Genomic DNA, 55806 nt, shown 5'->3' with positions numbered 1-55806 from the left:
GCCCGGCCGCTTCTCCTTCAACGTCAAGGGCGGCCGCTGCGAGGCCTGCCAGGGCGACGGCGTCATCAAGATCGAGATGCACTTTCTGCCCGACGTCTACGTCACCTGCGACGTCTGCAAGGGCAAGCGCTACAATCGCGAGACGCTGGAGGTCCTGTTCAAGGGCAAGTCCATCGCCGACGTGCTCGACATGACCGTCGAGGAAGCCGCCGAGTTCTTCAAGGCAGTGCCGCGCGTGCGCGAGACTTTTCAGACATTGCACCGCGTCGGGCTGGATTACATTCACGTCGGCCAGCAAGCGACGACGCTGTCAGGCGGTGAAGCCCAACGCGTCAAACTGGCAAAAGAGCTGTCCAAGCGCGCCACCGGCCGCACGCTCTACATCCTGGACGAGCCGACCACCGGCCTGCACTTCCACGACGTCAAGAAGCTCCTGGAGGTGCTGCACGAGCTGGTGGCACAGGGCAACACGGTCGTGGTGATCGAGCACAATCTCGAGGTCATCAAGACCGCAGACTGGGTCATCGACCTCGGCCCCGAAGGCGGCGACGGCGGCGGCGAGATCGTCGCCTGGGGCCCGCCGGAGGATATCGCGAAGGCGCCACGGAGCTATACCGGCAAGTTTTTGGAGCCGGTGCTGAAGAAGGCGCGGAAGCCGAAGCGAAGGAGCACGAGCGAGGCGGCGGAGTAAGCGAACCGAGCGAAATCCGCCGACGATTGGTCCAAGGGAGATCAAGCTTGTCCGCTGGCTTTGTGCAAACCTACCGCGCCTTCGCCCACAACAATGGCTGGGCGAACCACCGGCTGCTGACTGCCTGCACCGCTTTGAGCCAAGGCGATTTTGAAGCCGAGCGAACCGGCTTTTTCCCGAGCCTGCAGCGTACGCTGAACCACATCTATGTCATCGACCTCTTCTATGTCGATGCGCTGGAGGGTGGATGGCTTGGACCTGCGGCCTGGGAGAACGAAGTCCCGTACCCATCGCTGGCCGCGTTGAAACCCGCTCAAGCCGCGATCGACCGGCGGTTGATCGCAGTCTGCGATGCGCTGACGCCGAACCTTCTCGACGGGGTCGTCAGGATCAACCGAGATTCGCGGATTCAGACCGAGCGCCGCGACCGGCTGCTCATGCATCTCTTTCAGCATCAGATTCATCATCGCGGGCAGGCGCACGCCATGCTGTCCGCAACGGCCGTCGCGCCGCCTCAACTCGACGAATTCTTCGCGGAGGGAGAAGCACCGCTCCGGGCCGCCGAGTTCGCCGAACTCGGCTGGACCGAGAGCACCGTTTGGATATCATAGCGGACGAACCTGGCAGGTTCGCCTGCCCTTGTTACCCGTCGTCAGCTCCCCGGATGCCTCCCAACACCCTCGCCATCTTCGACCTCGACGGCACGCTCGTCGACAGCTTTCCCTGGTTCCTGCGCACCATCAACGACGTCGCCGATCGCTTCGGCTTTCGCCGCGTCGCCGATGAGGACGTCGAGGGGCTGCGGCATGCCTCGACGCGGGAGATCCTTTCCCGGCTCGAGGTGCCCTTGTGGAAGCTGCCGGCGATCGCGCGGCATGCGCGGCGGCTGAAGGCGGAGGCAGCTAGCGAGATTCCGCTGTTCGCGGGCGTCGAGGCGATGCTGCGGACCCTGATCGAGAGCGGCGTGCAGCTCGCGCTGGTGACATCCGACAGCGAGGCCAATGCGCGTGAGAAGCTCGGCGATGCCGCGGCGCTGTTCGCGCATTTCGACTGCGCGGCATCGCTGTTCGGCAAGCCCGCGAAATTCCGACGTGTCATCCGGCGCGCGGGCGTAGAGCCGGGCAAGGCCATCGCGATCGGCGACGAGGTCCGCGACATCGAGGCGGCGCGTGCCGTCGGCATCGCCTGTGGCGCCGTGTGCTGGGGCTACGCGGCCCCGGCGGCGTTGCGGGCGCTTGCGCCGGATCACATGTTCGCGCAGATGGAGGAGATTGCCGAAGTGGTCTGCCGGATTTCGCAGAGCGCCTGATCCGCAATCGCCGCGCACGGCGAAGGGAGACGCCCGATGACACTCACGGACGCAAGCCGCCTCAAGCTCCTGGAGCCGCCGGTCGGCCGGTTGCGGGTCGTGCTCGACACCGACACCTATAACGAAATCGACGATCAGTTCGCGCTCGTGCAGATGCTGCTGTCGAAGGACCGCTTTGATGTCGAGGCGATCTACGCCGCGCCGTTCTTCAATGCGCGCGCGGACAGTCCCGGCCACGGCATGGAGCTGAGCTATCAGGAAATCCTGCGCCTGCTGGAGCGCCTGAACGTCGCGCCGGAAGGCCTGGTTCACCGCGGCGTCACCGATTATCTCGGCCCCGGCAAGACGGCGCGGACGGCCCCCGCCGTGGACGACCTCATCGCCCGGGCGCGCGCGGGCACGCCGGACAATCCGCTCTACGTCGTCGCCATCGGCGCCATCAGCAACGTCGCCTCGGCGCTGCTAAGAGCGCCCGAGATCATCGACCGTATCGTTGTGGTCTGGCTCGGCGGCCATGCGCTGGAATGGCCCCACACGGTCGAGTTCAATCTGAAGCAGGACGTCGGCGGCGCGCAGGTGCTGCTCGACAGTGGCGTGCCGCTCGTCCTCGTCCCGTGCATGGGCGTCACCTCGCGCCTGCACTCGACGGTGCCTGAGATCGAACGCTACGTCGAACCCCACGGCAACATCGGCGCGTTTCTCGCCATGCGCTTCAAGGAATATTCGTCCGACCACATGGGCTGGGCCAAGGAGATCTGGGACATGGCGGCGGTCGGCTGGCTGCTCAACCCCGCTTGGGCGCCGAGCGTGATCATCCCCGCTCCGGTCATCACGGATCAGATGACGTGGAGCGTCGACCGCAGGCGGCATCCGATCCGCTACGTGACCTATGTGGACCGCAACCCGATCCTGAAGGATTTTTTCGTGAAGCTGCGAGACTTCGCTGCGTCAAAGGTGCCGTAGCCCGGATGAGCGAAGCGTTATCCGGGAGCGTCCCGCATGTCGCTCCGCTCATGCGGGCTACAGCCCCCTACTCCGTCTTCCGCAAAAACGCCCCGAACGCCCGCGGGCCGTCGCCGGTCTTGATCTCGCCGATCACCTTCAGCTCGGCGGCGTCGATGACATCGAGCGTGTTGCTCTCCCAGCAGGCGACGATGATGCGCTTGGCGTCGGCGGTCGCGTTGATGCCTTCAGGATAGTCGCCGACATTGATGCGCTTGACCGGCTTCAGGCTCGCAAGATCGAATACGCTGACGGTGCCGCCATACTGGTCGGTGACGAAGCCGCGGCCCTGCGCCAGCGCCACCGCATAGGGGCGCATCCCGACCGGCACGCGGCCGATCTCGGCACCCGCGGCGATATCGATCACCGAGACGTCGTCGGAGCCGACATTGGCGGTGTAGGCGCGCTTACCCTCGGCATCGATGGTCACGCCGAACGGGCGGGTGCCGACCTTGATGGTCGCCTTGCGCTGGCCCGTCGCGGTGTCCACGACCGAGACGCTGTCGTCGTCGCGGTCCGCCGAGAGCAGCAGCTTGCCGTCGGGCGTCACCGCGAGCCCCGAGGGCGAAGCGCCGACCGCGATGCTGGCGGTGAGGCGCCGCGAGGCCGCATCGATCACCCGCACCGCCGCCGCATACCAGTCGGCGACATAGACGGTGCGGCCGTCGGGCGCGACCGCAATGCCGAGCGGGCCGCCGCCGACCTCGATGCGGCCCGCGACCTGCCGCGTTGCGGCGTCCACCACCGTCACCGCCTTGGCGTCGGGGCTCGTCACATAGGCAAAGCGCCCGTCCGGGCTGACGGCAACGCCCGCCGGCTTGCCGCCGATCGGGATGGTCGCGACCGCGCGTGATGTCGCGAGGTCCACGACCATCAGATCGTCGCTGAGCTGGTTGGTGACGAACGCCTCTTCGGCGGATGCGCCGCCGGGAACTGCAATGCAGAGGCTGGCGGTGAGCGCCGCCAGAGCCAGCGCGCGCACGGTCAGCTTCCGCTCTCGATCTTCTTCTTCAGCGCCTCGAGGCCGGTCTTGTAGAGCCCGCTCACCGCGGTCTTGGCGGCTTCGTCGCTCAGCTCCGGCGGCGGATCGTTGTTGGGATAGCCGCGGTAGAACGCACCGGCCCATTCCAGCGTCGCACCCTTGCCGTCGGCGCTCGGCGTCACCGTCAGCGTCGAGGAATAGTTGGTGACCGGCAGCACCTTCACGTCGACGGTGGTGATCCGGTAGGAATAGGTCATCGCGGCCGCGTCGAACTTGTAGAGCTCCTCATCGACCGTGGCGCCGCCGGTCAGCGTCAGCTTCCGCGTCGCGCCGATCTCGTTACCCTTCTCGCCCTCGGTCTTGGTGACGGGCGGAAGCCAGCCCATGTCCTGGAAATTGCCGATCGCCGCCCACACCTTGGCCGGGGCCGCGTTGATCTCGATGGATTCCCGCACCTTCTGCCGGGTCGGCCCGTGGGCCCAGACCGGCTCAAACACAGCCGTCAGAGCCATCCCCGCCACCGCCAGCGCCGCCACCCCGGCGATCGCCGTTCCGCTTCTCGTCCTCATACCGTTTCCTCACTCCTCAATCCGCGCGACTTGGGGCGCGCTGAGGTCATGGTAGCGCATTTTTGGACCATGGCGAGACCGGTTCGCGGCGCGGCTGTGGCGGAGGCGCTCGCCCATCCACACCATCCGTTGCGTTGCCCGACAGGCAACACACGCAAGAGCAACGTCAATGCACCCAGGCGAAAACAATTCGCTTTACGCGAATTCGGAAATATCGCATGATTTGGACATCCCAGCCCGGGCCGAGGGGCGTATCGCGATCGTCACGACACGCGGGATGGGACGTGGTGGACGCAGGCGGCGTCGGCGCGAAGGCGGTTTGCAGGGCGGTTCACACCGTGAGCGACGGCTAGCGCGCGCACGACCGGTGCAGCCTGCGTACGGCAAAATCGTGTGGTCCTGGCGCCCGGGGTCTGTGCGCCAAGTCCTGCTGTGATGCTGCGGCCCAACCGGGCACGCGCGTCAGCGAGCGGCAAGGCGACGGGGGCAATAGTGCATCGCTCCCCGGGGAGAGCGCGACATAAGCCGTCAAACCACTGCGCAAGGAAGGCCGGATGTTTGGCTTCACCTGTATGCCGCTGTGCAATTTTTTGTTGCCACCTTTCGCACAGTGGACCGTGGGTGCCCGGCCGGCACCCGGCCTTCCCTGCGCCCTCGGCATTTTCGGGGGCAATCGCAAAGCTCGGGCACGACGTGCCGCGAGAACGGGAAAGTGCGTCCGCGCGCTAAAACACCAAATGAAGGCGAAGCATGTCACCGCAACCTGGGCAGCGCCCGCTAGAACATATCGGGAACACAATCCTCGCGAAAGCTGCATCTGAGAAACATTTAGAAATAAACAGAAATAGACCCGGCAAGCGTTACTGGGCGCGAACTAACACTTGAGATTGCAGGCCAGAAACGCCCCGAGACGACGTAAGACAGCTTGCTGGCATGAGGCCAGCTCCCACCTCGCGACCCCGGCAATGATTGACGGACGTCCGGGACACTAAAGCCGCGAGGAATGCGCGATGGTCACAACCTATTTCAGCTACAGCTACATCACGCGCAACCTCAAGCAGTCTCTGACGCGCGTCGAACAGCAGACGGACGTCGCGCGAGAGGCCGCCTATTACAAGGCCAACATCGGCAAGGTGAAGACCGTCGACGATTTCATGAAGGACTATCGCCTCTATCATTATGCGATGAAGGCATATGGCCTGGAGGACATGGCCTACGCCAAGGCTTTCATGAAAAAGGTGCTGGAGAGCGACCTCAACGACTCCAAGAGCTTCGTCAACAAGCTGGTCGACAAGCGCTACCAGGAGTTTGCCGCGGCATTTTCCTTCAACGGCACTGCAACGCCGGTCGCGCAATCGGACGACCAGACCGATGAGATGATCGGCCTGTACACCGCGACCAAGAAGAGCCAAGTCGACGCGCTTGCCGACGACACCAACTACTACAACGCCAAGATCGGCACCATCACCAGTGCCGACCAGCTCCTGAACGACGATCGTCTTCGCAACTACGTCTATTCAGCGTTCGGGATCGATGAAAGCAAGTGGCCGCGCGACACGATCAGCCAGGTCCTGCGCAGCGATCCATCCGATCCAAACAGCTACGTCAACACCACATTCGCATCTCAATTGACTGGCCTCAACGCCCAGCTCGCTCAAGCCAAATCGGACGTGAGCGCCACCAATACGAAGATCGCCGACTACACGGCCCAACTCTCGCAGCCGGGCGCTGACGTGTCCCAGTTGAAGGTCCAGATCCTGGTCGAAAAATATCACCTGGAATCATACACGAAGAGCGTATCCGACCTCGGCGACCAGATCGCGACGATTGGCAACTTTGTAGACTTGGCCGGCGCGTTCGAATTTTCGCCTGACGGGTCGCTTCCGTCAGGCGTGTCCGCCCAGACTGCTGCAAACGTCACGCTCACGACAAAGGCGTACGACGACAGCAAGTCCGCGGTCTATGCGGCTGCAAGCCCGCTGAACGAAGCTTTCGCCATCAGGCAGTTCAGAACGGCCATCCTCACCATCAATTCGCTCCAGACGTTCGTATCGACTCCAGCCGTGTACGACTTCGCGCTGGGCGCCGTCGGCCTCGATCCCGCAAAGGTCTCGCAGGACACCGTCGAGAAGGTGCTCGAAAGCGACCTCAGCGATCCCAAGAGCTACGTCTATACGCTCAAGGACAATCGCTACGTCGAGCTTGCGCGCGCCTTCAACTTCGACGCAAAGGGCAACCTGACGACGCCCCTGGTGGCTCAGGACCCGGCTGAAGTCCTCGATATTGCGAAGGACTACGTCATTCAAGCAGTGAAGCAGGCAAGCCCCGATCAGCAGAAGGCAGTTCGGGCACAAGCCCAGAAGGACGCGACGTCCTATCAGGAAGCCATCGCTGGCATCGACAGCGTTTCCGAGCTGCTTGATAACCGGAAGATGGTCGATTTCATTCTCGTCGCCAAAGGCTTGGACCCCAAGAAGGTCAGCTCCGAATTTCTCGAGAAGATCTTCGCCTCCGATCTGAGCAATCCCAAGAGCTTCGCGAACACGCAGAGCGATCCTCGCTTTGCTGAAATCGTGGCATCGTTCAACTTCGATAGCAAAGGCAACGTCGCACGCCTGCCGATGATGGGTCCCCAGAAGCGGGATCAATTCCGGGAAACACAGGCGAACTATCTCCAGCAAAGCCTGGAGCAGCAGCAGGGTGAGACGAATCCCGGCGTGCGCCTCGCGCTCTATTTCCAGCGCAAGGCGGGTGAAATCACCTCCGCCTACGACATCCTCGCCGACAAGGCCCTCTCGGAGGTGTTCAGGACCACGTTCGATTTACCTGACTCGATGGCGGCGATGCCGATCGATCAGCAGGCCAAGTTCGTGGACAGATTCATGAAGATCACGGATCTGTCCGACCCCACCAAGGTTGCAAAGCTGTTGAACCGTTTCTCCGCGATGTACGACATCAGAAACAGCCAGAGCACAGGTCAAGGTCAATCCCCCCTGCTCAACCTCTTTCAGGGATCGAACTCGGGGTTAAGTGACTCGACGTACCTGGCCATTGCCAAGCTACGTTCGCACTGATGATCGCTCGGCGATCCCAAAGCGGGATGAGATCAGGATGAATCGTCATCGCGCTTTAGGTTATTAGTTGAGCATGATTTTTTCGGAGAATCGCTGCGCACTTTTCCGGATCATGCTCTAGCCCATGACCTCGAGCACCAGCTCCATGGTCATCAGCACGGGATTGTCGCCACGGATCAAGCGGCCATCCGCGACGCCGCCGGTATAATCGATCAAGGCAATGTCGAGCGCCGCCTCGAGTGCGCCCGAAGCGCCCGGCGCAATCGTCCCCGCCGTCACCGCCAGCTCCGTCGCGAACGGCTCGGTCACGCCGCCATGGGTGAAGCGCGCGCCGATGGTGGAGCCGACGCCGCCGTGAATCTTCGCGCGGGCGATGCCATGCGCGCGGCAGAAGTCTTCGAGGCAGCCGGCAAAATCCTGGTTGGGCCGCAGCCGCAAGGCAAAGGCGCGGCTCGTCGTGCGCGCACCGGTGCTCGCGGAAGCCAAAGGTCCGAACAGCCTAAAGTTGGTCTCCGGATCGACCTCGGCAGTGAACGCTGCGCCATCGAGGCCGAACGCCTCGACCTCGAACGGCTCGGCGACAATGGTCTCGTCCGGCATCATGTGGCCGCCGCTCGCCTTGCCGTCCGCCTCGGTCCAGAGCCCGTGGCAATGAAAGAACGGCGCACCGTCGCGCGAGCCGAGCGTCATGCTGCCGAGCTTGGTGCGCGTCAGGCCGCCCGGCCGAAATGTATCGCTGTAGAACGCCGCGTTCTCGCCGGTCTTCGACAGCGCCGGCATCACATAGGCGAACGGCCCGAGCGTGCCGCGGCCGAAGTTCAGCACGCCACCGGCAAATCCCTCCGCCGCAAAGCCGCGGCGCGCGGCTTCCAGCAACGGCAGGCCGGCTTGAAGCGTGAACGCGAAGGCGCGCCCCCTCGCCTCCACCCACTGGATGCGTTCGGGAAGCGGCGCGCCCGGCTGCTTGATATTCCGCATCGCGTACGCTCAGCTCGCCTTCGTCTTGTCGAGATCGAGCAGGCCGCGCGCCTCGAGCTCGTCGCGCACCATCCGCTTCGGCACCTTGCCATAGCCCGACTTCGGCAACGCCTCCCAGAAGAAGAAGCGCTTTGGCATCTTGTAGCGCGGCACCTTCGCACCGAGGAACGCCGCCATCTCGGCTTCGGTCACGGCCTTCGCGCCTTCCCGCGCAACGCAGACGGCGACGCCGACCTCGCCCCAGGTCGCATCGGGCACGCCGAGCACGGCGACCTCGCCGACCGCGGGATGGGTCAATATCTTCTCCTCGATCTCGCGCGGATAGATGTTGGAGCCGCCGGAGATGTACATGTCGGAGGCGCGGCCGGTGATGTAGACAAAGCCTTCCTCGTCCATATGGCCGAGGTCGCCGGTGCGGAACCAGCCGTTGCGAAACGCTTTCGCATTGGCCTCGGGATTGTCGTAGTAGCCCGCAAGCACCGCAGGTCCGATCACGCAGATCTCGCCGCTCTGGTTGGCTGCGAGCTCGCGGCCCTCGTCGTCCTGGATCGAGACCTGCATGGCGGTGCGTTCGAAGCCGCAGGTGCCGATCTTCGCATATGGGCCGTCCTCTGGATCGTGCAGTGCCGCCGGCAGAACCGTGATGTTGCCGGTGACCTCGCCCAATCCAAAATACTGCACGATGACCTTGCCGAGCTTCCTCAGCGCAGTCTTCTGATCCTCGCGATACATCGGCGCGCCGGCGTAGATCACGTGGCGCAGCGAGGAATGATCGTACTTGTCGATCGCGGGGTGCTCGACCATCATCTTCAGGATCGTCGGCACCGTGAAGAGATTGGCGACGCGATGCTTCTCGATCAGGCGGAACGCCTCGTCGATGTCGAACTTCTCGGTCGGCAGCAGCACGGTGCAGACGCCGCGCGCGGTCTGCACCAGCTGGTGCACGCCGGCACCATGCGACAGCGGCGCCACCACCAGCGAGGCATCCGCCTCCGTCACACCTGGGGTGAGATCGGCAAGATGGTTGGTGACCACAAAACCCATCTGGCCGTGGGTCAGTACCGCAGCCTTGGAACGGCCGGTGGTGCCGGAGGTGAAGAAGAACCAGCAGGGATCGTCGTGCTCGACTGCGACGTTCTCGACCGCGCTACCCGCCTTCGACGCGATGGCCTCCGCGACCGACGTCTCGCCGAACGACGCCTTGCCGTCGACGCTCCAAATGAATTCCAGCGCGCCACCCTTCACCGCCGCGGCATGCTCGGGAAAATCGGCATGGCACAAAAATGCCTTCGCGCCCGAGGCCTCGGCGAGATAGCTGACCTCGTCGGGCATCAGGCGGAAATTGGTGGGAACCCAGACCGCGCCGAGCCGGAACGCGGCGAACATCGAGAAGAACATCTCGTCGCCATTCTTGGAATGGACGAGGATGCGATCGCCCTTGGCGATGCCGCGCGCGGCGAGCGCCGCGGCCAGCGCGGAGACCTGCGCATCGATCTCGCGCCAGGTCCAGGATCGGTCACCCCAGACGAAACCGGGGCGCGATCCATGCCGCCGCGCATTCTGGGTCAGCATGTAAGCGAGATTCATGACGCGGCGGGACATGCGCAGGGGCTGCATCGGGCTTCCTCTTCGAGTGCGGTCGGCGCGCAAGCCGCCCGCTCATTGAAGCCCATTTATCGCCATCGCCAGCGACGTAGCAAGACCATCGGCCCCGCGCCCGCCCTACGGCTGCTTGAATGCGAACGGCGTTGCCGTGATCGCCCTCTCCTTGACGCAGGCCTGCGTGCCAAAACCGCCGCAATAGCTACCGTGCAGATCGAAGCGGACGGTGCGCGCGGCGCCACGCTTGATCGGCGGCGCCAGGATCTTGTAGCTGCGGATATAGCCGTCGAACACCGGGCGCACGCTGCCGTCAGGCAGCGTCACCAGGATGGTCATGACGCAGCCGCCGGTTCCACAATAGGTGGTCTCGCGGTCGCCGCATTTGGCGTCGCGGAAATCGACGATGTAGTCCTCGCGGCCATCACCGGTCAGATCGACCTTGCGCACGGTATCCGAGGCGAAGGTCACGACGCCCCCATCCTGGCTCTCGCATTCCTCGTTGGCATAATGCAGCGCCTTCTGCACGGCGGGAGGATAGTCGGCCGGGTTGAACGGCTTCGCATCGTCGGCGCGCGCAGTGGAAGCGAACAGAGCGAGCAGGAGGATGAGATAGCGCATGCGCGTTTGTCGGCGGTGCGGGCACGATCGTTCAGGGAATTTTAAACATGATCAGCGCAACCTTCGCTCAGTTCTCGCGTACAGAGTGCCGCATCATGGTCAAAGCGTCCGCCCTCCTCCTGTTGTCGCTGGCGCTCGCCGGATGTGCCGTCGCCCCGCAAGCCCATCTCGCACCCAATCCCGCCTTCAAGCCTGCACGCTACGCCTGGGACGGCGCCGGCGAGAATCCCAACCAGCCGCGCTCTGCCTCATCGCGTGCAATGCGCGCCGCAGCGGCGGCCGATCGCACCCGATCGCAGGCCGGACTTCAGCCCTATTCTAGGGAATGGTGGCAGGTGCAGGACGGCATCGAGGCCGAGCAGGACGCCAGGGTCAACCGCTCCCTCGTCATCTGCCAGGGTTGCCTCCGCCAACAGCCCCAGCCGGAAGACTCCAGGCTCGCCAAGGCGAGTGATTGAACCGAACAGCCGCTCCATCGGTCTACAGAGATACGCGCCGGCCACTCCGGCCTGTTGTCGCGCGCCGTCATCTCAGGGACAGTTCATGCTCACCCGTCGGACTTTCGTCGCCGCCTCTCTGCTTGCCGGAATCGCCCCGGCTTTCGCCGAGACTCCCGCTCCCACCGATCCCGTCGCCATCCTGACCGCGATCTATACCCGCGCCGCCAAGGGCAAGGGCGACGGTGGCGCCGCCTTCGTCATCGAGAACAAGGCAGCGAAGTCAAACTACCTCTCCAAATCGCTGGTCGCGCTATGGGCCAAGGCGGATGCGCACACGCCGAAAGGCGACGTCGGGCCGGTCGATTTCGATCCGGTCACCAATTCGCAGGAACCGGACGTGAAGTCGTTCAAGGTTGACGCTGAGAAGATGGAAGCGGACAAGGCGACGGTCGCGGTGACCATCACCGGCCACCGCAACGACCGGAAACCCGCCGACCAGATCGTGCGTTACGACTTCGTGCGCGAGGCCAATAGCTGGAAGATCGACGACATCAAGGGCTCCTCCGACGGCGAAGCCTGGTCGATCCGCAAGATGCTGACGGACTCGCTGAAGAGCTGACCGGAGACGACATGAGCGACGTCATCAACAACAAGGCCCATCACCGCTATGAGCTCGAGGTGGAGGGCCATCTCGCGACCGAGCATTACAAGCTCGACGGCGAAGTCATCACCTTCGAGCATACGGACGTGCCGAAGGAGCTCGGCGGCAAGGGCGTCGGCTCAAAGCTGGTGCAAGGCGCGCTCGACCAGGTCCGCGCGGCCGGATTGAAGCTGATCCCCCAATGCCCGTTCGTGAAGGCGTGGATCGAGAAGCATCCGGAGTACCAGGACCTGGCGAAGCGATGAGGGCGCAGGCCCGCCTGTAGCCGGGCGGGCCTGCCGACGTCCACGGCCTATCGCCCGTGCTTGAGCATGTCCTGGTCAGTCAGATCCCAGTCCTGCCACAGCAGCAGCATGCCAAGGAGGACCGTCACCGCGCCGAGGCTGGTGTGGTAGATGCGCAGGAACCCTTCACCGGAATAGCCGAGGAAATAGGGCGAGGCGATGAGCCACAATCCGACCAGGATCGTCGCCACCTCCTGCCAGCGTTGCAGCGCGACATATTCGAGCTGACTGATGCCAAACACGACCAGGCCGACTGCAACCGCGTTCAGGATGACCATTGAGTCTGCGGCGATCGCGGGTTGTTCCTGGATGGGAAACCACGGCGAGACGACGATCAGTGCGCCCAGCACCATCCCGCACCAGTCTTCCCATGTTCGATGAGTATTCAAGAAACCAAAGTCCGACATCGTACCCTCCTACGACAGAGGCATACGTCTGCGGCTGGCGATCATGACACACCGAATATCTAGCGACCCTGCCTGCCGCATTCGGCGTATGTCCTGCAAAAGACGTGGGAGCCGCCGGCGACCGCGCAAGAGCGAATGCGAGGATTATTTCGATGGCCGCCGCGATGTTCGCCGGTCACCAACTCATATCGCACTGCGGCTACAGGGCCCCGAGCCTCTGAAGCGCCTCGCGCGCGACCGGCAGGCCGGGCTTCGATTCCAGCGCCTTCCTGAAGTCGGCGATCGCGCCCTGCTTGTCGCCGAGCCGAAGCTTGGCCTGGCCGCGATTGTTCCAGGAGAACACGTCGGAGGGATCGTATTGCAGCGCCTTGTCGTAGTCGGCAAGACCGCCCTTGTCGTCGCCCTGGTAGAGCCGGATCATGCCGCGGTTGCGCCAGCCGCGCGCATCGGTCGGCGCAATGCGGATCGCCTCGCCATAGTCGGCGGCGGCGCGGTCGAGCTGCTCGCTGTCGCGATAGACGTTGCCGCGATCGATATAGGCGAGCAGGCTGGGCGCAAGCCTGATCCGCATGGTGTAGTCGGCAAGCGCATGCGCCACGTCGTGCCTGCGGTAGTAGACCAAGGCGCGATTGGTGTAGGCCGTGGCATAGTTCGGATCGCGCTTGATCGCGGCATCGAAGTCGGCGAAGGCGCCGTCGAGATCGCCCTTGTTGTAGCGGGATTCGCCGCGATTGCTGTAGGCCAGCGCCAGCGAGGGATCGAGCTTGATGGCCTGATCGTAGTCGGCGATGGCGTGATCGAAGTCGCGCTTGAAGCTGTAGACGCGGCCGCGATTGTTGAAGGGGCAGGCATAGTCGGGAGCGAGCCTGACCGCCTCGTCGAGATCCGACAGCGCCGCGTCGAGCTCTCGCTTCTCGGTGAGACCATGGCCGCGATTGCAATAGGCGCCGGCGAGCCGGTGGCCGCTCTCGCTCCTGGTCTCGATCACGGTCGAGCACGCCTTGACCCGCTCCTCCGGCGTGCTGGTCAGCCCGACGCATGCGTCCCAGACCGGACCGCCTTCGGCCGCAGCCGGCAGCGGCGCCGTCGAAGCAAGCGCGGCGAGCAACGCCATGAGGCTGAGCGGGACACGCATTTTCGAGATATCTCCCCTGCGGCAACCTCCCTTGGTCGCACCTTGGCAAGGGCCGGTTCAGGCGCCTAGATCAGGAAAGAGGCAGCGCTTCGGAAGGATATTGCATGGCGGCATCGGTACGCGACAACAAGGAGAAGGGCCGCTTCGAGCTCGACGTTGGCAGCGAGGTCGCCTTCGCCAATTACCGGCTGACGCCGTCGGCGGTGATCATCACCCACACCGAGACGCCGCGTGCGCTGCGCGGCCGCGGCATCGCGTCCGAACTGGTGAAGGGCGCGCTGGAGCTGATCCGCCGCGACGGCAAGAAGGTGATCGCCGGCTGCGGCTTCGTCGTCGATTATCTCGAGCGGCATCCGGAAGATGCCGACCTCGTCGCCTGAAAGAAAAAGGGCCCGCGAAATCGCGGGCCCTTCTCATCCCTAGACTCAATCCCCTTGGCAATGACCGATCAAGCGGTCAGTGCTTGATTTCCGGCGGCAGCTTGCCGCCATTGGCGGCGAGCTTGGACATCACCTGCTTGTGCAGCCAGACGTTCATGCTGGCGGAGTCGTTCATGTCGCCGCTGTAGCCGAGCTCCTTGGCGAGGTCCTTGCGCGCCGCAAGGCTGGAATCGATGTCGAGCGCCTTCATGAGGTCGACGATCGAGGTGCGCCACTCCAGCTTCTCGCCCTTGTGAGCGGCCGCGGCCTTGTCGACGATCGCAGCGACGTCGACCGTTGCCGCCGGCGCGGCAGCAGGCGCCGATCCAGCCGGCGCGGCGCTGGCGGGCGCGCTGGGCGACGGTGCGCTGCCTGCGGGTGCGGCGGCAGCCGGATGGCTGCCGAAGATCGCGCCCATGATTTTCCCGAAAATGCTCATGTCTGCTCCCCGAAAAAGGATCCGTTGGAAGGGCCTTGAGCGGCACTTATAGACGAAGTTACCGCGTTGCGCCCGCGTTCCTGCGAACGAACAAGCAGCATCAGCTTATCTGCGGCGAAATGACGACCGAATGACACATTCGAGGTTGCACTGCGACATCGAATTTCACCCAAGCGTGAGGGACAGGACTCGGAAATGGGCGTACGCTTCTCGCTCAGCTCGCGATGTCTTCCGGAATTCGCGTCTGGTCGGGATCGCGCAACTCAGAGAATGGCGGCCGCTTGCGCCGTTGCCGGCGCCGAATGCGGCCGCCCGGCAAGGGAGCTAGCGACCATGGCCACATTCTACCGGGGCAATGTCCCAACGATGGTCCAGCCGACTGACGCGGCTGGACCGGTGATCCGAACCATCCAACTCTCCGACCTCCACGATGCGCTCAAGCGCGGCTGGGAAGATTTCAAGGCGGTTCCGAGCCACGCCATCATCCTCTGTGTGATCTATCCGGTGCTGGGCCTCGTGCTCGCCCGCGTGGTGATGGGCCATTCGGTGCTGCCGCTGCTGTTTCCTCTGGCCGCCGGCTTCGCGCTGATCGGGCCGTTCGCGGCGCTCGGTCTCTACGAGCTCTCCAGCCGGCGCGAACGCGGCGAAGAGGCAAGTGCCTGGGATGCCATGGAGGTGCTGCGCTCGCCCTCGTTCGGCGCCATGCTCGGCCTCGGCACGTTGCTGCTCGCCCTGTTCGTGACCTGGGTCGCGACCGCGCAGGCCATTTATGTGTCGGCGTTCGGCTATGAGGGCGTGACCGGAATCTCCGATTTCATGACGCGCGTGCTGACGACCCGGCAAGGCTGGTGGCTGATCGTGGTCGGCTGCGGCGCCGGCTTCCTGTTCGCCCTCGCCGCGCTCTGCATCAGCGCCGTGTCATTCCCGCTCATGCTCGACCGCCATGCGGGCGCGTTCGAGGCGATGGTCACCTCGCTGCGCGTCGTCGCCAAGAACCCGGTGCCGATGGCGGCTTGGGGTCTGATCGTGGCGGTGTTGCTGGCGTTTGGTACGATCCCGGCCTTCCTCGGCCTTGCCGTGGTGATCCCCCTGCTCGGCCACGCCACCTGGCACCTCTACCGCAAGGTGATCGCCTCGGAGCCCGGGTCGCGCCCGGTGCCGCCCCCGCCGCATCGCCCGCGCAAGCCGGCCGCCGACTTCCCCGCCAACCTCTTCCCCTGGCGTAACAGGTCAGACGCCTGACGCCATCGTGACATGCGATCCTGCCCGAGCCCGGCTCGGGCGGGATCGCGAACTGTCATACGCCTTGCTTTGGCCGCGGTTACAATCGAGATTGCGCCTGCCGGTCAGATCACTTCACGGAATCTATTTCATCTGATGACCCCGACGATTTCTCGTCTCGCTCTCGCAGCCCTCGCCCTCTCCGCGTCCATCCTGTCCGCCCAGCCAGCGCTTGCCGCGGTCGCCTGCGGCTCCGGCAATTTCGACGCCTGGCTTGCCGACTTCAAAGCCGACGCTGCGGCCAAGGGCATCTCGCAGCAGGCCATCACCGCCGGGCTTGCCGGCGTGACGCTCGACCAGAGCGTGCTCAATCGTGACAAGTCGCAAAAGGTCTTCACCCAGACTTTTGAAGAGTTTTCCGGCCGCATGGTGCCGCCGCGGATGACGCGCGGCTCCAACATGATGAAGCAATACGGCTCGGTGCTCTCGCGGATCGAGCAGACCTACGGCGTGCCCGGCGAGGTGCTGGTCGCGATCTGGGGGCTCGAGACCGATTTCGGCGTCAACACCGGCAAGTTCGCCACCATCCGCTCGCTGGCGACGCTGGCCTATGACTGCCGGCGTTCCGAGCAATTTCGTGCTGAGCTGATGGATGCGCTGCGCATCGTCCAGCGCGGCGACCTGGCGCCCGGCGACATGAAGGGCGCCTGGGCCGGCGAGCTCGGTCAGACCCAGTTCATGCCGTCGTCCTGGATGAAATATGCCGTCGACTTCGACGGCAACGGCAAGCGCGATCTCCTGCACAATGCGCCCGATGTGCTGGCGTCCACCGCCAATTATCTCGCCGGGTATGGCTGGCAGAAGGGTAAGGATTGGCAGCCCGGCAGCCCGAACTTCGCGGTGCTCCAGCAGTGGAACAAGAGCGAGGTCTATTCGAAGACCGTGGCCTATTTCGCCACTCAGCTCGCGCGCGCTCCTTAAGACAACACTCTGCAAACGCATAGGGCCGATCGCCCGGCGACCGGCCCTCTCTTGAGTGCGTTTACCTACCCGTTTACTTGCCCATGGTGGCGTGCATCGCCTTGTTCAAATGCGCTCCGCACACACCCATCTTGCCATTGAGGAGCGCGTCCTGCGCCGCAGCGATCTCCTTCTGCGCGACGAACTTGCTGTCGCCGTCGGCCATGGCTTCGATCGCGGTTTCGGTCTTCTCCAGATTGGCCGAGCTGCAGCCGCCCATGGCGTGCTTGGCGGCCTGGGCCGGCGCGACGGCGAATGCGACGGCGGCAATTGCGATAACCCCGAGTAACTTCGTCATGATGTTACTTTCCTTCTCTTGTTCTTGAGACAGATCCAGCGACATTGCCGGAATCTGCGGCATGACTTTCCTCCGGGCGCGGCAACTTGCCGCAATAAATTCCCCGCGAGAATTGCGTGATGTTGCGCGCTGCGCAGAGGCGCATGCGAAATTTCTGATTTTCATTACAACTTGGTAATAAAACCACACCCCTGACGTGTGCGCACCGCGCCGGGAGAGGTCAAGACGCGAACCACGCCCGGATCAGCTCCCTCTGTCCCTGCCGGTTCCTTGGTCTCCGTCGTTCGGCCCACCGGCTAAAGAGCTGACGAATCGGTGGTGGCGCCCCATCGAGGAGCTGTCTGCTCGTGCTCAGCCCGCCCCTTATAATGAATTAATGTTCATTCTTTAGACTCAACCACACATGCGATTCGCGCATGCGAGACTTGGGCCCAGTAGCTGACCGGTCGCCTTGCGTGGGAGGGGAACACGACTTATTTCGGTCTCGAAGGGAACCGCGATTGTAATCATAAGCCCGTGTATTCACGGACATTTATGACAATCTGACGTCTCGCTCGCCCACTCTTGTGCGAGCTTGCCTCCGGGTTAATCGTCCGTTACCGGCGCTATGCATCCGACGCTTAGCTGCATCGCAACATCGGAACTTTCGCAGTGCACCACTCTCATCTATATTCATTTCAACGATGAGGCCTTGGGAAAGGCTGAATCGAACTACAGGAGACTACCAATGCTGCTCTCGCTCATCCGCATGATCCAGGCTTTCCGGGACTATCAGCGCAATGTTGCCGAGCTGTCCCAGCTCAGCGATCGCGAACTGGCCGACATCGGCCTCGATCGCTCGGACATCCCGCGCGTTGCCGCCGGTCAGTATCAGGGCTGATATCGTTCAGCCCTTACCGGACGAACCGATAGCGCCCGCCTCGTGCGGGCGTTGTCGTTTCTGATGGCAGAAAACTCGATCTCGGCGATTCCACTCTGCGCCGAAAAGCGCTACCTGTCCGCCCCATGACAGGACCCCAATCGAACATCGTGCACGTGATCGGTGCCGGCCTTGCCGGTTCCGAGGCCGCCTGGCAGGTGGCGAAATCCGGCGTGCCCGTCGTGCTGCATGAGATGCGGCCGACCCGCATGACCGAGGCGCACCGCACCGACGGTCTGGCCGAGCTCGTCTGCTCCAATTCGTTCCGCTCGGACGACGCCGCCAACAACGCCGTCGGCCTGCTGCATGCGGAGATGCGCCGGCTCGACTCGCTGATCATGCGCGCGGCTGACGCCAACCAGGTGCCCGCCGGCGGCGCGCTCGCGGTCGACCGCGACGGCTTCTCGGCCGCCGTCACCAAGGCGCTGAACGACCACCCCCTGATCGAGATCGCCCGCGGCGAGATCGCGGGCCTGCCGCCGGCCGACTGGAGCAACGTCATCGTTGCGACCGGTCCCCTCACCTCTGCCCCCCTCGCCGATGCCATCCGCGAGCTGACCGACGAGAACGCGCTCGCCTTCTTCGACGCGATCGCGCCGATCGTGCATCGCGAGTCCATCGACATGTCGGTAGCCTGGTTCCAGTCGCGCTACGACAAGGTCGGCCCCGGCGGCAACGGCGCCGACTACATCAACTGCCCAATGACCAAGGAGCAGTATGACGGCTTCGTCGGCGCGCTGATCGCCGGCGAGAAGACCGAGTTCAAGGAGTGGGAGACCAACACGCCCTATTTCGACGGCTGCCTGCCGATCGAGGTGATGGCGGAGCGCGGCCCCGAGACCCTGCGCCACGGCCCAATGAAGCCGGTCGGCCTCACCAACCCGCACGATCCCGCCACCAAGGCGTACGCGATCGTGCAGCTGCGCCAGGACAACAAGCTCGGCACGCTCTACAACATCGTCGGCTTCCAGACGAAGCTGAAATATGGTGAGCAGCAGCGCATCTTCCGCACCATTCCCGGGCTGGAGAAGGCCGAGTTTGCCCGCCTCGGCGGCCTGCATCGCAACACCTTCCTCAACTCGCCAAAGCTGCTCGACGGCCAGCTGCGCCTGCGCGCGCAGCCGCGGCTGCGCTTCGCCGGCCAGATGACGGGCTGCGAGGGCTACGTGGAATCCGCCAGCGTCGGCCTGATCGCCGGCCTCTACGCGGCAGCCGACGCCCGCGGCGAGACGCTGGCGAGCCCGCCGGGCACCACGGCGCTGGGATCGTTGCTCGGCCACATCACTGGCGGCCACATCGAAACCATCGAGCCGGGTACCCGCTCGTTCCAGCCGATGAACATCAATTTCGGCCTGTTTCCGCCGCTCGCGAGCGCACCGACCAAGAAACCGGACGGCACGCGGCTGCGCGGCAACGAGAAGACGGTGGCCAAGAAGCAAGCGATGAGTGCGCGGGCGCTCGCCGATCTCGATCGCTGGATCGCCGATCACCTGCGCATTGCCACCGCGGCGTGAGTTTCAGATGAGCCTCCCCAAAGACGACGCCGCGACCTTGTCGGCGCGCTGGACCGAGGGCGTTCTGCTCAAGCGCGACGTGTTCTCGACCGTCGAGCGCGGCCGCTTCCGCGGCGAGAACGGCGAGGTTGACGCGGTGCTGCGCCGGCTCGATGAAGTGCCATGGTGGTCCTTCCTGCTGGCGCGCCATCTGTTCGCGCGCGAGAAGCATGCGCTGGCGCTCGCAAAGGGCCTGAACGTCGGCCCCGAGCTGCTGTGGGCCGGACGCCGCGCGCTCGTGCGTGGCTTCGTCGACGGCGTCGCGCTGCATCTGGCAAAGCCCCATGGCGACCTCGCCTATTTTCGCTCGGCCAAGGCGGTGCTGCGCCGGCTGCGCCGCGCCGGCATCTGCCACAACGATCTCGCCAAGGAACAGAACTGGCTGGTCGGCCGCGACGGCCTCGCTTACGTGACCGACTTCCAGCTCGCAGCGTGCTTCAAACGGCGCGGCCGGCTCTATCGCATCCTCGCCTATGAAGACCTCAGGCATCTGCTCAAGCACAAGCGCTCCTACGCGCCCGAGGCGCTGACTCCGCGCGAGCGAAAGGTCCTTGCGAAGAAGTCGTTCGCCGCGAGCCTGTGGCTTGCCACCGGCAAGAAGGTCTATCGCGCCATCACCCGCGGCCTGTTCAACTTCACCGACCGCGAGGGCGGCGGCCGCCGGCTCGTCAACGATGCGCCGGTGCTGGCCGAGCTGATCCGCAAGAATCCCGCCGTGCGCGATACCGCCATCGTCGCCTTCGCCGACCGCCGCTCGGGCGTCGGGCTCTATGCCTTCGTCGAGGCCGATCAGGCCACGCTCGAAGGCCAGCTCCGCAACGAGCTGACCGCCGCGAGAGGCCCGAAGCCGCCGGAACACATCCAGGTCGTGCACGCCCTTCCGCGCGATCCCAGCGGCAAGCCGCGCACGGAGATCCTGCAGCTGGTCGCCATGAACCAGCTCGACCTGATCGAGCCGATGATGAGGAACGACCAGGATCGCGCCTTCCTCAAGGACATCCTGGAGCAGCGCAAGAACCTACGCGACCGCTTCAATTTCGAGGCGGACCTGCCAACCACCTAGCGCGGGGCCCTGTGCCTTGAAGCGTCCACATTGGCAATAGAGAAGCGGTCGAACGAAGGCAGGCTTTGGCGGAATCATGGGGACGCGGGGGACGACGATGCATGGTGTGGTTGGCGGCCTGATCGCCAGCCTTCTGCTGCTGGTGGCCGCCCCGGCCATGGCCGAGTCTCCGGCCGAGCAGATCTCGAGCTTCCGCCTCAAGCACGGTGAAGTCCGCGTCGTCCGCGACGCAACGCTGGACCGCATCGCCATGGACCAGGCGCGCGCGATGGCGGCGAAGGACGACCTCAGCCATGATGCCCTCGGCCCGTTCAACCGGCGCGTCGCCCCGGCCGGCGCGGGCCGCGCCGCCGAGAACATCGCCTATGGCTACGACAATTTCGAGAAGACGCTCGGACAGTGGATCGACTCCTCCGGGCACCGCAAGAACCTGTTGCTGCACAACGCCTCCCGTGTCGGCATCGCCAGTGCCAAGAACGCCAGCGGCAAGCGCACCTATTGGGCGATGGTGATCGCCGGCGATTACGAGCCCAAGGGCAAGAAGAAGAATAAAGATAAGGAGCCGCTGGTCGCCGTGAAGCGCGAGACTGCACCCGCGAGCAAGCCTAAATCCAGCGGCTGCCACGTCAAGCTGCTCAGCCTCTGCATCTGAGGTCGGACGATTTCAGCCGCGGCGCGCGGCCTCGATCGCTGCGACGTCGATCTTCGTCATCTCCATCATCGCATCGAACGCGCGCTTGGCCTCGGCACCACCGGCGGCAAGCGCTTCGGTCAGCATGCGCGGCGTGATCTGCCAGGAAACGCCCCATCGGTCCTTGCACCAGCCGCAGGCGCTCTCCTGCCCGCCATTGCCGACGATGGCGTTCCAATAGCGGTCGGTCTCCTCCTGATCGTCGGTGGCGATCTGGAATGAGAAGGCTTCGTTGTGCTTGAAGATCGGCCCACCGTTGAGGCCGAGACAGGCGACGCCGGCGACGGTGAACTCGACCGTGAGCACGTCGCCAGCCTTGCCAGACGGATAGTCGCTCGGCGCGCGGTGTACGGCACTCACCGTGCTGTCGGGGAACGTCGCGGCGTAGAAGCGGGCAGCCGCCTCGGCATCCCTGTCGTACCAGAGGCAAATCGTGTTCTTCGCCATCGTGTATCCCCTTCGGTTTCAAGACGATCGCACCGACATTCGTTGAGAACGGATAGTGGCGCGATCTTCTTCACGCTAGATACCCTCTTGGATGCGCGCCACCAAGGCGCGCCGATTGCCGCAGCCCTACCGTGCTGGTTCCGCCAAATCCTTGGCTTTCAAGTCGCGCGGCAGCACCGTCAGCAACAGGACTGCACAGAGCGCGCACAAACCACCGATGACGTAGAGCGCGGGCGTCGTGCTGCCGGTCCAGTCCTTCACCGACCCGACCATGACCGGGCTGACGATGCCGCCAACCTGCCCCAGCGTATTGATGAGCGCGATCCCGCTCGCTGCGCCGGCGCCGGCGAGAATCTTCGGAGGCAACGTCCAGAAGGTTGGAATGGCCGCAACCACACCACCGCCAAGGATCGCGAGCGCGCCAACCAGCGTGACCACGTTCCGGTCGAATGCGCCGGACGCGAAGAAGCCGACCGCTGCGGCCAGGATCAGGCCCGCGACGAACTTCGGGCGCTCGCCCGAGGCATCCGACAATCGCCCGACCACGATCATGCAGATGGCGCCGCAGATGTAGGGCACCGCCGTGAGGAAGCCAATCGCAGCCGCGCTGCCACCGCCGGCCGCCTTGATCAGATCGGGCGCCCAGAAATTAAGGCCGTAGGACGCGATCTGGATCAGGAAGTAGATGAAGCCGAGCAACAGCACGCCGGGCATGAGCAAGGAGCGCCACGCCGAATGCTCGCCGATTTCGCCCTTCTGGCGATCCAGCTGCCCCGAGATCAGCCGCCGCTCGTCATCGCTCAGCCATTCGGCCTGCTCGATCCCGTCATCGAAGCGCAATAACACGACGATGCCGAGCGCGACGCAAGGAATGCCGCCGGCCAGGAACAGCCACTGCCAGCCGGCGAGGCCATGCAGCCCGTGCAGATAATTGAGGATGAGACCCGAGATCGGTGCGCCGATGATTCCCGAGAATGCGGTGGCGAGAAAGAACACGGACGTCATGCGGCCGCGATGCGATTTTGGAAACCACAGTGTCAGATAATAGAGAATGCCGGGCGCAAAGCCGGCTTCCATCGCGCCGATCACAAAGCGCAGCGCGTAGAACTGCCACTCGCTGTTGACGAAGACCATGGCGGCCGTCGCCAGGCCCCAGGAGATCATGATGCGGGCGATCCAGCGCCGTGCGCCGAAACGATAGAGCAGCATGTTGCTCGGCACTTCCAGCAGCACATAGCCGACGACGAACAGGCTGGCGCCAAATCCGTAAGCCGTGTTGCTGAGGCCGAGATCGGCCTGCAATGCGGCCTTGGCGAAGCTGATGTTGACGCGATCGAAGAACGCGAAGAAGTAGCAGACGATGATCAGCGGCATCAGCCGCCACGCGATCTTCTTGATGACTTGATGCTCGGTAATTCCAGTATCGAGGTCGGCCGTCGTCGCCGTTGCAATCGTCATGGTTTCCTCCAATTTGCTTTAAGATTTTGATTGGCGGCCGCTCAGCCAGAGCGCCGCAGTCGTTCGGGTATGGGATGCAGATCGAGAGGACGGCCGGCCTTGGCGACCTGCCCCGGCACCTCATGTCCAACCAGTCCGGGCAATCGTAACGACAGATCGATCAAGCGCTGCAGATCGAGACCGGTCCGCAAGCCGATCTCATGGCAGAGATTGACGAGGTCTTCGGTACAGACATTGCCGGTGGCGCCCGGCGCAAATGGACATCCACCGAGACCGCCGAGGGCCGCATCGAAGCGGCGCGCGCCGGTGTCGTGGGCCGCGAGGACATTGACCAGTCCGAGCCCGCGCGTGTTGTGGAAGTGAAGCGTGAGCATGTCCGCGGGGACGAGCATCAGGACCTCGGCCACCAGCTGCGAGACCTGGTTGGGATTGGCCATGCCCGTGGTATCGGCAAGCGTGACGCCGTCGACACCGAGGTCGAGATAGCGTTTGACGATGTCGAGAACCTTCTTGAACGGCTGAACGCCCTCGAACGGACAGCCGAACCCGGTCGCAACCGTGGCGTTGACCATGGCACCACCGGCATGGGCCGGCTTCACGGTCTCGGCGAGCGCAGCGAGCGATTGCGCGTGCGTCATGTTCATGTTGGCGCGATTGTGCGTCTCGCTCGCAGACATCACGAAATTCAGTTCGTCAGCGCGGGCCGCCACCGCCAGCTCGGCGCCCTTCCGGTTCGGCACGAGCGCCGTGTAGATCGTGCCCGGACGGCGTTCGATGCCGGCGAAGACGTCCGCCGCGTCGCGCAGCGACGGGACCGCGGCCGGCGACACGAACGACGAGACCTCGATGCGGCCGAAGCCGATCGCGGACAGCGAATTGATGAGCCGAACCTTGTCGCTGGTCTCGACCCATTGCGCCTCGATCTGGAGGCCGTCGCGCGGGGCCACCTCCTGGATCATGATATCGGGCGGTGTTGCCATCATTGCACCGCTCCGCTGCGGCGCAGCTGCGCGATATCGGCAGGCTGCAGGCCAAGGGCCGTCAGCACCTCGTCGGTGTGCTGTCCCAGCGTCGGGCCGGACCATCTGACCGCGCCGGGCGTGTCGGAGAGCTTTGGCGCGATGCCCGGCATCTTCACGGTGACGTCGCCCGGCAGCTCGGTCGGCAGGATCATGTCGCGGGCGGCGTAGTGGGGATCGTCAACGATATCGGCGACCGAATAGATCCGGCCCGCAGGAACATCAGCCGCATCGAGGCGCGCGAGGATCTCGTCCATCGTCCGCTCCGACGTCCACGCGGCGATGGCGGCATCGAGCAAGGCGTTGCTGCGGACGCGTCCGTCATTGCTGGCGAGCGCCGGATCGTCGGCAAGGTCCGGACGGCCGACCACCTGCATCAAGCGCTTGAAGATCGCATCACTATTGCCGGCGATGACGACGTGGCGGCCATCGGAGCTCGGATACGTATTTGAGGGACTGATGCCCGGGAGGGCCCCGCCGGTGCGGGTCCGGACGTGCCCCATGAGATCATATTCGGGGACGAGGCTCTCCATCAGATTGAACACGCTCTCGTAGAGCGAGACGTCGACGACCTGCCCTCGCCCCTGCCCGGTCTTGACGCGCAGCAGCGACATCAGCGCACCGATCACGCCGTGGAGCGAGGCGAGGCTGTCGCCGATGCTGATGCCGACGCGGGCCGGCGGACTGTCCGGATCACCCGTGGTGAAGCGCAGTCCGCCCATGGCCTCGCCGATTGCACCGAACCCGGAGCGGTCGCGATAAGGCCCGGTCTGCCCATAGCCGGAGATGCGCACCAGCGTAAGGTCGGGGTTGAGCTTCGACAGCACATCCCAGCCGAGGCCAAGTTTCTCGAGGCTCCCCGGCTTGAAATTCTCGATCACGACATCGGCTTGCGCGGCCAGCCGCAGCGCCACGTCGCGTCCATCCGGCGATTTCAGATCGATCGCGATCGACTTCTTGTTGCGCGATTGCAGATACCACCAGAGCGAGGTGCCCTGATGCAGCTTGCGCCATGTGCGCAAGGGATCACCGCTGCCGGGCTGCTCGATCTTGATGACCTCAGCGCCGAACTCGGCGAATAGCCGCGCAGCAAATGGCGCAGCGATCAATGTTCCGAGTTCGACGACCCGTATTCCTGATAGTGGTCCGTCCACGTTCGGCGCTCCTCGATCTTCTTTGATCGTGGTGTCGCCGAGCGCAGGGTCTTATGTCCAATATCCTTTGATGAACACGCGTTCGCGGACGACGAACGAGGTTGAGGCCGGCGTCAATGCGGCCTGCCAGGCGATCGCAGATGCTCGAGCATCAGCTGGCTCGTCGCCGACAATCCTGCCGGATCTCGCGCGACCAGCACCAGCTCGCGATCGGCCCAGTCGTCCGTCAGCTCGATCGCCGTCAGGTTCATGCCGTGACTGAGGACCTCGAACGCACGGTCCGGAATGAGGCCGATGCCCATGCCGGCCTGCACCATCCGGCACACCGCATCGAAACCCGGCACATGGACTCGCAGCCGGATCGACTTGCCGATCTGCTGTGCGGTGTAGTGCGAACGAAGATAGATCGAGCTGGTCGCAAACAGGCCGACATGGTCGTAGTCGAGCGTATCGGCGAACGACACGTCCGTCGCGCCCGCAAGCGGATGATCCGTGCGCACCACGATGACGAGGCGATCCCGCCGGTAGGCGAACCGCTCCAGCCCGCGGGTCGAGACATCCGCCGAGCAGATGCCAATCTCGGCTACGCCCTCCTCGACGCCCCGAACGACATCGGCGCTCGGACGCTCCTGAAGGTCGAGGCGCACCAGCTCGTGCGCGCGGAAGAAGCCGGGCAGATCGTCGGGAAGGAACTCGACGATCGACGACAGATTGGCCAGCATCCGCACATGCCCGCGCACACCCCTCGCGTGCTCGGCCATGTCGACGGCGATCTTTTCGACGTTGAGCAAGGTCACCCGCGCATGATGCAGCAGCGATTCGCCGGCCGGCGTCAGCGCCATGCCGTTGGGATGCCGCTCGAACAGGGCGACCTCGAGCATCTCCTCAAGGTCATGCATGCGCTTGCTGACGGCCGACGGCGCGATCGCCTCGCGCTGGGAGGCGCGCGTCAGATTGCCCTCTTCGCAAATGGCGATGAACAGCCTGAGGGTCGTGAGGTCGATCCGTCGGGCGATGTTGATCTTGGCCGCCCCGCTCGCTGGGCGCGACGATTGCGATTTCTCTTGCATGGTCGGTTTCTCATCCGGGAGGATATCGCGTTCGGCGCCCATGGATTTCTCAAAATCCGGGGCGGGCGCCCTCCGGTTTGGAATCTGATACCAATAGGAGGCAGCAATCTGCGATTTTGTTCCAAGCGGCGCATCGCTTGCTCGCGCTTGTGATCGCGCCTAATTCAAATGACCGGGATAGCAGTGGCGGAGACCAGCACTTGATCGACATCGACCAGATTCGTGCCGACACGCCGGCCGCCGGCCGGCTCGCGTACCTCCACAATGCCGGAGCGGCTCTCATGCCGACCGCCGTCGTCAATGCCATGAAGCAGCATATTGATCTGGAGAGCGAGATCGGAGGCTATGCCGCCGCCGACCGCGAGGCCGAACAGCTCGATGCGGTTTACGGCTCGGTCGCACGCCTGCTGAATGCGGCGCCCGACGAGGTCGCCCTCATGGAGAACGCGACGGTCGCCTGGCAGATGGCGTTCTATTCGCTTCCATTTCGCCAGGGCGATCGGATCCTCACCGCCGAAGCGGAATATGCCGCCAACTATGTCGCGTTTCTTCAAGTCGCGAAACGAACTGGCGCGACGATCGATATCGTGCCGAGCGATGCCAGCGGAGAGCTCGATGTCGCCGCGCTCGAACGCATGATTGACGCGCGCGTGAAGCTGATCGCGATCACCTGGGTCCCGACCAATGGCGGGCTGGTCAATCCCGCGGCGGCGATCGGCAAGATTGCGCGGGAGCACGGCGTTCCCTACTTGCTCGATGCCTGCCAGGCCGTCGGCCAGATGGAGGTCGATGTCGAGGCCATCGGCTGCGACATGCTGTCGGCGACGGGGCGCAAATTCCTGCGCGGCCCGCGCGGCACCGGCTTTCTCTATGTCCGCCGCGCGCTGCTGCAGCAGCTCGAACCGCCGATGATCGACCATTTCGCGGCGCCGTGGGTCGCACGGAATGAATACCGGCTGCGCGACGATGCGCGCCGTTTCGAGACCTGGGAGAACAACTACGCGGCCCGGCTGGGGCTGGGCGCTGCCGTGGACTACGCCCTCGATATCGGTCTTGGCCCGATCGAGCAGCGCTGCCACCTGCTCGCCGATCGCCTGCGTGCCGGCCTTGCATCCATTCGTGGCGTCACAATTCGTGACCTCGGCCGCACGCCGGGCGCGATCGTCAGCTTCACGATGGAGGGGCATGAAGCGGATGCCATCGTCCGCAGCGCCGCTGCGGCCGGCATCGCCATCGGCGCTTCGGATCCGGCGAGCACCCGCATCGACGCCGAAATCCGCGCGCTGCCGCCGCTCGTGCGCGCATCCCCGCATTACTACAACACGGAAGCCGAGATCGATCGGCTTGTCGATCACCTCGCGGGTTTGGCGGCGCGGTAGCGGCGCGCACTGCTCAGGTGCAGCGCGCGCTCAGTCCGGATGCACTGAGCCTCGCCATGACCTCGTCGAGATGCGCGGCGTCGCGGGTCTCGATGACGAGTTGCAGCAGGGTCGCCTTGGCCGGCAGGTCGGAGAAGGTCCGCTGATGCGAAACCTCGATGATGTTGGCGCCAGCCTCGGCCAGCAGCCCCGCCACCGCAGCGAGCTGCCCGGGCCTGTCGGGGATATCGAGCGACAACTGGGTCAGCCGCCCCTCGCGCGCGAGCTCGCGGGTGAGAACGGATGCGATCAGCCGCGTATCAATGTTGCCGCCGCTCAGCACCAGGCCAACTTTCTCGCCGGCGAAGCGGGAGGGATCGGACATCAGCGCGGCAAGGCCGGCGGCGCCGGCGCCCTCGACGACCGTCTTCTCGATCGAGATCAGGGTCGCGACCGCGCGCTCGAGCTCGGCTTCGTTCACGAGCGCGATGTCGTCGACGAGGCCGCGGACGATCTCGGTGGTGATCTTACCCGGCGACTTCACCGCGATGCCTTCGGCGAGCGTGTCGCCGCGTGCCGGCAGATTGCCGTCGTGGATGGCGTTGTACATCGAGGGATAGAGCCAGGCTTCGACGCCCAGGATGCGCAGCGACGGCTTGATCGACTTGGCGGCGATGGCGATGCCGCTGATCAGCCCGCCGCCGCCGATCGGGACGACCAGCGTATCGAGCCCCGGCACGGCCTTGAGCATCTCAAGGCCAACGGTGCCCTGGCCCGCGATCACCAGCGGATCGTCGTAAGGATGGACGAAGATCATGCCGCGGGCTTCGCCATGGCTGCGCGCAAACGCCGCCGCCTCTTCCAGAGTTTCGCCCGTGACCACCACTTCGGCGCCATGGTGCCTGGTGTTCTCGATCTTCACCATCGGCGTGCCCACAGGCATCACGATGGTGGCGGGAATGCCGAGGCGCCTCGCATGATAAGCGACGCCCTGGGCGTGGTTGCCCGCCGACATCGCGACGACGCCGCGCGCACGCTCTTCCGGCGTCAGCGCGGTGAGCCGGTTGAGCGCGCCGCGCTCCTTGAACGAGGAGGTGAACTGCAGGTTCTCGAATTTCAGCCAGATGTCGCAGCCGCAGATGTTGCTCAGCGTGCGGCTGTAGCTGCAGGGCGTCTCGACGACGGCGCCGCGGATGGTCTCGGCGGCGGCATGGATGTCGCGAGGTGTGACCGGATAGCTACCGAGATCCGCGGACATGTTTTGGGACAACTCAGCCATAGGACAGCATAGAGCATTTAGCCGGCTCAGGCGATAAGCCGGCCGCTATTTGGTAAATTCCCGGGAGCGCGAGGCACGCCATAGCGTCCACAGCGTGCGCAGCCGCGAGGCCGGCTGCGGCGTAAACGGATTGCGCGCTGGCTGCGCCAGGCGCTTGAGATCGGCCCGCACCAGCCCGAGCGGCAGAAAGGCTGGCCGGGCCGCGGTTGGCAGCTCCGCCAGCAGCGATAGCGCCGTCGCCAGATGCTGCTGCGCTTCGCCCGTGAGCTGGTCCAGCACGGCACGCAGGTTCGGCGTGTCCTTGCCGGCGAACACGTCCTCCATGTTGCAATTGTGGCGCGCCAGCACCTGCTGGGGCAGGAACAATTGCCGGTGCGCCGCATCACGCGGCAGGTTCGCGATGACCTGCGCGATGCCCTGCGCCAGCCCGGCGTGACGGGCGAGATGCTCGGCCGCGTCCGAAGGCGGCGCCATGATGCGGGCCGCGAGTGCAAACAGCGCCGACGAGGTCGCTGCCAGATAGCCTTCCAGCGCCGTCGTGGTCGGCATCGGATCGTTGTAGAGATCGAACTGGTGCTCGTCGACGAGCAGCGACAGTGGTTCGACCGGCAGGTCGAAATCGCGGATCGCGCGGAGCAGCTCTGCCGCCACGGGATTGCCCTCGGCGCTGCCATGGACATGGCCCGCGAGCAGATCGGTCCACCATTGAAAGCGGATCTCGCCCGGCAAGGGCTGGCTCACCTGGTCGCGGACGCGGACGATCTCGACGTTGAAGGCATAGAGTGCCAGCAGCGCGCGGCGCTCGGCGGCAGGCACGAACAGCGTCGCGGCATAGCGCGGAAAGTCATGGCCGCGCAGCAGATCGGCGCAGTAAGTCACGGTGTCCGGCGGCGCGGCGCTGCTCATGGCACGGCGATCAGCGCGGCCGCGACACGGCGCCGTTCGCCGATCATAATGTTGTAGGTGCGCACGGCTGGACCGGTCTGCATCGTGTCCAGCACCACCCTCACCGCCTTGAGCGCCTGGCGCAGCTCCGGCGGCGGCAGCCAGAGCCCGGTTCCGGTACCGATCAGCAGCGTGTCGATGCCGTTGGCGGCCGCGAACACCCGGTCCAGCGAATAGCGGTCGATCTTGGCGGGATCCGTCACGTCCCAGGCCCAGATCGCGTCGGGCAGGCAGAGCAGCGAGCCGCGATGCGACATGCCGGCAAAGGCGAAACCGCCCTTGCCATAAGCCTCGATCGGCGCCGAGCGCGGGAAATGCGGAGCGTTGGGATCGCCGGCCATGAACTTCGTCCGAATGGGCTGACTACCCTCGCAAACTCGTGCGAGGGCATAGGGTTCGGATCACGCCTTGGTTTTCTTCGCCGGCGCAGCCGTATCGGGCGCATCCTCGCGGTGCTCGCCGACGCCGAGATAGATCAGGATCGGAGCCGCGATGAAGATCGAGGTGTAGGTACCGACCAGCACGACGCCGAACATCATCACCGCGGTGAAGCTGTGAATGGCGTGACCGCCAAACAGTAGCAGCGCCAGCAGCGCCAATGTCACCGTGACGTGGGTGATGATCGAGCGCGACAGCGTCGAGTTGATGGACTCGTTGAGCAGCTGCGGCATCGGCATCTTCTTGTAGCGGCGCAGCATCTCGCGGATACGGTCGTAGATGACGACGGTGTCGTTGAGCGAATAGCCCAGAATCGTCAGCAGCGCGGCGATGCTGGTCAGGTCGAAATCGACCTGGCTGATCGACATGAAGCCGATCGTCAGCACGATGTCGTGCACGTTGGCGATCATGGCGCCCAACGCGAACTGCCATTCGAAGCGGAACCAGAGATAGATCAGGATCGCGACGATCGCGAGCATCAGGCCGAGCATACCGTAGGCCAAAAGCTCTCCGGCGACGCGCGGACCGAGCACCTCGGTGCGCTGAATGTCGACGCTCTCGCCGAGCGCGCCACGAAGCTTCTGCAGGGCTGCCTGCTGCGCGGCGTCGCCCCCTGGCTGTTCCGCAACACGGATCAGGACGTTCTCGGGGCCGCCGAACTGCTGCAACTGGACTTCGCCAAGACCCAGGGCGTCGAGCGTGGTGCGCATCGCCGCGATGTCGGCAGTGCCGGACCTCGCCTTCACCTCGAGCAGCGTGCCGCCCTTGAAGTCGATACCGAGGTTCAGGCCGTGGGTGAAGAACAGCGTGATCGCGACGATCGACAGCACCGCCGAGATCGGGAAGCTGATGCGGCGGAAGCGCGTGAAGTCGAAATGCGTGTTGTCCGGAACGATGCGCAGCGACGGCAACAGGCCAAGCGCCGCGACCACGGTGAGAATGGCAATGAGGACGCCGAGCCCGATGAGAACGGTGTGAGTCACGATCAGGCTCCTAGATCGGCACGCTCTGCGGCCGCTTCCACCGCACCCACCAAGCGACGATCAGCCGGGTCAGGGTGAAGGCGGTGAACACCGTGGTGATGATGCCGATGCCGAGCGTCACGGCGAAGCCGCGCACCGGGCCGGTGCCGATGTAGAACAGCACCGCGGCAGCAATGAAGGTGGTGATGTTGGAATCGAGGATGGTTGCGAGCGCGCGCTTGAACCCGGCGTCGATCGCCGAGATCGCGTTGCGGCCGCCGCGCAGCTCCTCGCGGATGCGCTCATAGATCAGCACGTTGGAGTCCACCGCGATGCCCACGGTGAGCACGATGCCGGCGATGCCGGGCAGCGTCAGCGTGGCGTTGAGCAGCGACAGCAGGCCGAAGATCATGGCGACGTTGATGGTCACCGCGATGTTGGCGAACACGCCGAACAGCCGGTAGGTCAGCAGCATGAACACGATCACGAGGATCGAGCCGACGTAAGCCGCAAGCTCACCCTTCTCGATCGAGTCCTGGCCGAGGCCCGGGCCGACGGTGCGCTCCTCGACTACGGTCAGCGGCGCCGGCAGCGCGCCGGCGCGCAGCAGGATGGCGAGATCGTTGGCCGATTGCACGGTGAAGCTGCCGGAGATCTGGCCCTGGCCGCCGGTGATGGGCTCGCGGATCACGGGCGCCGAGATCACCTTGTTGTCGAGCACGATCGCGAAGGGCAGCCCAACGTTTTCCTGCGTCGCCTGCGCGAATTTGCGCGCCCCCGACGTGTTGAACTTGAAGCTGACGACCGGTTCGCCGGTGCGCTGGTCGAAGCTCGCCTGGGCGTCGGTCAGGTCACCGCCGGCAACCAGCACCTGCTTCTTGACCACGTAAGGCGTCGGCGGCGGTGAGGCACTCATCAACAGCTCGGATTCCGGCGGCAACCTGCCCTGCTGCGCCTGATCCGGCGGCACGGAGGTATCGACCATGCGGAATTCCATCTTCGCGGTCTTGCCCAGCAATTCCTTCAGACGGGTCGGGTCCTGAAGGCCGGGGACCTGCACCAGGATGCGGTCGTTGCCCTGGCGCTGGATCACGGGCTCGACGGTGCCGAGCTCGTTGACGCGGCGCTCGACGATCTGGATCGACTGCTCGATGGTCTTGCGCATGCGGTCGAGCATCGCGGCCTGCGGGATGGTCAGGCGGATCACGCCGCCGCCGGCATCGGTCACCTCGAGGTCGCGCTGACCGCTCGATCCCATCAGACCGCCCAGCGGCTGGGACAGCTCGCGCAGCTTGGCGAGCGCCGGCTGCACGTCGGTCTCCTTGGTGATACGCACCTCGGCCGCGTCGTTGCGTACGGTGACGCCGCCGGTGAAGCCGATCTTGGCATCGCGCAGCGTCCGGCGCACGTCGTCACGGATCTGATCGAGCCGCTCCTTCTTCACATAGGCAGAATCGACCTCGAGCAGCAGATAGGAGCCGCCCTGGAGGTCGAGGCCGAGCACGAGCCGGCGCTGCGCCCAGGCCGGCCAGGTCTTGACCTGCGCTTCGGGAAAGAAGTTCGGGACCGCGCAGAGGCACACGATCAGCGCCGTCAGGATAATCCCGAGCGCCTTCCACCGCGTGAAATACAACATCGACTGGACCTGTCAGATCAGGAGACTTGAGATGCTCGCGGCAAAGCGCTCACTTGGCCGCGGTGTCGTCCTTCGCGCTTTCCTTGGCCGGCTCGCCCTTGGCGCGCACGCCGGAGATCATCTGGCGCATCTGCCGCACGCGCACGCCATCGGAGATCTCGAATTCGATCTGGTCGTCATCGACGACCTTGGTGACCTTTCCGACGAGGCCGCCCGAGGTCACGACGGTGTCGCCGCGGCGGATGTTCTTCACGAGGTCGGCATGGTCGCGGACCTTCTTCTGCTGCGGACGCAGAATCAGGAAGTACATGATCACGAAGATCAGGGCGAACGGCAGCAGCGACATCAACATGCTGTTGGTGTCACCGGCGCCCGCAGCCTGGGCATACGCAGGGGTAATCAACATTTCGGACGATCCTCGTGAGAACGGGGGACAGCCGGTCAGGCCCTCAAAGGCGACCGGTTCGGTCAAATTCGCGCGGACTATAGCGGCCACCGCCCCAATTGCAACGCTGCCAGACCGTCGATTTGGCCACCTTGCGGCGCGCCGTCAGGCCCGATAAGGCTGCGTTCTCAGGAACTTCGGACATGCCCAAAAAACCAAGCAAAAGCCCGGCCGGCAAAGGCCCCCGTACCCCTGCCAAGAAGCCTGCCCGCCTCGCGGCAAATCGCCCCAAGGGGGCCGTCAAGGCAGCCGCCACAGCAGCCTCAGACCTTAACCAGGAACGTGTCGTCCGCGCGCTGGAGACGATCGCGGCACACCTTGCCGCCCAGGGCAAGCCGATCGCTGAACCCGCCTCGTTCGACCGGGCGGACGCCTATGTCTGGCACCCCGATGGCCGCCTCGCGCCGGTGCCGCGGGTCAGCCGCGTCGAGCTGTTCCTGCTCAAGGGCGTCGACCGGATGCGGGACATCCTGATGGAGAACACCGAGCGTTTCGCCAACGGCTTGCCCGCCAACAACGCCCTGCTCTGGGGCGCGCGCGGCATGGGCAAGTCGTCGCTGGTGAAGGCCGCGCATGCCAGCATCAATGCGGACCGCAAGCCGGCAGACAAGCTGAAGCTGATCGAGATCCATCGCGAGGATATCGAAACGCTGCCGATGCTGATGGAGAAGCTCCGCGACGCCAGCTTCCGCTTCATCGTGTTCATCGATGACCTCTCCTTCGACGGCAATGACGCGTCCTACAAGTCGCTCAAGGCCGTGCTCGAAGGCGGCATCGAGGGCCGGCCCGAGAACGTCATCCTCTACGCCACTTCCAATCGCCGCCACCTACTGGCGCGTGACATGATCGAGAACGAGCGCTCGACCGCGATCAATCCCGGCGAAGCAGTCGAGGAGAAGGTCTCGCTGTCGGACCGCTTCGGCCTGTGGCTCGGCTTCCATCGCTGCAGCCAGGACGAATATCTCGCCATGGTGCGCGGCTATTGCAGCCATTTCGGCATCAAGGTCGACGACGAGGCGCTCGAGCGCGAGGCGCTGGAATGGTCGACCACGCGCGGCTCGCGCTCTGGCCGCGTCGCCTGGCAGTTCGTGCAGGAGCTTGCAGGACGGCTGGGTGTGAAGCTGACGGCGACGTAGCGGTCGGATCGCACCCCGGTTGCGGCTGTCTTTCCCCGAAGACGGGGAATCAAGGACGCGTACGTATCAAACCCGCCTCTGGCGGCGTTTAGGGACCTGGGGGGCCGAGTTTGTACACTGCGCTTCAACATTGATGTTGAGCAGGCGCGTGCCCTCACCCGCGAGCGCGCTTGCGCGGGTCGCGCGCAGAGCTCCCTTCTCCGGTTGATCCCCTTACTTCATCACCCTGTGCCGGGTCGGCGCAACGGTGCTTTCCGGCGCGGCGGACGAAATCGCGTAGAAGAGGCGCGATTTGCCGTAGGGGCATGATCCTACTTAGTAATAATGTGCCTCGAGGGTGTCGGCGGCGTTGCCGCCGGGGGCGAAAGATTGAACGTCAGCCAGACGTTCCAGCCCGCTGGCCGATTTTCATTGGCGAATTCGCCGTAGGCCTTCAGGTTCAGATATCCCTGCATGTCTCCGACCGGGAAAATGTAGCCGACCTGCGGTCCAGCGCCGAGCACTCGCGACCGGAAACAGCCGACGCGATCGCCGGAGCCGCTGTCGCAGCCGAGCTGCTGATAGGCGTAACCCACGAGGCCGACCTGCCACTGCTTGGTCAGGAATTGCGACGCGCCCCAGTCGAAGTGCATGTCGACGCCGCTTTGATATTGAGTGGAGGGGTTGACGAAGTTGTATGTAAATCCCAGCACCCCTGAAAACTCGTGCCCGGTCTTTGGATTGAAATAAGTATAGCCACCTCCAGCGTCGATTGCCCAATGCCCGAGCCCTAAATTTGCAAGACGATCCGACTGATAGGCCCCAACCGGGATGTCCCCGGTGATGTAGGTCATGTAGTTGTGAACACCGGCGTTCCATTTCAGCTGGAACATCGGAAGCAGATCGCCAAATGCAGTGATCGAGCTGTCGATGCTGTCGAAGCGCGAGAATGGCAATACTCCGCCTCCTGGTCCCGTCACTGTCCCCACCAGTGATCCCGCCAACGACGTCGAGTTGGAGCCGTAGACACCCAGCAGGGAGGCCTGCGCCTGCGCGCCCAGCACCGGTGTCGCAAAGGTGTAGGTCCCGACTAAAAGGCCAAGATCCACATTCGCCTTGACGTTCGCATTCACGTTGACGTTCAGATTCGCGGGAATGCGACCGATCGTGATCTCCCGTGCCCGCGCCACGTCGCCGCCGGCGGAAACCGAGGTATGATAATAAATCGAGGTCACCGACCAGCCGGGCGCCTGCGCGGGGGCGGCGGCGAGGCTGCCAAAGAAGCCGGGTATCCAGAAGCTGACACCGCCTTCATCGGCTCGCGCCGCATCATTGGGGAGCGCGAGTAAGGTGGCAATTGCCGCCGCGCCCAGCCGACAAACGAAACCAGTCCTTGGTGTCAATTTCTTGCTCTTCATCGCGGATCTCCCATCCTTTCACGGTCTGCAACGGAGCCGGATTGCGTGACCAGAAATCTCCCAATCTCGAAGCAAGCACCTCTCACCTCTCGGGGAAGAGCAGTGACAATTCGGCCCGCAACTGCCAACTCGGCGTGCCGGTTGGACGAACGACGTTGTAATAGCCGGCTATATTTGCACTCACTGGCTGGTCGCCGATCTTGAAGATTCGGCCGAAACCGCCACCGATCGGTACGGTCCACTGCTGACCGGGGGCCGCCAGCCAGTTCGCGGTGATCACAGGTGAGCTTGTCAGGTACCACCCGTGCGCCATGTTGTAGTTGACGAACGGCTGCGCGAGAAATGCGTTTACGGGCGGCCGCAATGGATTGCCGCCAACTGACCACTGATTGTTGACCAGCACGCCGATCACCCAGTGTCCGGGCGTCACGAGGGCAACGGCGGTCGGACCGAACAACACCTTACCGGTTCCGAGAATCGGATCGCTCGCGGACGGAACCGTGAAGACGGGACCGACGCCCCAGATCAGAGTGCCTGGATGGGTGGGGGTGAAAAAGAACTGCTGGGTAATGTCGCCAATTCCATTCGTGTTGTTGTTAAAAAACGGACTAGGTTGACTGATCACGGGCATGATGGTGCGCGAGATCACATTCCAGTCCGCGTTGATGCGCAGCGGTATGACTGGCTGAATGTTGAGGACTTCCTGGGTGCGATTGAACGGCCCGGCGTTGAAATTCGTATTGCTTTGGAACGGAACGCTGACGAGATCGGCGATAGGATTCTGTGATTTCTTGGCTAGGTCTTCATCTTCGGAGTGCTCGGCAGAATGCGCGGTTCTTGCCGGCGCGACCGTATCGGGAAGCCCGCTCTCGAATTTGTAGTTCGCACCAAGCTTGACCATCTGAAGGTCGCGGTTCAGCGGGATGGACGGGACGGTGGGCGAAGTCCATTGTCCCAGCCCAATGTAATCGTATTCGAGTTTGAGCGTCCAATTCGCCTTGAAGCCGTACTCGATACCGACGCCAGCCAGCCAGCCAGAGCTGGTGTTGGACCCCTGCCAAGCGACGCCGGGGAAGTTCAACGAGGCATTGCTGCGCACCCAGCCACCGCCAAGCTTGGTGTAAAAAAGCCAGCGGTCTTCCACGAGCCCGACGCGGCCTGCCACCGTTCCGATCCAGTTCTGGCTCACCGAGCCGAGCGTAGGAGTCGGAAGCACGGGATGACCAAATGTCGCCCCATCGAAATCACCTTCCACGCCAAACAAAAGATGGCCGGCCTGGAAATTGTAGCCGGCCTGAACGCCACCGATGAATTCCGTCAGCCCGCCATATAAATTGTTGCCTGGAATGTTCAGGCTGCCGCTGGTCCAGGCCCCACCGACATTTGCGCCAAGATAAAACCCTGACCAATTGTATGGCGGCGGAAGAGCGGCCGGAGCCTTCACCGGCATATCCGCAGCACGCGCAGTGACGCTCACCAAGATAGCAAGCAGAGCCGCAAGGAACGACTTCATGGCACGCTCCCATATGGGGTAACGATATTGCCAGAATTTCCCGTCGCGTCCTCATTCAACTACAACTAGTTATTTTTGACTGTCTCTTACGGGACACACCCGGCGAGAATGTCGATCGGCTGGGTGCTTACCGCACACGAGGCCGCTTTTGGCCCGTTTGAGACAGACCAACCGGCTCAGAATTGTCCGCTTATGGGGTAGACCGGAAGCGACGGGTGCGTCGGCCATGTTCCAGGCCCGATGTCCGTTGTGAATTGGCCACAACCCGAAACTTAGTTGGCGTGCTCTGCCCAATAGCGTGCATTTAGCTTGATGGTTGATTCGCACATTCGCGCGGCCAGGAGCCTTACGATCTCGCCTCTAGTCAAACGAAAAGATCCTCTTCCAGTCCTTCTTCATGTCCACAACGGTCCACCTGTTCAGCGCTGCAGCATCGAGAGCGACATCGAGCTTGCCGAAATGTGATTGGCGATCGTAGGCATATTCACGTTCCGCGTCGGTATGGTGGACGATCAGGCCGAACCGCGCGCCGCTGGTACCGAGCGTCGCCCATTGCAGCATTTCGAGGTCGCCATCGGAGTTCCCGAAGGCGGCGATCGGACGCCGGCCAATGTGGCTATTGATCCCGATCGGCTTGCCGGCCTTGTCGTCGATGAAATCGACCTCGGGCAAGCGAAATAGAACCGGCGTGCTGTCGCGCATTTCATAGCGAGTCTTGATTGACGATCCGACGACCTGCTCGGGAGGCACTCCATAAGTCGTCTCGGTCCATGGCCGCATGAATTCGATGCCGCCACCTGACACGATGAAGGTCTTGAAGCCGTTGGTGCGGAGGTAAGCGAGCAATTCGAGCATAGGGTGATAAACGAGTTCGGTGTAGGGGCGTTTGAAGCGACCATCACGCGCGGTCGCAAGCCACTCTGTGACGATCTTCTCAAACTCCGCTGTCGTCATGCCGGCGTGAGTCACCGCCACCAGCTCGGCCACGCCCTTTTCTCCGAAAGCTGCGAGCGCCTTCAGGTCGCCGTTCAGCACGGCCGCGAAGGGCTGCTTTTCCTTCCATTCCGGAGGCATGGGCGCAAGAACCTTCACGCGATCCAGCGCAAAAGCGAGCTGCACATACATCGGCTGCTCGATCCAAAGCGTCCCATCGTTGTCGAAGGTCGCGATGCGTTGATCGGGCGGTACGAAATAGGGCCCGCCACTCTCCGTGATCCGTGCGACGAAGTCGACGATCGAAGCTTTCGTCGGGCCGTCATTCCAAGATGGCAGAGGTCCGGCTTGCGTCTGGGCCATGGCCGACGTGGAACGTAGAGCGGCAGATAGAAACGGAAGCATCGCCAGAGACGAGAGCAGCGCGCGACGGTCAAGGCGTGGAAATCGCATGATCTGTTTCATTGTCGATCCGTTTTCGATTGTGCGGTCCCCACCGGCCAACATTGAAGGTGCGTGCGAGGCTGGCGTAGCGCTGCTGTTCGTCGCACGCTTGCCGATATGCTGCTTCGCGAGCAGTTGGATTCGGACCGCAGTGGATTGGCGAGCGCCGAAAGCGACGCCCGCCATTCATACTGATCCACTAGTCGCTGCGACCGGCGATTTTGGCCTGCTTGACCTGTTGCAGCACCTGCTCGAGGTTGTAGCTCGCCGGGTCCTGGAGCGGCGGGTACGGAATATAGCTCTCCAGTTCCTTCAGCCAGAGCGCCTGGCCGATGGGCAGCATGTTCCAGTCATAGACGTAGGCTGTAGAAGGGGAGCCGATGACGCCGCCCAGGCCCATGAGTGTCTTGTATTGTGCACCAATGGAGGTCTCGAACGGGTCTCGCTTGATATTGACGACCTGGGCCCAGTGATAAGGAAGCGCTCCGGCAATAAAGCCCTGCGGCGCGTCGGACACCATCGTGAAGTAGATCTTCCAGTTCTTGTAGCGCACCGCCGACGGATCCTTGCCCGAATAGTAGAAGAAGGTATCGCGCGCCGACTTTTCCGAACGTCCGGAAAGGTACTCGGCCTGATCGACGCCATCGAGCGTCGTCTTGACGATGCCGGGATATTGGCCGGCCTCGATGCGCTTCTTCAACTCGTCTCCCTTTGCGCCGCCCGCGATGCTGACAAACGTCGGCAGCCAGTCGAGTGACGCGAAGATGTCGTTCTTGATGGTACCGGGCTTGATGACCCCCGGCCAGCGAACGAGCGCCGGTGCGCGCATGCCGCCTTCCCAGGTGCTCAGCTTGCCGCCCTTGAACGGCGTGGTGCCGCCGTCCGGAAAGGTGATGGTTTCGGCACCGTTGTCGGTCGTGAACACGACGATCGTGTTGTCGAGTTGTCCCATGTCCTGGAGCTTCTTCAGCACATAGCCGACGTTGTCATCCAGCTGCTTCATGCCGGCCTCGTTGAGGCCCCAGTCCTTGCCACCGGGCTCGCCGACCATGGCCGCGTACTTGTCATTCAGCACGGTCGTGATGTGCATGCGCGCTGGGTTGTACCAGACGAAGAAAGGCTTGCCTGTCGTCTTCGGATCATTGCGATCGAGGAAGTCGATGACCTTGGCCGAGATTTCCTCATCGACACCCTTCGATCGCTCGAGCGTCAGCGGGCCCTGGTCGACGCACTGCTGAGTCCTGCCCGTACCATCGGACTTGCACGACAGGATGTTGCGCGGAGGCGTCAGGCAAACCGCCGTTTTCGGATCGACCGCGCCCGGTACCTCCGGGATGCCGGGGATCGGCGTATTCTTGCATGGCGGAGCAACCGTCTGCTGGGTGGGGGACTTGTTGATGTCAGGGAAACTCACGCCCTGCATAGCATCGAGGTGATACAGGTAGCCCCAGTATTCCTGGAAGCCGTGCGCGGTTGGCAGTGCGTCGGTGTGATCGCCGAGATGGTTCTTGCCGAATTCGCCGGTGTTGTAGCCGAGATCGAGCAAGAACTTGGCGAGCGCCGGGGTGCCGGGCCGCAAATAGGACGGGCTGCCGGGCAATTGCGGAGGAATCATTCCCGTTCGCAGCGGATGCATGCCGGTGAAGAAGGCATTGCGGCCCGCGGTGCAGCTCTGCTCGGCATAGTAATGCGTGAAGATCGCTCCTTCGTTGCCGATGCGATCGATGTTGGGCGTCTCGCCGACCATCAGGCCGCGATGGTAGATGCTCGGCTGATACAGGCCGATGTCATCACCCATGATGAAGAGGATGTTGGGCTTTTGCGCCGGCTGCTGGGCGGCTGCCGGAGTGCTGACCAATTCCTGCGACGGTATCATTATTGTCGCACTGAGCAGCGCTAGACAGGACCGCTTGATCCAGCTCCGCGTCTTGCCCGGCGTTGCAACCGAAAGCTTGTCATTGAATATGCAATTCAACATGGCATTGCTCTCCCGTTATGATGCGTTAGAGACACCTCGCCTGATGCACCGAAATCCAAGATGACTTGTGGATGTGTCGACCGGCTCGGCATGCCGCGCAGCCGGCCGGTAGCGCCGGCAGTAGTTCGGCGCGCACAAATGCGAGCCGCCTTTGATGACCTTGCGTGGAATCTTGACGTTGGTCGTTCTGGGGTCGTAGCTGTCGGCCTCGCGGCCGCCGCGCGGGTTCTCTGGAATGCAGCAGGCTTTTGCAGCGTCGGCCTCATGCCGAGGCGAGTACCAGTCGGACGTCCACTCCCAGACGTTGCCGATCATATCGTGCAGCCCGTATCCGTTCGGCGGAAATGCGGTGACCGGCGATGTCCGTTCGTACCCATCGTCGCCGGTATTTTGGCGTGGAAATTCGCCCTGCCAGGTGTTGGCCATGTGACGGCCCTCGGGCGCAAATTCATTTCCCCATGCGAACTCGGCGCCATCCAGCCCGCCGCGCGCCGCGAATTCCCATTCCGCCTCGGTCGGCAAATCCTTGCCGGCCCATTTTGCGTAGGCGATCACGTCGCTGAACGCCACATGCACGACGGGATGATCGTCCAGCCCACGAATGTCGCTGCCCGGCCCGTAGGGATGCCGCCAGTCCGCGCCTTTGGCGAAGGTCCACCACTGGCTGAAATCCTGGAGACTGACCGGATACGCGGGCGGAGAGAACATCAGCGAACCCGCGTAGATCATATGCGGGAGCATTCCGGGATAGTCCTTTGGATCGGGCGTGATCTCGGCAACGGTGACGTGGCCGGTAGCTCTGGCGAACGCCTTGAATTGCCGGTTCGTCACTGGATGGCGATCCATCCAGAACGCATCCACGGTGACGCGGTGGACCGGCGCTTCCTCCGGATAGTGCCGATCCGAACCCATGCGAAACGTGCCGCCCGGCACGTACAGCATTCCCTCATCTGCTGGATGCTGGAGCGATTGTCCGGAGTGAGGCGGTGATTTCGTATCAACCAGCTTCATGCCAATCTCCGGACCCGTGCGTCATTGGCCTGCGCCGCTACGGAAACGGAACGCCACTCTTCTAGGTTGATCTAGATCAAGGGTACCGGATCGGGTCTTTCACGCTGGCACTCTCCGCTGCGCCGTCGAAACCGAAGCAAACTCAAAACACTAGAAGATCGCACCGACAGCCATCGGCTACTTTGCATGGGGTTGTTTTTCGAAATTTGATTTTCCGCTCGCAAAAGACTCAGTGAGCCATGGTTCGAGGCAGCATCTCGGCTTGGCGACCGCCGCCTCTGGAATAGTGGATCGCCCGCTCGAGTGCGCAATGCGCACAAGGCGGGCGATGACAGCATATTTGTGGTGATTGCGCGCCCGACTCCGTGGGCCCTTGCCTCACGCCCCGTTCAGGAATTGAAGCGGGTCAACCGGGCTCGATCCCTTGCGGATCTCGAAGTGGAGCTGCGGCGACGCCACCTCACCGGATTGACCCGACTTGGCAATGACCTGACCGCGCTTGATGGTGTCACCGCGCTTCACCAACAGCTCACTCGCATGGGCATATGCGGTGACGTAGCCGTTGGAGTGCCGAACCAGGACCAGATTGCCGTAACCTTTCAGCTCGTTGCCGGAATAGGCAACGACGCCGTCTTCAGCCGCCTTGACCGGGGTGCCCTCGGGCACCGCGAGATTGATGCCGTCATTGGATTTGCCGTTAGTCTTGGCGCCATAGGTCGTGACCACCTTGCCGCGCACCGGCCAGCGGAAGGTCGGCAGCGCGCCGGTGGCTTCCGCAGCCTTCGCCGGCGTCTCGACGGGCTTCTCTTCGACATTGGTAGCCTGGGCCAGACGCGCGCTCTGCACGGGAGCGGCAGCCGCCATTTTGGTCGCCGGAACGGGAGCGGCCGCGACGGGCTGGAGCGTGCCCGCAACCGGCGCAGCCGCGACGGGGGCCGGAGCAACCGGCGCGGCAACCGCGACGGTCTTGGCGCCGGGCACGTTCAGCTTGGTGCCGAGCTTGAGCTTGGCCGACGGCTCGAGGCCGTTGGCGCGGGCGAGCTCGGTCGCCGAGATGTGGTTCTTGCGGGCGATGCTGGCGAGCGTGTCGCCGCGATTGACGAAGTGGATGCTCGGCGGCGCGGCGACGGCCGCAACGGGCTTGGCAGCAGGCGCCATCGCCGGAGCCGCCGCGACCGCAGCAGGCGCCGGTGCAGCCGCCGTGGCCGGATGCGGAATGATCAGCTGCTGACCCGGCGAAAGCGCGCGCGGGCCCTTGTAACCGTTGGCGGCGAGGATCGCCTGCGGCGTGACGTGATACCGCTTGGCGAGCACGTCGAGCGTGTCGCTGGTGCCGACGATGATCTTGGTCCCGCCGGCCGGCTGGGCTGCCGCGACCGAGCGCGGCGGCACGGTGGCGGTGGTCTCGAGGTGGGGCTGTGCCGGGGGTGCATAGGAGCTGACACCCCGCCCGCCTCCGGACACGCCCCCACCCGATGTGACGGGATAGGATTGCGGTGCGGACACGGCCGGCGGCGGCAAAGGCTGCGACTGGTAGTAGCCGGGCTGGGTCTGAGGCCGCGCATATTGCGGCAGCTCACGCTGCGGCGGCGGGGCCTGCTGCACCGAACCGGTCTGCTCAGACGAGAAGGGATTGGAGAAGTTCGATTGGGACAGCCGCGACGACATGTCGGCGCTGCACCCTGCGAAGCTGAAGGAAATCAGCGCCAGCACCGCGACCTGCGGCACGCGGCGCGAGTAAAGCAACTCGGCGACGACAGACATGGTTACTCACTCGTACGCAACAGAACTGGTCTTTTAAGTAAACACCCGCCGAGTAAATAACGGCTTAACCCTCCCAATAAGATGTTGGCAGCACAGCCGATCCGGAATTCTACAGCTCCCGCGCCACGCCCGGCAGCGCGGGCACGAAGCGCACCTCGACGAGTTCCCTGCGCTCGATCCCCGCTTCGGTCCGGGTCAGCCGGATCAGGGTCTGCACACCCTGATGCGGGCCGACCGGGGCGATCAGGATGCCGCCGACCTCGAGCCGCTCGACCAGATTCTCCGGAAGCTGCTCCACCGCAGCGGTGACGATGATGCGATCGAACGGGCCGATATTGGGCGGCAGGTTGAGACCGTCGCCGAGCATCACCTCGACATTGTGACAGCCGAGCTTTTCGAGCCTGGCGCGCGCCGTGTCGGCAAGCCTGCGATAGCGCTCGACCGTCAGCACCTGCCCTGCGAGCCGCGACAGCACCGCGGCCTGGTAGCCGGAGCCGGCGCCGATCTCGAGCACGCGGTGCTGCTTCTGGAGCTGGAGCTGCTCGGTCATGTAGGCGACGACGAAGGGCTGGCTGATGGTCTGCCCGCAGGCGATCGGCAGCGCGCTGTCGCGATAGGCCCCCTCGCGATCGGCCTCATCGACGAACTCGTCGCGCGGCACCTCCTCCATGGTCCGCAGCACCGCCTGATCGCTGATGCCCCGACGCCTCAGCGTGAGCTGAAACATCATCTTTTCCGGCGGGTGCTGATTGGGGGTCATCGCTATTTGTATCGTCTCGTCAGGTCCGGATCGTCGCGCCCATTGCTAAGACCCGCGCCAAGAATCTTGTTCCTGCTCAGGAACCCATGATAGCTTTTTTGCTGGAGTATTTGACCACAAATTGGCTTGCATAGGCCTGACCGCAAAGGCCATTTTCAGGCGTCCGTTCGCCGAAACGCGCATTGCGTCGATTCGCGTTATCTGCGAACGTTTTCTGCAAATGGGCAAGGACTGAACGACAATGACTGCGACAGGGCTTTCGGGCCGCTCTGTATTCCTCGTCGAGGACGAGGTGATGATCAGGATGATGGTCGCGGACATGCTCGAAGAGCTCGGTTACAAGGTCGCCGCCGAGGCCGGCGATATCACCGAAGCCATGCGGCTCGCCCAGGCGACCGAGTTCGACATCGCCATTCTCGACGTCAACGTCAACGGGAAGGTCATCTCGCCGGTCGCGGACCTCATCAAGGCGAAGGGCTGCCCGTTCATCTTCGCCACCGGCTACGGCTCCTCCGGCCTGCCCGAGCAGTACCGCGATCGCCCGGCGCTGCAGAAGCCGTTCCAGCTCGACGCGCTCGGCAAGACCATCGAAGCCGCGCTTCGCGGCGGCTAGCCGCTATTTCAGCGTCGCGCTCAGCGCTTCGGAAAACGCCTCATTGGTGCGGTCGAGCCGGAGCGGGGTGACCGAGACGTAGCGCTCGCGAAGTGCCGCGAGATCGGTGCCGTCCGCCGGCGTGTCCATCATCGCCGCGCGCTCGAAGCCGATCCAGAAATAGGGATTGCCGCGGCCGTCCCTGCGCTCGTCGATCCTGAGGAAGCCGAGATTGCGCTTGCCCTGGCGCGTGACGCGGATGCCCAGCACATCCTCCGGCGCGCAGGACGGGAAATTGACGTTGATGACGGTGTCCTTGGGGATGCCGGCGGCGATCACCTTGCGCAGGATGTCCGGGCCGAACTTGCGCGCGGTGTCCCACGGCGGCCGTTCGCGCGTCTCGACGCTGAACTCCTGCGACAGCGCGAATGACGGCAGCCCCAGGATGGTGCCTTCGAGCGCACCGGCAATGGTGCCGGAATAGACCACGTCCTCGGCGACGTTACGGCCCTTGTTGACGCCCGACAGCACAAGGTCCGGCGGCTTGGTGCCGAGGATATGCCGCGCGCCCATGATGACGCAGTCGGTCGGCGTGCCGCGCACGGCGAAGTGCCGCGGGCCGACCTCGCGCAGGCGCAAGGGGTCGTTCAGCGATAGCGAATGCGACACCCCGGACTGGTCGAGCTCGGGCGCGACGACCCAGACGTCATCGGACAGCGCCTGCGCGATCTCCTCCACGACCTTGAGGCCGGGGGCATGGATACCGTCGTCATTGGTGCAGAGAATGCGCATGCGAAAGGTCGTTTCCTGAAGCTTGGTCCGAGCCGTCTTAACCGGCTATGCCCGATCAGGCAAACCGGGCAGCCTGGGCGCATCCGGTTCCCGGACCGCCGGCTACCGGCGGATGCGCCATTGCGGCAGGAAGCGCGCGAGCCGGCCTTCGGCACGCAGCTTCATCGCCGGCACGACCGCGCTCACGACGGGAGCGTCGATCACGCCGAGTGCTTCCAGTTGCGCAACGATCGGGTCCGCGCTCGGCGACTGCGGAAAACGTTCGCGTGCCACCGTCAGCGCCTTGTCGAAATCACCGGCATTGACGCCGGGCTTGGCCCGCCGGCTCCCCACGAGATCGTCGTCCCAGAGCCGCGCGATCTCGATGTCGAGCACGCCGCGCAGCCGCTGATCGACGGCCTGGATGCCGGCACCCGTCACCGCCCATTGTCTGCCGACCCAGAAAATATCGCGGTGCAAGGCCATGAACGGTCGGGTTCGCATTGTCGGGTGGCCGGCAGGATAACCAGCCGCCCGATCTTCGCAACCAAACGTTTCTCTGGTTTCAGGCGAGCAACGCGCAATTCTTGCTTGACGCCTTTTCTTTGCGCGAGGCGGTATCCACTTCGCGCGACGACGCTCTAGGGCATGATCCGGAAAAGTGCGAAGCGGTTTTCCGAAAAGATCATGCTCAAACAACAACCTAAAGCGCGATGACGATTCATCCCAATCTCATCGCGCTTTAGTCGCGCCCGACCACTTTCAAGCCGCCCATATAGGGCTGCAGCACATCAGGCACGGCAATCGAGCCGTCCTCCTGCTGATAGGTCTCCATCACGGCGATCAGCGCGCGGCCGACCGCAGTGCCGGAGCCGTTCAGCGTGTGCACAAAGCGCGGCTTGCCGTCCGGCCCGCGCGAGCGCGCATCCATGCGCCGCGCCTGGAAGTCGCCGCAGACCGAGCAGCTCGAAATCTCGCGGAACATGCCGCCCTCGCCCTGCCCGGGCATCCAGACCTCGATGTCATAGGTTTTTTGTGACGAGAAACCCATATCCCCTGCGCACAGCGTCATCACGCGGTAGTGCAGGCCGAGCTTCTGGAGCACTTGCTCCGCGCAGGACAGCATCCGCTCCAGCTCGTCCTTGCTGGTCTCAGGCGTTGTGATCGAGACCAGCTCGACCTTGGTGAACTGGTGCTGGCGGATCATGCCGCGCGTGTCGCGCCCGGCCGCGCCCGCCTCGGCGCGGAAGCACGGCGTCAGCGCGGTGAGGCGCATCGGCAGCTGCTTCTCGTCGAGAATGGATTCGCGCACGAGATTGGTGAGCGAGACTTCCGCGGTCGGGATGAGGCCGAGGCGCTCGGTCTTCAGTCGCTCATGATCGGGTGATGCGAGAAGCTCGCCCTTGATCGCCCAGAACTGGTCGTCCTCGAATTTCGGCAATTGCCCGGTGCCGAACATCACCTCGTTGCGCACCAGCAGCGGTGGGTTGATCTCGGTGTAGCCGTGCTCATTGGTGTGCAGGTCGAGCATGAACTGGCCGATCGCGCGTTCGAGCCGCGCCAGCCCCTTCTTCAGCACGACGAAGCGCGCGCCGGAGAGCTTTGCCGCCGCCTCGAAATCCATGTAGCCAAGCGCGGTGCCGAGATCGTCGTGCAGCTTCGGTGTGAAGCCATAGCTGCGCTTGCTGCCGAACACGTGGTGCTGCACATTGCCATGCTCGTCGATGCCATCGGGGACTTCGTCGAACGGAATGTTCGGGATCGCCGACAGCTCTTTCGTCAGCTCCTCGTCGGCCGCTTTCGCGGCGGCTTCGAGCTCCGGCATCGTGGTCTTGAGCTCGGCGACCTCGGCCATCAGCTTGGCGGCGCGCGCCTCGTCCTTCGCCTTCTTGGCGTCGCCGATCTCCTTGGAAGCGGCGTTGCGGCGCGCCTGCGCCTGCTCCGAGGCCAGGATAGCCGCGCGGCGGCGCTCATCGATCGCGAGCAGCGAGGCCGACAACGGCTTCAGGCCGCGCCGGGCAAGGCCGGCGTCGAAGGCTTGCGGATTGTCGCGGATCGATTTGATGTCGTGCATGGCTGTCTTCCCGTCATGGCCGGGTTTATCCCGGCCATCCACGTGTCTGCCGCCTTAGATCAAGTCGTGGATGCCCGGGTCAAGCCCGGGCATGACGAATCATGGGCTGAGCAGCGACATCATAGAGCGAAAGTGCCCCTACTCGGCCGGATTGGCCGGCGTCGACACGTCGGTGCCGGTCGCGGCCTGCGAAGCCGCCGCCTTCTTCTCCACCATCCCCACCGCGATGATCGAGCCCTCGTAGAGCGCCAGCAGGGGAATCGCGAGCGAGCACTGGCTGAGCACGTCGGGCGGGGTCAGCACGGCCGCGATCACGAAGGCGATGACGATGAAATAGCGGCGCTTCTCGCGCAGCATCTTCGAGGTGATGATGCCGACGCGGCCGAGCAGCGTCAGGATCACCGGAAGCTGGAAGGCGATGCCGAAGGCGAAGATCAGCGACATCATCAGCGACAGATATTCGCCGACCTTGGGCAAGAGCTGGATCTGCGCAGTCTCGTCGCTGCCGGCCTGCTGCATGCCGAGCGAGAAGCGGACCAGCATCGGCAGCACCACGAAATAGACCAGCGCCGCGCCCAGCACGAAGAAGAACGGGGTCGCAACCAGATACGGCAGGAAGGCCTGCTTCTCGTGCTTGTAAAGCCCTGGCGCCACGAACTTGTAGATCTGCGTGGCGACGATCGGGAACGAGATGAAGCCGGCGCCGAACAGCGCAAGCTTCAGCTGCGTGATGAAATATTCCAGCAGCGCGGTGTAGATGAACTTGGAATTCTCGGGCCCTGCGACCCACACGAACGGCCAGACCAGCACGTTGTAGATCTGCTTGGCGAAGAAGAAGCAGAAGATGAAAGCCACGCCAAAGCCGAGCAGCGCCTTGATCAGCCGCGAGCGCAGCTCGATCAGATGGTCCATCAGCGGGGCTTTGCTGGCCTCGATATCGGCGTCGGTCATGACGCTTTGGCGTCCTTGATCGCCTCGGGTGGCGCAGTGTCCTGAGTGACCGGGGTCTGGGCGGCCTGTGCCTGCTCGACCTCACGGGTGATCGCGAGCGGCTCGTTCACGGCCGCATGCACCTCGGCTTCCACGAAGGTCTCGGGCGTCGGGGCCTCCGGTGTGGTTGGCGTCGCCGGCGCTTCACTTGAAGTCGCCGGCGGCTCGACAGCAGTCGTCGTCGACGTCTCGGCCGGCTTGTCCAGCGCATCGACACGGAGCGCGTCGCTGACGTCCTTCTGGAGCGAGGTCAGCGGATTGAACCCGGTGGCTGCTTCCTTGACCTCGTCAAAGCTCTTCTTGAGGTCGGCCATTTCGGCCTCGCGCATCGCTTCCTGGAACTGGCCCTGGAATTCGGCGGCCATCTTGCGCGCCTTGCCCATCCACTGCCCGACCATGCGCAGCACGCCCGGCAGCTCTTTCGGGCCGATGGCGATCAGGGCCACGACCCCGATCAGGACCAGTTCACTCCACCCGATGTCGAACATGAGGTCTTCCGTTCACGCGAGGCCGCTGCCGGCCCAATCCCTTGCGCGCAGGATCGGGCCGCTACCCGCGTCTCGCGTGCTCTCTGGCTCAGACGGCCTTGCTGCCGACGTCGGAGCGCGCCGCGGTCGGCGCGGCATTGTGCTCGATGGACTTGGCCGGCTCGGCGGGCTTGTCGGCAGGCTTGTCGTCGTCCTGCATACCCTTCTTGAACGCCTTGATGCCCTGCGCCACGTCGCCCATCAGATCCGAAATCTTGCCGCGGCCGAACAGCAGCAGGACCACTGCGATCACCAAGATCCAGTGCCAAATGCTGAGTGAACCCATCCTGCAACCCTCCAAACGCGCATGGCCGGGGACCCGGCCGATCTTTACCGAAACCTAGGCTTGGCGGGTGTCAAAAACAAGGACCAAGGCAGCGCCAATTCGCTGTTGGCGCTACGTAATCTTGCTAGTGTTAACTGGTCGCAGGTAGCCCGCGACGGGCCCGGACATCACTCTTCAGCGCCGCCTTCGCCACCACCCTCATTGCCGCCTTCCGGCGCTTCGGGCTCGACCGCGGGCGCCAAAGCGAGATCAAGGTCCTCGCCCGGTTCCAGCGGATCTTCGTCCTCACGCAATGCCGGGTCGTCCGACGGCGTCGGCACGCTGAATCCGGTCGGTAGACGCGAATCCAGCAGGCCGGTGCCCTTCAGCTCTTCCAGGCCCGGCAGATCGCCGAGCTGTTCCAGGGTGAACTGCGACAGGAAGTCCTCGGTGGTTCCGAAGGTCAGCGGGCGGCCGGGCGTCTTGCGACGGCCGCGCGGCTTGATCCAGCCGGTCTCCAAGAGCACGTCGAGCGTGCCCTTCGAGGTCACGACGCCGCGGATCTCCTCGATCTCGGCGCGCGTCACCGGCTGGTGGTAGGCGATGATCGCCAGCACCTCGATCGCCGCGCGCGACAGGCGGCGCGTCTCGTGGCTCTCGCGCGTCATCAGCCAAGCCAGATCGCCGGCGGTACGGAAGGTCCATTTGTTGGCGACGCGGACGAGGTTCACGCCGCGCAGGGCATAGTCGGCCTGGAGCTGCTCCAGAGCGGCCTTGACGTCGACGCCCTCGGGCATGCGCTTGGCCAGCGTCGCGGTGTCCAGCGGTTCGCTCGAGGCGAACAGCAGCGCTTCCAGCAGCCGCAATTCTTCGGGACGTGCCTGGGATTCGTTCTCCATCGGCTCGGCCTCTTCTACCCGCACTTCAGCCAGGCTTGCCATGGCAGATTCTCCTTCTTGCACTTAAGCGACCGGCGCGTCGGGCGCAGGAGCTGCGTCCGGAACCGGTTTAGGACGCCCTTTTCGGAAATAGATGGGCGCAAACGCCTCTTTCTGATTGAGCTCGAGCTGACCTTCGCGCACCAGCTCGAGCGCGGCGGCGAAGCTCGAGGCGAACACGGTGGCGCGCTGCGTGGGATCAGCGACATGGCGGATCAGGAAGTCGTCGAGAACGCCCCAATCGTCCTGCTCGGTGATGCTGCCGACCAGCCGCTCCAGCGTGGCGCGCGCTTCCGCGAGCGACCAGACCGTGCGCTTGGCCAGATGCACGCTCGCCAGCACGCGCGACTGGCGCTGCGCGGCATAGGCGGTGAGCAGGTCATAGAGCGTTGCGGTGTATTTCGGATGCTTGATCTCGGCGATCTGCTCGGGCTCGCCGCGCGGGAAGATGTCGCGCTGCAGTTGCGGCCTGTTCATCAGCCGGTTGGCGGCTTCGCGAATGGCTTCCAGACGGCGCAGACGGTTGGCGAGCGCCGTCGCCATCTGCTCCGCGCTCGGCCCCTCCGCACTCGGCGGCTCCGGCAGCAGCAGGCGCGACTTCAGGAAAGCGAGCCAAGCCGCCATCACGAGGTAGTCGGCGGCAAGCTCCAGCCGGATCTTCCGCGCCGCTTCGATGAAATGGAGGTACTGGTCCGCCAGCGCCAGGATCGAGATCTTGGCGAGATCAACCTTCTGCTGCCGCGCCAGCGCGAGCAGCAGGTCGAGCGGGCCCTCATAGCCCTCGACGTCCACCACGAGCGCCGGCTCACCCTCGGCGAGCTCTGCGGGCCGCCCGGTTTCAAACGATAGGATTTCTGCGGTCATGCGGATGCCGTGTTTGCCCGTGCGATCAATGCGTCCAGCTCAGTGCGCGCGGCCGTACGGTCGAACGGCTGCGGCGGCTTGCGTGCGGCGAGCGCGGCGTTCGCCCGCTCCAGCGCCCTGCCCGACAGTTCAGGTGTCTGACCGGCGACCTCGCGCATCTCCTCGATGTTGCCGTTGCAATGCAGAGCCATGTCGCATCCAGCCGCGAAGATGGCGCGGGTCCGATCAGCGATCGTGCCCGCCAGCGCGTTCATCGACACGTCATCACTCATTAACAAACCCTGGAACCCGATTGCGCCGCGAATCACCTGAGCGATCATTGTCGCAGAAGTCGTCGCCGGATGGGCGGGGTCGACGGCGCTAAACACAACATGTGCAGTCATGGCCATCGACAGGCCCGCCAGCGGCCTGAACGCCGCGAAGTCGGTCCGCTCGAGTTCGTCCCTGGCCGTGTCGACCGTCGGCAGCTTGAAATGGGTGTCGGCGGTGGCCCGCCCATGGCCGGGAATGTGCTTGAGCACCGGCAGCACGCCGCCCTGCTCCAGGCCGTCGGTGACCGCGCGGGCGATCGCCGCGACCTTGTCCGGCGAGGTGCCGTAGGCCCGGTTTCCGATGACGGCATCGGCCCCAGGCACCGGCACATCGGCCAGCGGCAAGCAGTCCACGGTGATGCCGAGATCGGCCAGATCGGCCGCGATCAGGCGGGCACTGAGCCGTGCAGCGGTCAGACCGAGCGCCGAATCAGTGTCGTACAGGGTCGAGAATACGGCGCCTGGCGGATAGACCGGCCAGTGCGGCGGGCCCAGCCGCTGCACCCGTCCGCCCTCCTGGTCGATCAGGACGGGGGCGTCAGCGGCGCCTGCAACGGCCCGTAATTCCGCAACTAGCGCAGCAACTTGCGCCGGGGTCGCGACATTGCGCTTAAAGAGGATGAAACCCCATGGGCGTTCGCTGCGGATAAACTCCCGCTCGGCGGCGGTCAGTTCCGTTCCGGAAACGCCGGTAATGAAGGCCCGCGTGCTCATAAGGGCCGATTAACCCTGCCCTGCGAGGGGGTCAAGGAAACGGCCGTTAATTCCTCTGGACGAAGCAGGCGGACAGGCCTGCGGACTTGAGGCTGTTGCAGGCCTGCGTCGCCTCCTCGGCCGATCCATAGGGACCAGCGAAGGCGCGGTAGACGATGCCCTTGCCCTTGTCGGTAAGGTCGACCCGTTTGACGACAGGCGCGCGGGAGCCCAGCACGCTGCCATACTTGCTCTGAAGCACCCGATAGGAGGCGTGAGCGCTTTCCTCAGTCTGCTGCGAGGAGACCTGCACGACGTAGCCGCCACCGCTGCTGGCCGGCGCGATCTGCGTCGGAGTGGTCGCAGCCATCCGCTGCGGCGGTTCGGCAGGCGCTGCCTGCGGGGCCAGTGACATCGGCTGATTGGCGCTGGCATTGGCCGAGGTCGGCGGATTGCGCGGCGCGGCTGGTGCGGGGGCAGGCGCGGCGACCGGCTTCGGCGCCGTCGCCGCAGGCTTGGCGGCCGCGGCTTGCGACGCAGCGGTATCGGTCTGGTCGCCCCGCACAGCCACGGTCCTGATCGGACGCGGCGAATTGTTCGGCATCGTACCGTTGCTTGGAACTCCACCTGCGCTCGGCGGCACCGCGGAGGGCGAGACGCTCGCCACCGACGGCGGATTGGCGTTCTGGTTCAGCGGCGGGAACACCACGCGGGGGCCGCTGGCCTTGGCGTTGACGTCGACCGGCGCCTCTTCGCGCGGCACGATCTTCTCGGAGCCGTCGCCGCTCGCCATCCGATCCGGCACCTTGGCCGAGGAGTCAGTCGGCGCCGGCACGATCTTGGTCGGCGTGTTGTCGGCCCGGATGATCGGCGGCTCGCCGCTGCGGGGCGAGCCCACATAGGTCTTGTAGGCGAAGGCCGCGCCCGTGCCGACAACAGCGAGCGCGAGGATCGCCGCGACCGTCATCATGCCGCCGCGATGCTTCTTCGGCTCGTCCTCGTCGAGATCGGATTCGGGATAGTCGCTCTGGAACGCGTAGGGATCATCAGGATAGGCGGGATCGCGCTGATAGTCCTGCTCGCCCGCCTCCAAGCGTCCGTAGAGCGCATCGTCGTAGCGCGACGGATCGGGCTGCGGATACGGCTCCTGATAGGCTTGCTCCTGCTGGGCCTGACCGTGCTGCTGGTAGGCCTGATCCGGGTAGGCTTGAGCCTGATGAGCCTGATCCTGGTAGCCGTGATCGGGATAGGCCTGCGGCTGATGGTAATCAGGCGCGGGCGCGGCCGGCTGGGCTGAATAGCGATGCAGCGGATGAACCGGGCTCACAGAGACGGGATAGTCGGGCTCGGGCGCCGGCTGCGGCTGCGGCTGCGGCTGCACGTTGGCGCGCCGCATCCACGACGGCGGCCCGGATGGAGGCGGCGGAGCCTGCTCGGCATGGTCCTGCTGATAGTCATCCTGCGAATAATTGTCGTCGTGATAGCTCTGGCTGGGCGCCGGCGCTGCCGGCGGGCGGGCGCTGGGCTGCGACTGCGCAGCGAACGGATCGGTCTGACCGATCAGGCGGGCGAGCTCGGCCAAGGGGTCGCTTTCCGTCTTCCCATGCTGGTCGCCGCCGCGACCATAGTCATCGGAAGGAAACGGTCTGTTGTGATATCGTTCGGCCATCGTGATGATGCGTCCCTTCGGGAAAGCCGCGCGCCCCTCGACCAAGGCACTGCTTTCGACCCACAAGGCTTTCAACCAAGTCTAAGCGATCCGGCTTCTGCCGGTTACCCCCGAATTCCCATTAAGTAGTTCGCCCCAAACTACCGCATCTCGTCCGGAGCATGGACGCCGAGGATGGCGAGGCCCGATGCCAGGACAGAGACGACGCCCTGGACCATGGCCAGCCGCGCCTTCGTAAGATCTGCATCATTATTGATAATGAAGCGTAAATAGGGCAAATCGCGCCCCTTCGTCCAAAGCGCGTGAAATTCGCTGGCTAAATCATAGAGATAAAAGGCAATTCGGTGCGGTTCATGGGCCGCGGCGGCCGCTTCCAGCATGCGCGGATAAATTGCGAGGCGCTTGAGAAGATCGAGCTCGACGGGGTCGGACAGCCGATCCACCGCCGACTCACTGAGCCAGGCAATGCGCTTTTCGGCGTCCTCCGGCAGGTCCGGGAACACCTCCGCCCGCGCGTTGCGGAAGATTGAGTGGCCGCGGGCATGGCCGTACTGGACGTAGAACACCGGGTTGTCGCGCGACTGTTCCATGACCTTGGCGAGGTCGAAGTCGAGCACCGCGTCGTTCTTGCGGTACAGCATCATGAAGCGGACGGCATCCTGGCCGACCTCATCCACCACCTCACGCAAGGTGACAAAGTCCCCGCTCCGCTTGGACATTTTCACCGGCTCGCCGTTGCGCAGCAACTTCACGAGCTGGACGATCTTGACGTCGAGCGTGCCCTTGCCCGACGTCGTCGCCTTCACCGCCGCCTGCATACGCTTGATGTAGCCGCCATGGTCGGCGCCCCAGACGTCGATCATCTCGGCAAAGCCGCGGTCGAACTTGTTCTTGTGGTAGGCGATGTCGGAGGCGAAGTAGGTATAGGAATTGTCCGACTTGATCAGCGGACGATCGACGTCGTCGCCGTAGGCGGTCGCCTTGAACAGCAGCTGCTCGCGGTCTTCCCAATCCTCGACCGGCGCGCCCTTCGGCGGCGGCAGGCGGCCCTCATAGACGTCACCCTTGGCCTTCAGGAAATCGATGGTCTCGGCGACCTTGTTGTTGCCGGTCTCGATCAGCGAGCGCTCGGAGAAGAACACGTCGTGGCGGATGTTGAGCGCGGCGAGATCGTCCTTGATCTCATCCATCATCATCGCGATCGCCTTGGCGCGCACCGTCGGCAGCCACTGCGCCTCGCTCATGGCGAGCAGCTTGTCGCCGTGCTCCTTCGCCAGCGCCTCGCCGACCGGCTTCAGATAGTCGCCGGGATAGAGCCCTTCCGGGATCGCGCCGATGGCCTCACCGAGCGCCTCGCGGTAGCGGAGAAACGCAGAGCGGGCGAGCACGTCGACCTGCGCGCCGGCATCGTTGATGTAATATTCGCGGGTGACGTCGTGGCCGCCGAACTCAAGCAGGCTCGCCAGCGCATCGCCAAACACGGCGCCGCGGCAATGACCGACATGCATCGGCCCGGTCGGATTGGCCGAGACGTATTCGACGTTGACCTTGGCGCCGCCGTGGACGCGGCCGTAGTCAGCGCCCTCACGC

The 55806-nt window shown here is 64.2% G+C and carries 56 protein-coding genes (2 of these 56 running past the window's edge); 18 read left to right on the top strand and 38 right to left on the bottom strand.

Translation table 11 applies throughout. The annotated features are described in order from the left end of the window. The 4 genes in view from uvrA to BRAGE_RS0114395 are tightly spaced (at most 53 nt apart) and all read left to right on the top strand, a layout consistent with a single transcriptional unit that may run on beyond the window. Positions 1-691: the 3' portion of an excinuclease ABC subunit UvrA gene (gene uvrA / locus BRAGE_RS0114410; protein ID WP_027559285.1), read on the top strand. The gene continues 2285 nt to the left of window position 1, outside the view; 691 of the gene's 2976 nt are visible here — the last part of the coding sequence; the start codon falls outside the window, past its left edge; its stop codon occupies positions 689-691. Positions 692-738: 47 nt separating this feature from the next. Then, a complete protein-coding gene (locus tag BRAGE_RS0114405; protein ID WP_027559286.1) occupies positions 739-1302 on the top strand; it encodes a DinB family protein in 564 nt (187 codons plus the stop codon). Between the two features lie 53 nt (positions 1303-1355). Then, positions 1356-2000, top strand: coding sequence for an HAD-IA family hydrolase (locus BRAGE_RS0114400; protein WP_027559287.1), 645 nt, complete (start codon positions 1356-1358; stop codon positions 1998-2000). Positions 2001-2036: 36 nt separating this feature from the next. Beyond that, on the top strand, positions 2037-2963 hold the full coding sequence (locus tag BRAGE_RS0114395) for a nucleoside hydrolase (RefSeq protein ID WP_027559288.1): 927 nt from the start codon (positions 2037-2039) through the stop codon (positions 2961-2963). A gap of 67 nt (positions 2964-3030) precedes the next feature. Here the strand turns inward: BRAGE_RS0114395 and BRAGE_RS0114390 are convergent, their stop codons facing one another. Both BRAGE_RS0114390 and BRAGE_RS0114385 read right to left on the bottom strand, forming a co-directional pair. Then, the gene (locus BRAGE_RS0114390; RefSeq protein WP_027559289.1) at positions 3031-3984 is read right to left on the bottom strand and encodes a cytochrome D1 domain-containing protein; all 954 of its coding nucleotides are present in this window, start codon (positions 3982-3984) and stop codon (positions 3031-3033) included. Positions 3985-3986: 2 nt separating this feature from the next. Next, positions 3987-4553, bottom strand: a complete 567-nt coding sequence (locus BRAGE_RS0114385; protein WP_027559290.1) for an SRPBCC family protein — start codon at positions 4551-4553, stop codon at positions 3987-3989. A gap of 1010 nt (positions 4554-5563) precedes the next feature. Between BRAGE_RS0114385 and BRAGE_RS0114380 the strand changes: the two genes are divergently transcribed. Further along, positions 5564-7627 carry a DUF1217 domain-containing protein gene (locus tag BRAGE_RS0114380; RefSeq protein ID WP_027559291.1) on the top strand — a complete coding sequence of 688 codons (2064 nt, stop codon included), beginning with the start codon at positions 5564-5566 and terminating at the stop codon, positions 7625-7627. 117 nt (positions 7628-7744) lie between these two features. Here the strand turns inward: BRAGE_RS0114380 and BRAGE_RS0114375 are convergent, their stop codons facing one another. The 3 genes from BRAGE_RS0114375 to BRAGE_RS0114365 all read right to left on the bottom strand — a co-directional run bounded on the left by BRAGE_RS0114375 (position 7745) and on the right by BRAGE_RS0114365 (position 10825). Beyond that, a complete protein-coding gene (locus BRAGE_RS0114375) occupies positions 7745-8605 on the bottom strand; it encodes a PCC domain-containing protein (protein WP_027559292.1) in 861 nt (286 codons plus the stop codon). Between the two features lie 9 nt (positions 8606-8614). Continuing rightward, positions 8615-10222: an acyl-CoA synthetase gene (locus BRAGE_RS0114370; RefSeq protein ID WP_027559293.1), complete on the bottom strand. Its 1608-nt coding sequence runs from the start codon at positions 10220-10222 to the stop codon at positions 8615-8617. 105 nt (positions 10223-10327) lie between these two features. Beyond that, positions 10328-10825, bottom strand: a complete 498-nt coding sequence (locus BRAGE_RS0114365; RefSeq protein ID WP_027559294.1) for a hypothetical protein — start codon at positions 10823-10825, stop codon at positions 10328-10330. 95 nt (positions 10826-10920) lie between these two features. Here BRAGE_RS0114365 and BRAGE_RS0114360 point away from each other — a divergent pair, with 95 nt between their 5' ends. The 3 genes from BRAGE_RS0114360 to BRAGE_RS0114350 all read left to right on the top strand — a co-directional run bounded on the left by BRAGE_RS0114360 (position 10921) and on the right by BRAGE_RS0114350 (position 12171). Beyond that, positions 10921-11283, top strand: a complete 363-nt coding sequence (locus tag BRAGE_RS0114360) for a hypothetical protein (RefSeq protein ID WP_027559295.1) — start codon at positions 10921-10923, stop codon at positions 11281-11283. 85 nt (positions 11284-11368) lie between these two features. Continuing rightward, the gene (locus BRAGE_RS0114355; protein ID WP_027559296.1) at positions 11369-11884 is read left to right on the top strand and encodes a DUF3828 domain-containing protein; all 516 of its coding nucleotides are present in this window, start codon (positions 11369-11371) and stop codon (positions 11882-11884) included. Positions 11885-11895: 11 nt separating this feature from the next. Then, positions 11896-12171, top strand: coding sequence for a GNAT family N-acetyltransferase (locus BRAGE_RS0114350; RefSeq protein ID WP_027559297.1), 276 nt, complete (start codon positions 11896-11898; stop codon positions 12169-12171). A gap of 47 nt (positions 12172-12218) precedes the next feature. Here the strand turns inward: BRAGE_RS0114350 and BRAGE_RS0114345 are convergent, their stop codons facing one another. Next, the gene (locus BRAGE_RS0114345) at positions 12219-12617 is read right to left on the bottom strand and encodes an SPW repeat protein (RefSeq protein ID WP_027559298.1); all 399 of its coding nucleotides are present in this window, start codon (positions 12615-12617) and stop codon (positions 12219-12221) included. Positions 12618-12816: 199 nt separating this feature from the next. After that, a complete protein-coding gene (locus BRAGE_RS0114340; protein WP_027559299.1) occupies positions 12817-13752 on the bottom strand; it encodes a tetratricopeptide repeat protein in 936 nt (311 codons plus the stop codon). A gap of 104 nt (positions 13753-13856) precedes the next feature. Between BRAGE_RS0114340 and BRAGE_RS0114335 the strand changes: the two genes are divergently transcribed. Continuing rightward, a complete protein-coding gene (locus tag BRAGE_RS0114335) occupies positions 13857-14132 on the top strand; it encodes a GNAT family N-acetyltransferase (protein ID WP_027559300.1) in 276 nt (91 codons plus the stop codon). A 76-nt stretch (positions 14133-14208) separates the two neighbouring features. On the opposite strand, the gene BRAGE_RS0114330 is transcribed toward BRAGE_RS0114335, so the two are convergent. Continuing rightward, positions 14209-14610 carry a DUF3597 domain-containing protein gene (locus tag BRAGE_RS0114330; RefSeq protein WP_027559301.1) on the bottom strand — a complete coding sequence of 134 codons (402 nt, stop codon included), beginning with the start codon at positions 14608-14610 and terminating at the stop codon, positions 14209-14211. A 333-nt stretch (positions 14611-14943) separates the two neighbouring features. Between BRAGE_RS0114330 and BRAGE_RS0114325 the strand changes: the two genes are divergently transcribed. After that, on the top strand, positions 14944-15852 hold the full coding sequence (locus tag BRAGE_RS0114325; RefSeq protein ID WP_027559302.1) for a DUF2189 domain-containing protein: 909 nt from the start codon (positions 14944-14946) through the stop codon (positions 15850-15852). 135 nt (positions 15853-15987) lie between these two features. Beyond that, on the top strand, positions 15988-16812 hold the full coding sequence (locus BRAGE_RS0114320) for a lytic murein transglycosylase (RefSeq protein WP_027559303.1): 825 nt from the start codon (positions 15988-15990) through the stop codon (positions 16810-16812). Positions 16813-16885: 73 nt separating this feature from the next. On the opposite strand, the gene BRAGE_RS0114315 is transcribed toward BRAGE_RS0114320, so the two are convergent. Further along, positions 16886-17212: a hypothetical protein gene (locus tag BRAGE_RS0114315; protein ID WP_027559304.1), complete on the bottom strand. Its 327-nt coding sequence runs from the start codon at positions 17210-17212 to the stop codon at positions 16886-16888. Between the two features lie 664 nt (positions 17213-17876). Here BRAGE_RS0114315 and BRAGE_RS52755 point away from each other — a divergent pair. The 4 genes from BRAGE_RS52755 to BRAGE_RS0114295 all read left to right on the top strand — a co-directional run bounded on the left by BRAGE_RS52755 (position 17877) and on the right by BRAGE_RS0114295 (position 21336). After that, on the top strand, positions 17877-18029 hold the full coding sequence (locus BRAGE_RS52755) for a DUF1127 domain-containing protein (protein WP_007590701.1): 153 nt from the start codon (positions 17877-17879) through the stop codon (positions 18027-18029). A gap of 125 nt (positions 18030-18154) precedes the next feature. Then, complete coding sequence (gene trmFO, locus BRAGE_RS0114305; protein ID WP_027559305.1) at positions 18155-19582, top strand: methylenetetrahydrofolate--tRNA-(uracil(54)-C(5))-methyltransferase (FADH(2)-oxidizing) TrmFO; 1428 nt, start codon at positions 18155-18157, stop codon at positions 19580-19582. Between the two features lie 7 nt (positions 19583-19589). Next, positions 19590-20684: a serine/threonine protein kinase gene (locus BRAGE_RS0114300; protein ID WP_027559306.1), complete on the top strand. Its 1095-nt coding sequence runs from the start codon at positions 19590-19592 to the stop codon at positions 20682-20684. Between the two features lie 97 nt (positions 20685-20781). Then, the gene (locus BRAGE_RS0114295) at positions 20782-21336 is read left to right on the top strand and encodes a CAP domain-containing protein (protein ID WP_027559307.1); all 555 of its coding nucleotides are present in this window, start codon (positions 20782-20784) and stop codon (positions 21334-21336) included. A gap of 12 nt (positions 21337-21348) precedes the next feature. Here the strand turns inward: BRAGE_RS0114295 and BRAGE_RS0114290 are convergent, their stop codons facing one another. From BRAGE_RS0114290 to BRAGE_RS0114270, 5 genes are all read right to left on the bottom strand, one after another. Further along, complete coding sequence (locus BRAGE_RS0114290; protein WP_027559308.1) at positions 21349-21822, bottom strand: VOC family protein; 474 nt, start codon at positions 21820-21822, stop codon at positions 21349-21351. 126 nt (positions 21823-21948) lie between these two features. After that, positions 21949-23280, bottom strand: a complete 1332-nt coding sequence (locus tag BRAGE_RS0114285; protein WP_027559309.1) for an MFS transporter — start codon at positions 23278-23280, stop codon at positions 21949-21951. Between the two features lie 41 nt (positions 23281-23321). Next, complete coding sequence (locus tag BRAGE_RS0114280) at positions 23322-24263, bottom strand: hydroxymethylglutaryl-CoA lyase (protein ID WP_027559310.1); 942 nt, start codon at positions 24261-24263, stop codon at positions 23322-23324. After that, entirely contained in the window at positions 24260-25453 is a 1194-nt protein-coding gene (locus BRAGE_RS0114275; protein WP_027559311.1) for a CaiB/BaiF CoA transferase family protein, read from the bottom strand. Before BRAGE_RS0114275 ends, BRAGE_RS0114280 begins: the two co-directional genes overlap by 4 nt. A gap of 113 nt (positions 25454-25566) precedes the next feature. After that, positions 25567-26523, bottom strand: a complete 957-nt coding sequence (locus tag BRAGE_RS0114270; RefSeq protein WP_051378460.1) for a LysR family transcriptional regulator — start codon at positions 26521-26523, stop codon at positions 25567-25569. A 200-nt stretch (positions 26524-26723) separates the two neighbouring features. Here BRAGE_RS0114270 and BRAGE_RS0114265 point away from each other — a divergent pair, with 200 nt between their 5' ends. Further along, positions 26724-27902: an aminotransferase class V-fold PLP-dependent enzyme gene (locus BRAGE_RS0114265; protein ID WP_027559313.1), complete on the top strand. Its 1179-nt coding sequence runs from the start codon at positions 26724-26726 to the stop codon at positions 27900-27902. Positions 27903-27915: 13 nt separating this feature from the next. Here BRAGE_RS0114265 and BRAGE_RS0114260 read toward each other — a convergent pair whose 3' ends face one another. Genes BRAGE_RS0114260 through yajC form a run of 6 tightly spaced genes read right to left on the bottom strand, consistent with a single transcriptional unit; the run spans position 27916 to position 33547 of the window. After that, entirely contained in the window at positions 27916-29160 is a 1245-nt protein-coding gene (locus BRAGE_RS0114260) for a threonine ammonia-lyase (RefSeq protein WP_027559314.1), read from the bottom strand. Positions 29161-29205: 45 nt separating this feature from the next. Next, complete coding sequence (locus BRAGE_RS0114255) at positions 29206-30066, bottom strand: phytoene/squalene synthase family protein (RefSeq protein ID WP_027559315.1); 861 nt, start codon at positions 30064-30066, stop codon at positions 29206-29208. After that, on the bottom strand, positions 30063-30446 hold the full coding sequence (locus BRAGE_RS0114250) for an Mth938-like domain-containing protein (protein ID WP_027559316.1): 384 nt from the start codon (positions 30444-30446) through the stop codon (positions 30063-30065). The genes BRAGE_RS0114255 and BRAGE_RS0114250 overlap by 4 nt, the downstream gene beginning before the upstream one ends. A gap of 60 nt (positions 30447-30506) precedes the next feature. Further along, positions 30507-31526 carry a protein translocase subunit SecF gene (gene secF / locus BRAGE_RS0114245; protein ID WP_027559317.1) on the bottom strand — a complete coding sequence of 340 codons (1020 nt, stop codon included), beginning with the start codon at positions 31524-31526 and terminating at the stop codon, positions 30507-30509. A 10-nt stretch (positions 31527-31536) separates the two neighbouring features. Continuing rightward, positions 31537-33141 carry a protein translocase subunit SecD gene (gene secD / locus BRAGE_RS0114240; RefSeq protein ID WP_027559318.1) on the bottom strand — a complete coding sequence of 535 codons (1605 nt, stop codon included), beginning with the start codon at positions 33139-33141 and terminating at the stop codon, positions 31537-31539. 49 nt (positions 33142-33190) lie between these two features. Continuing rightward, complete coding sequence (gene yajC / locus BRAGE_RS0114235) at positions 33191-33547, bottom strand: preprotein translocase subunit YajC (RefSeq protein ID WP_027559319.1); 357 nt, start codon at positions 33545-33547, stop codon at positions 33191-33193. Positions 33548-33729: 182 nt separating this feature from the next. Between yajC and BRAGE_RS0114230 the strand changes: the two genes are divergently transcribed. Further along, positions 33730-34722 carry an ATP-binding protein gene (locus tag BRAGE_RS0114230; RefSeq protein ID WP_027559320.1) on the top strand — a complete coding sequence of 331 codons (993 nt, stop codon included), beginning with the start codon at positions 33730-33732 and terminating at the stop codon, positions 34720-34722. A gap of 311 nt (positions 34723-35033) precedes the next feature. On the opposite strand, the gene BRAGE_RS0114225 is transcribed toward BRAGE_RS0114230, so the two are convergent. The 7 genes from BRAGE_RS0114225 to BRAGE_RS0114195 form a co-directional block, all read right to left on the bottom strand. Continuing rightward, a complete protein-coding gene (locus BRAGE_RS0114225; protein ID WP_084334322.1) occupies positions 35034-36119 on the bottom strand; it encodes a SphA family protein in 1086 nt (361 codons plus the stop codon). Between the two features lie 82 nt (positions 36120-36201). Then, entirely contained in the window at positions 36202-37632 is a 1431-nt protein-coding gene (locus BRAGE_RS0114220; protein ID WP_027559322.1) for an outer membrane protein, read from the bottom strand. 360 nt (positions 37633-37992) lie between these two features. After that, complete coding sequence (locus BRAGE_RS0114215) at positions 37993-39030, bottom strand: HAD family hydrolase (protein WP_084334324.1); 1038 nt, start codon at positions 39028-39030, stop codon at positions 37993-37995. Between the two features lie 178 nt (positions 39031-39208). Next, positions 39209-40987: an arylsulfatase gene (locus BRAGE_RS0114210; RefSeq protein ID WP_231164033.1), complete on the bottom strand. Its 1779-nt coding sequence runs from the start codon at positions 40985-40987 to the stop codon at positions 39209-39211. 15 nt (positions 40988-41002) lie between these two features. After that, positions 41003-41998, bottom strand: coding sequence for a formylglycine-generating enzyme family protein (locus BRAGE_RS0114205; RefSeq protein ID WP_027559325.1), 996 nt, complete (start codon positions 41996-41998; stop codon positions 41003-41005). A gap of 378 nt (positions 41999-42376) precedes the next feature. Then, complete coding sequence (locus BRAGE_RS0114200; RefSeq protein WP_027559326.1) at positions 42377-43762, bottom strand: LysM peptidoglycan-binding domain-containing M23 family metallopeptidase; 1386 nt, start codon at positions 43760-43762, stop codon at positions 42377-42379. Positions 43763-43871: 109 nt separating this feature from the next. Then, the gene (locus BRAGE_RS0114195; protein ID WP_027559327.1) at positions 43872-44522 is read right to left on the bottom strand and encodes a protein-L-isoaspartate(D-aspartate) O-methyltransferase; all 651 of its coding nucleotides are present in this window, start codon (positions 44520-44522) and stop codon (positions 43872-43874) included. 241 nt (positions 44523-44763) lie between these two features. On the opposite strand from BRAGE_RS0114195, the gene BRAGE_RS0114190 reads away from it, so the two are divergent. Continuing rightward, complete coding sequence (locus BRAGE_RS0114190; protein ID WP_027559328.1) at positions 44764-45135, top strand: response regulator; 372 nt, start codon at positions 44764-44766, stop codon at positions 45133-45135. 3 nt (positions 45136-45138) lie between these two features. On the opposite strand, the gene surE is transcribed toward BRAGE_RS0114190, so the two are convergent. The 11 genes from surE to argS all read right to left on the bottom strand — a co-directional run. Next, entirely contained in the window at positions 45139-45906 is a 768-nt protein-coding gene (surE, locus tag BRAGE_RS0114185; RefSeq protein ID WP_027559329.1) for a 5'/3'-nucleotidase SurE, read from the bottom strand. A gap of 102 nt (positions 45907-46008) precedes the next feature. Then, a complete protein-coding gene (locus tag BRAGE_RS0114180; protein WP_027559330.1) occupies positions 46009-46371 on the bottom strand; it encodes a hypothetical protein in 363 nt (120 codons plus the stop codon). A gap of 256 nt (positions 46372-46627) precedes the next feature. Next, complete coding sequence (serS, locus tag BRAGE_RS0114175; protein ID WP_027559331.1) at positions 46628-47959, bottom strand: serine--tRNA ligase; 1332 nt, start codon at positions 47957-47959, stop codon at positions 46628-46630. A gap of 138 nt (positions 47960-48097) precedes the next feature. Beyond that, positions 48098-48910 carry a twin-arginine translocase subunit TatC gene (gene tatC, locus BRAGE_RS0114170; protein WP_027559332.1) on the bottom strand — a complete coding sequence of 271 codons (813 nt, stop codon included), beginning with the start codon at positions 48908-48910 and terminating at the stop codon, positions 48098-48100. Beyond that, a complete protein-coding gene (gene tatB / locus BRAGE_RS0114165; RefSeq protein WP_027559333.1) occupies positions 48907-49437 on the bottom strand; it encodes a Sec-independent protein translocase protein TatB in 531 nt (176 codons plus the stop codon). The genes tatC and tatB overlap by 4 nt, the downstream gene beginning before the upstream one ends. An 88-nt stretch (positions 49438-49525) precedes the next feature. Next, positions 49526-49762 carry a twin-arginine translocase TatA/TatE family subunit gene (locus BRAGE_RS0114160; RefSeq protein WP_027559334.1) on the bottom strand — a complete coding sequence of 79 codons (237 nt, stop codon included), beginning with the start codon at positions 49760-49762 and terminating at the stop codon, positions 49526-49528. A 167-nt stretch (positions 49763-49929) separates the two neighbouring features. Further along, complete coding sequence (scpB, locus tag BRAGE_RS0114155; protein ID WP_027559335.1) at positions 49930-50682, bottom strand: SMC-Scp complex subunit ScpB; 753 nt, start codon at positions 50680-50682, stop codon at positions 49930-49932. A 21-nt stretch (positions 50683-50703) separates the two neighbouring features. Beyond that, complete coding sequence (locus tag BRAGE_RS0114150; protein ID WP_025036467.1) at positions 50704-51543, bottom strand: segregation and condensation protein A; 840 nt, start codon at positions 51541-51543, stop codon at positions 50704-50706. Next, positions 51540-52568, bottom strand: a complete 1029-nt coding sequence (nagZ, locus tag BRAGE_RS0114145) for a beta-N-acetylhexosaminidase (RefSeq protein WP_027559336.1) — start codon at positions 52566-52568, stop codon at positions 51540-51542. The genes BRAGE_RS0114150 and nagZ overlap by 4 nt, the downstream gene beginning before the upstream one ends. A 46-nt stretch (positions 52569-52614) precedes the next feature. Then, a complete protein-coding gene (locus BRAGE_RS0114140) occupies positions 52615-54216 on the bottom strand; it encodes an SPOR domain-containing protein (protein WP_027559337.1) in 1602 nt (533 codons plus the stop codon). A gap of 140 nt (positions 54217-54356) precedes the next feature. Further along, positions 54357-55806, bottom strand: partial view of an arginine--tRNA ligase gene (argS, locus tag BRAGE_RS0114135; RefSeq protein ID WP_027559338.1) — the 3' portion only. It continues 341 nt past the right edge of the window; only the last 1450 of its 1791 coding nucleotides appear in the window; its start codon lies beyond the right edge, outside the window; it ends in the stop codon at positions 54357-54359.

The sequence above is a fragment of the Bradyrhizobium genosp. SA-4 str. CB756 genome (assembly GCF_000473125.1).
Lineage (GTDB): Bacteria > Pseudomonadota > Alphaproteobacteria > Rhizobiales > Xanthobacteraceae > Bradyrhizobium > Bradyrhizobium arachidis.
This window is presented reverse-complemented; position numbering and strand designations above follow the sequence as displayed.

What these genes read in the sequence shown, in the direction of transcription:
- BRAGE_RS0114400 (WP_027559287.1), top strand. Translation starts at nt 1,356, where the DNA reads ATGCCTCCCAACACCCTCGCCATCTTCGACCTCGACGGCACGCTCGTC.
- BRAGE_RS0114395 (WP_027559288.1), top strand. Translation starts at nt 2,037, where the DNA reads ATGACACTCACGGACGCAAGCCGCCTCAAGCTCCTGGAGCCGCCGGTC.
- BRAGE_RS0114385 (WP_027559290.1), bottom strand. Translation starts at nt 4,553, where the DNA reads ATGAGGACGAGAAGCGGAACGGCGATCGCCGGGGTGGCGGCGCTGGCG.
- BRAGE_RS0114380 (WP_027559291.1), top strand. Translation starts at nt 5,564, where the DNA reads ATGGTCACAACCTATTTCAGCTACAGCTACATCACGCGCAACCTCAAG.
- BRAGE_RS0114375 (WP_027559292.1), bottom strand. Translation starts at nt 8,605, where the DNA reads ATGCGGAATATCAAGCAGCCGGGCGCGCCGCTTCCCGAACGCATCCAG.
- BRAGE_RS0114370 (WP_027559293.1), bottom strand. Translation starts at nt 10,222, where the DNA reads ATGCAGCCCCTGCGCATGTCCCGCCGCGTCATGAATCTCGCTTACATG.
- BRAGE_RS0114365 (WP_027559294.1), bottom strand. Translation starts at nt 10,825, where the DNA reads ATGCGCTATCTCATCCTCCTGCTCGCTCTGTTCGCTTCCACTGCGCGC.
- BRAGE_RS0114360 (WP_027559295.1), top strand. Translation starts at nt 10,921, where the DNA reads ATGGTCAAAGCGTCCGCCCTCCTCCTGTTGTCGCTGGCGCTCGCCGGA.
- BRAGE_RS0114355 (WP_027559296.1), top strand. Translation starts at nt 11,369, where the DNA reads ATGCTCACCCGTCGGACTTTCGTCGCCGCCTCTCTGCTTGCCGGAATC.
- BRAGE_RS0114350 (WP_027559297.1), top strand. Translation starts at nt 11,896, where the DNA reads ATGAGCGACGTCATCAACAACAAGGCCCATCACCGCTATGAGCTCGAG.
- BRAGE_RS0114345 (WP_027559298.1), bottom strand. Translation starts at nt 12,617, where the DNA reads ATGTCGGACTTTGGTTTCTTGAATACTCATCGAACATGGGAAGACTGG.
- BRAGE_RS0114340 (WP_027559299.1), bottom strand. Translation starts at nt 13,752, where the DNA reads ATGCGTGTCCCGCTCAGCCTCATGGCGTTGCTCGCCGCGCTTGCTTCG.
- BRAGE_RS0114335 (WP_027559300.1), top strand. Translation starts at nt 13,857, where the DNA reads ATGGCGGCATCGGTACGCGACAACAAGGAGAAGGGCCGCTTCGAGCTC.
- BRAGE_RS0114330 (WP_027559301.1), bottom strand. Translation starts at nt 14,610, where the DNA reads ATGAGCATTTTCGGGAAAATCATGGGCGCGATCTTCGGCAGCCATCCG.
- BRAGE_RS0114325 (WP_027559302.1), top strand. Translation starts at nt 14,944, where the DNA reads ATGGCCACATTCTACCGGGGCAATGTCCCAACGATGGTCCAGCCGACT.
- BRAGE_RS0114320 (WP_027559303.1), top strand. Translation starts at nt 15,988, where the DNA reads ATGACCCCGACGATTTCTCGTCTCGCTCTCGCAGCCCTCGCCCTCTCC.
- BRAGE_RS0114315 (WP_027559304.1), bottom strand. Translation starts at nt 17,212, where the DNA reads ATGCCGCAGATTCCGGCAATGTCGCTGGATCTGTCTCAAGAACAAGAG.
- BRAGE_RS52755 (WP_007590701.1), top strand. Translation starts at nt 17,877, where the DNA reads ATGCTGCTCTCGCTCATCCGCATGATCCAGGCTTTCCGGGACTATCAG.
- trmFO (WP_027559305.1), top strand. Translation starts at nt 18,155, where the DNA reads ATGACAGGACCCCAATCGAACATCGTGCACGTGATCGGTGCCGGCCTT.
- BRAGE_RS0114300 (WP_027559306.1), top strand. Translation starts at nt 19,590, where the DNA reads ATGAGCCTCCCCAAAGACGACGCCGCGACCTTGTCGGCGCGCTGGACC.
- BRAGE_RS0114295 (WP_027559307.1), top strand. Translation starts at nt 20,782, where the DNA reads ATGCATGGTGTGGTTGGCGGCCTGATCGCCAGCCTTCTGCTGCTGGTG.
- BRAGE_RS0114290 (WP_027559308.1), bottom strand. Translation starts at nt 21,822, where the DNA reads ATGGCGAAGAACACGATTTGCCTCTGGTACGACAGGGATGCCGAGGCG.
- BRAGE_RS0114285 (WP_027559309.1), bottom strand. Translation starts at nt 23,280, where the DNA reads ATGACGATTGCAACGGCGACGACGGCCGACCTCGATACTGGAATTACC.
- BRAGE_RS0114280 (WP_027559310.1), bottom strand. Translation starts at nt 24,263, where the DNA reads ATGATGGCAACACCGCCCGATATCATGATCCAGGAGGTGGCCCCGCGC.
- BRAGE_RS0114270 (WP_051378460.1), bottom strand. Translation starts at nt 26,523, where the DNA reads ATGCAAGAGAAATCGCAATCGTCGCGCCCAGCGAGCGGGGCGGCCAAG.
- BRAGE_RS0114260 (WP_027559314.1), bottom strand. Translation starts at nt 29,160, where the DNA reads ATGGCTGAGTTGTCCCAAAACATGTCCGCGGATCTCGGTAGCTATCCG.
- BRAGE_RS0114255 (WP_027559315.1), bottom strand. Translation starts at nt 30,066, where the DNA reads ATGAGCAGCGCCGCGCCGCCGGACACCGTGACTTACTGCGCCGATCTG.
- BRAGE_RS0114250 (WP_027559316.1), bottom strand. Translation starts at nt 30,446, where the DNA reads ATGGCCGGCGATCCCAACGCTCCGCATTTCCCGCGCTCGGCGCCGATC.
- secD (WP_027559318.1), bottom strand. Translation starts at nt 33,141, where the DNA reads ATGTTGTATTTCACGCGGTGGAAGGCGCTCGGGATTATCCTGACGGCG.
- yajC (WP_027559319.1), bottom strand. Translation starts at nt 33,547, where the DNA reads ATGTTGATTACCCCTGCGTATGCCCAGGCTGCGGGCGCCGGTGACACC.
- BRAGE_RS0114230 (WP_027559320.1), top strand. Translation starts at nt 33,730, where the DNA reads ATGCCCAAAAAACCAAGCAAAAGCCCGGCCGGCAAAGGCCCCCGTACC.
- BRAGE_RS0114225 (WP_084334322.1), bottom strand. Translation starts at nt 36,119, where the DNA reads ATGAAGAGCAAGAAATTGACACCAAGGACTGGTTTCGTTTGTCGGCTG.
- BRAGE_RS0114220 (WP_027559322.1), bottom strand. Translation starts at nt 37,632, where the DNA reads ATGAAGTCGTTCCTTGCGGCTCTGCTTGCTATCTTGGTGAGCGTCACT.
- BRAGE_RS0114215 (WP_084334324.1), bottom strand. Translation starts at nt 39,030, where the DNA reads ATGAAACAGATCATGCGATTTCCACGCCTTGACCGTCGCGCGCTGCTC.
- BRAGE_RS0114210 (WP_231164033.1), bottom strand. Translation starts at nt 40,987, where the DNA reads ATGTTGAATTGCATATTCAATGACAAGCTTTCGGTTGCAACGCCGGGC.
- BRAGE_RS0114205 (WP_027559325.1), bottom strand. Translation starts at nt 41,998, where the DNA reads ATGAAGCTGGTTGATACGAAATCACCGCCTCACTCCGGACAATCGCTC.
- BRAGE_RS0114200 (WP_027559326.1), bottom strand. Translation starts at nt 43,762, where the DNA reads ATGTCTGTCGTCGCCGAGTTGCTTTACTCGCGCCGCGTGCCGCAGGTC.
- BRAGE_RS0114195 (WP_027559327.1), bottom strand. Translation starts at nt 44,522, where the DNA reads ATGACCCCCAATCAGCACCCGCCGGAAAAGATGATGTTTCAGCTCACG.
- BRAGE_RS0114190 (WP_027559328.1), top strand. Translation starts at nt 44,764, where the DNA reads ATGACTGCGACAGGGCTTTCGGGCCGCTCTGTATTCCTCGTCGAGGAC.
- surE (WP_027559329.1), bottom strand. Translation starts at nt 45,906, where the DNA reads ATGCGCATTCTCTGCACCAATGACGACGGTATCCATGCCCCCGGCCTC.
- BRAGE_RS0114180 (WP_027559330.1), bottom strand. Translation starts at nt 46,371, where the DNA reads ATGGCCTTGCACCGCGATATTTTCTGGGTCGGCAGACAATGGGCGGTG.
- serS (WP_027559331.1), bottom strand. Translation starts at nt 47,959, where the DNA reads ATGCACGACATCAAATCGATCCGCGACAATCCGCAAGCCTTCGACGCC.
- tatC (WP_027559332.1), bottom strand. Translation starts at nt 48,910, where the DNA reads ATGACCGACGCCGATATCGAGGCCAGCAAAGCCCCGCTGATGGACCAT.
- tatB (WP_027559333.1), bottom strand. Translation starts at nt 49,437, where the DNA reads ATGTTCGACATCGGGTGGAGTGAACTGGTCCTGATCGGGGTCGTGGCC.
- BRAGE_RS0114160 (WP_027559334.1), bottom strand. Translation starts at nt 49,762, where the DNA reads ATGGGTTCACTCAGCATTTGGCACTGGATCTTGGTGATCGCAGTGGTC.
- scpB (WP_027559335.1), bottom strand. Translation starts at nt 50,682, where the DNA reads ATGGCAAGCCTGGCTGAAGTGCGGGTAGAAGAGGCCGAGCCGATGGAG.
- BRAGE_RS0114150 (WP_025036467.1), bottom strand. Translation starts at nt 51,543, where the DNA reads ATGACCGCAGAAATCCTATCGTTTGAAACCGGGCGGCCCGCAGAGCTC.
- nagZ (WP_027559336.1), bottom strand. Translation starts at nt 52,568, where the DNA reads ATGAGCACGCGGGCCTTCATTACCGGCGTTTCCGGAACGGAACTGACC.
- BRAGE_RS0114140 (WP_027559337.1), bottom strand. Translation starts at nt 54,216, where the DNA reads ATGGCCGAACGATATCACAACAGACCGTTTCCTTCCGATGACTATGGT.